Source organism: Pseudonocardia sp. Cha107L01, from assembly GCF_052566575.1.
The window spans coordinates 6,768,204-6,825,874 of the sequence record NZ_CP199579.1; the positions used below are offsets into that span (position 1 = coordinate 6,768,204).

A 57,671-nucleotide genomic window follows, 5' to 3' on the forward strand; every position below is an offset into this window, starting at 1 on the left:
CCTACGCCAAGCTGCGCAACATGGGGGCGGCCGCCAAACAGGTCCGAGTCGGCCTGTAGCCACCGGGGGTGGCTCGTGACGCCGACACCGGCCGGCCCGACCTTGTCCGGGCCGGCCACGGTGCTGGGTGGACCTCGTCCGGGGCGGCCGAACGCGGACCCGGACTTTGGCCGGGCGGGACGTGTCCCCGACCACACTCCGGACCGTAGCTTTCCGAGGTGACCAGGCTCGTGGTGCTCGGCGGCGGCGCGGCGGGCATGTCCGCCGCGTCCGCCGCCCGCCGGGTCGACCCCGCGCTGGAGATCGTCGTCCTGGAGGCGACCGGCTTTGCGGCCTACGGGATGTGCGGCCTGCCGTACTACCTCGCCGGCCTGATCGAGCGGCCGGAGGAGCTGGTGTCCTACCCGCCGGAGTACTTCCGCGACCGCCGCCGGCTCGACCTGCGGCTGCGCGCCGAGGCCGTCGAGCTGGACGCCGATCAGCGTGTCGTGCATTACCGGCACGAGGGGCGGGAGCAGCGGATCGGCTTCTCGGCGCTGGTGGTGGCCGCCGGCGGCGTCCCCGGCTTCCCGCCGCTGCACGGGCTGGACGGTCGGCCGACCTTCACCATCCGGGCCATGGAGGACGCCATCGCGCTGCGCGCCCTGCTGGACACCGGGTCGGTGCGCGATGCGCTGGTGGTCGGCGCGGGCTACATCGGGTTGGAGCTGGCCGAGGCGCTGCACGGCCACGGCTGCCGGGTCACCGTCGCCGAGCGGCTCGACCGGGTGCTGCCCAACCTGGACGAGCCGCTCGCCGCCATCGTCGAGGAGCACGTCCGGGAGCGGGCCGAGCTGCGGCTGGGCGTGGACGTATCGGAGCTGCTGGCGAATCGAGCGCCATGGCCGGACGTCGTGGTGGTCTGCGCCGGGGTGCGGCCGGCATCCACCATTGCCGCCAAGGCCGGCGCCCGTACCGGCCCGGGCGGGGCGCTGCTGGTGGACGACCGGATGCGGACCAGCCTGCCCGGCGTCTGGGCGGCCGGCGACTGTGTCGCCCCGTACCACCGGGTGCTCGGCCGACCGGCGTTCGTGCCGCTCGGCCCGGCGGCGAACAAGACCGGCCGGGTCGCCGGCACCGTCGCGGCGGGTGGCGACGCGGTGTTCGCCGGCGTGGTGGGAACAGCCGTGGTCAAGGTGTTCGAGCTCGAGGTGGCACGCACCGGGCTGACCCTGGCCGAGGCGCGGGCCGCCGGGATGACCGCCACCGCGACCGACGTGGTGAGCCGCAGCCGCGCGAAGTACTACCCCGGGGTTGAACCGCTGCACGTCCGGCTGGTGCACGAGGCGGGCGGGCGGCTGCTCGGCGCCCAACTGGTCGGCCGGGAGGGCGCCGCCAAGCGGGTCGACGTGGTGGCCGCGGCCCTGCACGGTGGGCTGTCGGTGGACGATCTCGCCGCCTTCGACCTCTCCTACGCGCCGCCGTACTCACCGGTGTACGACCCGTTGACGGTGGCTGCCCAGGCGGCGCAGCGCGTCGTGCACGAGGCAGCCGCATGACACCCGGCGAGCGGATCGCGGTGGTCACCGGCGGTGCCTCCGGCATCGGCAGGGCGACCTGCGCGCGGCTGTGCGCCGACGGCTTCGCCCTCGCCGTGCTCGACCTGAACTGCGACGGCGCCCGCGAGGTGGCCGGCCCCGGTGGCCTCGGCGTCGGGGCGGACGTCACCGACGCCGCCCAGGTCGAGCAGGCGTTCGGGCAGATCACGCAGCGGTTCGGGCGGATCGACGTGCTGGTGAACAACGCCGGGATCAGCGGTTCGCCGGAGGCCACCAGCTGCCACCAGACGCCGGTGGCGGAGTGGGATCGGGTGTTCGCGGTGAACGCCAGGGGCCCGTTCCTGTGTGCCAGGGCCGCGCTGCCGGTGATGCTCGCCCAGGGCGCCGGGCACGTGATCACGGTGGCCTCGGTCGCTGGGCTGGTCGCGTTCCCCGGCCGTAGCGCCTACACCGCGTCCAAGGGTGCCGCGCTGATGCTGGCCCGCTCGATCGCCGCCGACTACGCGCACGCCGGCATCCGTTCCAACGCGGTCTGTCCCGGGATGGTGGAGACGCCGATGACGCAGTGGCGGCTGGACCAGCCCGCGCTGCGGCACGCCGTCGAGTCGCGGATCCCACTGGGCCAGGTCGCCCAGCCCGACGAGATCGCCGATGCGATCGCGGTGCTGGCCTCCGGGCGGCTCGCGTACATGACGGGTCACGCGCTGATCATCGATGGAGGGTGGACAACTCTATGAACAGGCTCGAGGGGAAGGTCGCCCTGGTCACCGGCGCGGGCTCGGGCATCGGCCAGGCCGCCGCGCTGCGTTTCGCCGCCGAGGGCGCGGCGGTGGCCACGCTGGATCTGAAGGCCGAGGCGGCAACGGCCACCGCGATGATGATCGCCAAGGAGGACGACGGCCAGTCGCTCGCACTGGCCGCGGACGTCTCCGACGCTGAGGACATCGAGGTCGCGGTGGACCTGGCGGCCCGGGAGTTCGGGCGCATCGACATCCTCTACAACAACGCCGGGGTGAACAGCTCCGGATCGGTCGCGGTGGCCGAGGAGGACGACTGGGACCGCTGCTTCGCGGTCAACGTCAAGGGCACCTTCCTGTGCTCACGGGCGGCGCTGCGGCACATGGGCGAGGGCGGCTCGATCATCAACCAGGGCTCGGTGTCGGCCATGGTCGGGGTGCCGAACTTCGCCGCCTACTGCTCCGCGAAAGGTGCCGTGGTCGCGCTGACCCGCTCGATGGCGCTCGACCTGGCGCCGCGCGGGATCCGGGTCAACGTGATCTGCCCCGGCACCGTCTACACGCCGCTGATGGAGCCGATGCTGCGCGCCAGGGGCGACGGCGACCTGCAGGTCGGGCTGGCGAAGACGCTGGTCAAGTACCCGATCGGCCGGCTGGGTACGCCCGAGGAGATCGCGAACGTGGCGTTGTTCCTCGCCAGCGACGAGGCCTCGTTCCTGACCGGCTCGGTGATCACTCCGGACGGCGGGATGACGGCGCAATGAGCTCCTTCCACCTCAAGCCGCACAAGCGGGCCTCGCTGTCCGAGGCAGCCGCGCTGGTCACCGACGGCGCGGTGGTCGCGCTCGGCGGCGGGCTGTGCGCCCGGCTGCCGATGGCGCTGGTGCGCGAGCTGATCCGGCAGGGCCGCCGCGACCTGCACCTGGTCGGTTCGGCGCACAGCATCGACGTCGACCTGCTGATCGCGGCCGGCGCGGTGAAGGTCTGCGAGGAGAGCTACGTGGGGTTCGAGCAGGACCTCGGGCTCGCGCCGGCGTTCCGGCGGGCCGCCGAGACCGGGACGATCGAGGTGCGGGAGAGCTGCTGCGTCACGGTGCTGGCCCAGCTGCGGGCCGCCGAGATGGGGCTGCCGTTCCTACCGGTGCGCGGGGTGAAGGGCACCGACATCGGCCGGCTGCACGGCGAGTACGGCATGGTCGAGTGCCCGTTCACCGGCGAGCAGCTGGTCGCCGTGCCGCCGCTGGCGCCGGACGTTGCGTTGCTGCACGCCCCCATGGGCGACCGGCACGGCAACCTGCACCTGGATCAGCCGTTCGTGCTCGACGAGCGCTTCGCGGCGGCTTCGGGCATGGTGCTGGCCACCGTGGACCGGCTGGTCTCCACCGAGGAGGTCGCCGCCGCCGGCGTGGTCATCCCGGCGCACGCGGTGGCCGCCGTCGCCGAGATCCCGTTCGGGGCGCACCCGTCATCCTGCTACCCCAGCTACGGCTACGACCGGCCGCATCTGGCCAGCTACATTGCCGCCGCGAGTGCTGGCGGCGCGGCCATCGCCACCTACCTCGACCGGTACGTCCACGCCGGGGAGAAGGCCTACCGGCTCGATGTGGACGCGGACCGGCTGGTCGGCTGGTCCTTGTCGGTGCAGAACTGGCAGGAGCTGTTCTCATGAGCGAGCTTGCGAGCGCACCATCCGTGGAGCGCGCCAGCGGCGGCTGGACCATCGACGAGTGGTTCGTGGTGGCGTTGGCCCGGACCATCCGGGACCGCGAGGTCGTCTTCCACGGTTTCGCCAGCCCCTGTGCGCAGGTGGCGATGCACGTGGCCCGGCGGACGCACGCCCGCGATGTGCTTTTGGTGGAGGGCGCGACCTACGCCGTCAACCCCGATCCGGTCTTCATCCCGCCGACCAGCAACGACCTGGCGCTGCACCGCGACGCGGTCTACCGGATGCGGTTCGAGGAGTTCTTCGATGCCGCCACCCGGGGCGCGGTGGATCGGATGTTCCTGTCCGGTGGCCAGATCGACGGCTACGGCAACACCAACGTCACCGCCATCGGCGACCCGGCCCGGCCGAAGATCAAGCTCGGCGGCGGTGGCGGCGGCTGCAACATCTCGGCCACCATCGGAACGCTCACCCTGTGCACCACCCGTCACCGGTCCGGGCGCACCCTGGTCCCGAAGCTGGACTTCCTCACCGACATCGGCCATGTCACGCCGTCCGGGTCGCGGGCCGAGCTGGGCTACGCCGGTGGTGGCCCGCAGTGGCTGATCACCGAGCTCGGCGTGTTCGACTATGGCCCGGACGGCCACGCCCGGCTGCGGGCCATCTGGCCGGACGTCACCGTGGGGGACGTCCGCGACGCCACCGGATTCGAGCTCAGGGTTGAGCTGGAGCACGGCATCCTGCACCCGCCCAGCACCGGCGAGCTGGCGGCGCTGCGTGCGGTCGACCCGCTCGGGGTCCGCCGTCTCGAGTTCGGGCCGGACGAGCTGAAGCGCCGGTTCGACCACCAGGGGTCGACGTCGTGCGCCTGCTGACCGCGCTGTTCTCGCCCCGGCGGGTGGCGCTGGTCGGCGCCTCCGACCGACCCGGAACCCTCGGAGCGCTGCTGGCCGCCAACCTGGAGTCCTTCCCCGGCGAGGTGGTCGCGGTCGGCGCTGGGGGCACGCTGCGTGACGTCGAGGGTGAGATCGACCTGGCCGTCGTCGCGGTGCCCGCCGCCTCGGTGCCCAGGGTGGCCGCCGACGCCGCCGCCAAGGGCGTGCACGCGATGGTGGTGCTCTCCGGCGGGTTCGCCGAGACCGGCGCGGAAGGCGCCGCGCTGCAGGCCGAGCTGGTGGCCGCCGCCCGCGGCCCTGGCGGACCGGTGCGGGTGATCGGGCCGAACTGCTTCGGCATCCAGAACTGCGACCTGCCGCTCAACGCGTCGATGGCGGCCGGGCTGCCCCGAGGCGGCGGCGGGATCTGCCTGGTCAGCCAGTCCGGCGCGTACGGGATGGCGATCTACACGGTGGCCACCGACGAGTGCGCGCGCTTCGCCAAGATCCTGGCGCCCGGCAACACCTGCGACGTGACGATCGCCGAGCTGCTCACGGAGCTGGTGGCCGACCCGTCGGCGGCGACGCTGTGCTTCCTGCTGGAGTCCGTCGCGGACGGGCGGGCGTTCGTCGAGCAAGCTCGGCTGGCCACTCCGGAAAAGCCGGTCATCGTGGCCAAGACCGGCCGGTCGGAGGCAGGTGCCCGGGCGGCGAGCTCGCACACCGCCGCGTTGGCCGGCTCGGAGGCGGTCTGGCGCGGGGTGTTCCGCCAGGCCGGCATCGTCGAGGTTCGTTCCGGGCAGGAGCTGCTGGACGCTGCCAGGGCACTGGACGGCCAGCCGCTGCCCGCCGGTCCTCGGGTGGGCATCGTGACCAACTCCGGCGGGGTGGGCGTCGAGCTGGCCGACCTGCTCGCCGACGAGGGCCTCTCGGTGCCGGCGCTGTCGCCGCCGCTGCAGGACAAGATCCGCGACATGCTGCCGGCGTTCGCCAGCCCGGTGAACCCGGTCGACGTCACGCCGGTGTGGTCGCGGTACGCCGAGCTGTACTCCGGGCTGACCGACCTGCTGGCCCGCTCGGGCGAGGTGGACGTGGTAATCCCAGTGCTGTTGCAGCGTGCCGCGATGGACACCCCGACGGCGCGGCAGCTGCGCGACGCGGTGGTGGCGCTGCGGGCCGACGGCGTCGGGGTGCCGGTGCACGTGTGCTGGGTGGCGCCGAGGCAGGCCCGGCACAACGCCGAGCTGCTCCAGGAAGCTGGCGTGCCGTGCTTCGAGTGGCCGGCCCGCACCGCGCGCGCGGTCGGGCACGCCCGGCGCTACGCGCTGGCCCGGGAACGGACCGCTCCGCCGCCGCCCGGCCCCGATCGCCGGGTCGGCCCGGTACCGACGGACCCGGCGGGAGCGGCCGAGGTGTTGGCCGAGTTCGGGATCCGCACCGTCGCCTCGGTGTTGTGCAGCACCACCGAGGAGGCCGTCCGGGCGGCCACCGAGTTCCCGGTCGTGGTGAAGCTGGCGGCTGCCGCGCACCGGACCGAGCTGGACGGCGTCCGGCTCGGCCTGCGCACCCCCGCCGAGGTCCGCGCCGCCGCCACCGGGCTGCTCGCGCTCGGCCACGGCGAGGTGCTCGTGCAGCGCCAGCTCGACGGGGTGGAGGTCGCGGTCGGGGCGCTGCGCGATCCGGTGTTCGGCCCGGTCGTGATGGTCGGTCTCGGCGGGATCTGGGTGGAGGTGCTCGCCGACGTGGCGTTCGCGCTGGCCCCGCTGCGCCGGGCGGAGGCCCGCGAGCTACTGGCAGGGCTGCGCGGCTTCCCGCTACTGACCGGCTCACGGGGTGGCCCGCCGGTGGATCTGGACGCACTGGCCGACGTGGTGGTGGCCGCCGGGAACCTGCTGCTGGCCGCCGACGACGTCGCCGGGCTGGACCTCAACCCTGTGTTGGCGACGCGGGACGGCGCGATCGCCGTTGACTGGAAAGTATTGTCCTAACGGGACGAGATCCCGGTCACATTCTTTGGTCTTCTAGGCCAACGACCTGCGGTTTTGCCCGGCGTAGCGTCTCAGAGCACCCAATCCACCCGGCGAGGAGCAAGAGATGCGAGTCGGATCCGAGGACATGCTGCTCCCGACCACGATGGTCGGCAACTATCCGAATCCCCGGTGGTACGACGGTCACGGGTTCGCCCATTTTCCCAAGGGCGAGTTCATCTACGACGCGATCAGTAGGGAGGCGTTCGAGGACGCCGTGCTGGCGATCGTGCACGACCAGGAGGCGGCCGGGCTCGACGTCATCTCCGACGGCAAGGTGTACGGCGGTGACTCGCCGTACGCGCAGATCATCTACCACTACTACGAGCGGATGACCGGCTTCAAGCCGTCCGGGACGAACATCGGGCTGCCGATCTACTCGACGCTGTACTCGCCGACGGTCGTCGGGGAGGTGACCAGGGCGCACCCGTTCCACCTCGCCACTCTGCGGGCGACCCGCAAGGCCACCAAGAAGCCGGTGAAGATCTCGTACGTGGGGATCCAGGTCCTCGCCGCCGCGGCTACCAACAACTACTACAGCGACACCCGTGAGCTCGGGATGGCAATCGCGAAGGCATTCAACGAGGACTTCAAGGAGCTCGAGGCCAACGGCTGCGACATCATCCAGCTCGACGAGTTCGTGTGGCCGTACGGGATGGGCGACTGGGAGGTCGACGCCATCAACGCCGCCATGGACGGCATCAGCTGCGACTTCTGGGTGCATACCTGCTGGGGCAACTACTCCGGTACGCCCGGCTACTTCCCGGAGGAGAACGAGAAGGACTTCGGCGCTTGGGTGCTGGACAAGCGCACGGCGGAGTCGTCGACACCCGAGCGGGCCGCCGCGATCTTCCCGAAGGTCAAGGACACCAACATCACCGCGCTGAACTACGAGGTCGGTCGGATGGGGCCGGATGACCTCAAACCGCTGGTGGAGCACAACTGGGATCGGCCGTTCGTGGCCGGCGTCATCGACGTCAAGTCGACCATCACCGAGACCGCCGACGAGGTCGCGGACCGGATCCGACAGGTCCTGGAGTTCGTCCCGGCCGAGAAACTCGGGCTGTCCACCGACTGCGGCCTGATCAACCTGAACCGGATGATCTCGGCCAGCAAGCTGCGCGCGCTGGGCGACGGAGCCGCCATCGTGCGGGCCGAGCTGGCAGCCAAGTAACCAACCCCGGTGAGTGGCGAGCGGCGCTCGAGGCCGCTCCGCCACCCACCGGGGCGAGCGGAACGGACATGCGATGACCGAGCCAGCCAGGAGTGAGGTCGCAGCGGACGACAAGGTCACCAAGATCCCTCGGCTGCGGGACCTGGGGCGGCACCATCACAACGGAGAACATCAACGCCCGACATTTTGTGAACCTGACCTGGGTGTCCAGGACGATCGCGCCCCGGGTCATCGACGCGGACGCCCTGTTCGCCGGGCACGTCCAGCGGTACGGTCAGTGAGTTCGATGCTCGGCCGAGAGTTGTTCCCGGTCGGATGCCGGAGGCGGGGCCAATGACGACCTCGATGGCGATGGGTCTCCCGGGGGTGAGCCTCGTCCCCGGCGACCACATCTGCGCGTTCTACCGGGGCGCCACGCAGCGCGACGAGCTGTTGGTGCCCTACCTGCGGGAGGGGTTGCTGGCCGGCGACAAGTGCATCTGCGTCACCGACGATCCGGATGCTGGCCAGACGGTTCGCACCCTGGCCGCCCAGCTCGACGTGGACCTCTCGCTCGCCACCGGCCAGCTCGAGTCGATGCACTCCGAGTCGAGCTACCTGGTCGGCGGCTGCTTCGTCATCGACCGGATGATCGAGTTCTGGGACGGTGCCGTGGGCGGCGCGGTGCGCGACGACGGCTACCGGTTCGTGCGCGCGGTCGGGGAGATGACCTGGGCGCTGCGCGACCTGCCCGGCGTCGAGCACCTGCTCGCCTACGAGGCCAGGCTGAACGAGTTCCTTCCGCGCTACCCGCAGGTGATCCTGTGCCTGTACGACCTGGAGCAGTTCTCGAACGGGGAGATCCTGCTCGACATCCTGCGAACCCACCCGAAGGTTCTGCTCAGCGGCCAGTTGCTGGACAACCCGTGGTACACCGACCCCGAGGTGTACCTGGCGAGCCACTCATGACAGGTCGGCCATGACCGCCGACGCGATCCTCAGGGCGGAGGCGGCCCGGTGACGCTGCTGGGGCAGGATGCCCCCAGCCAGCTGGAGCGCGGGCTGCTGTCCAGCCTTCGCAGCCTGCTCGTGCTCGGCAAACTGATGACCGAGGGTGCCGACGAGCAGCAGATACTGGAGCTGGCGGTGACGGCGGCGCCATCGCTGGCTCGCTGCAGCGTGGTGTCTGTCGAGCTGGCCTGGGGCCGGCGTCGGGTGGCCGGCCTGGAAGCCCAGCTCGCGCTGGTCGGCGCCACCGGCGGGCTCGTCGAGCTACCCACGATGGGTTGGGCGTGGGCCTACCCGCTGAGCAGCATCGCCGGCCACCTGGGGCACCTGGTCATCGGCGCGTCCACCGAACCGTCCCCCGAGGAGCAGTTCCTGCTCAGGTCGCTTGCCCAGCAGGCCGGTGGCGCACTGGCCAACCAGCGACTGCACGCCCAGGAGCAGGCCACCGCCGCCGAGCTCTCGACGCTCAACGAGCGACTGCGCGGCACCGTCGGAGCCCTGCAACACAGCATGAACATCCACACCCGGCTGACCGCGGTCGCGGTGTCCGGCGAAGGCAGCGAAGGGATCGCCCGGGCCGTGCACGAGCTGACCGGGCTGCAGGTCGCGATCGAGGATCGGTACGGCAACCTGCAGGCCTGGGCCGGCCCAAACAGGCCGGACCCGTACCCGAAAGACTCCCCGGCCCGTCGCGAGCGGCTGATCTGCCGGGCGAAACGGGCCGTGCGACCGATCCGCGACGGCGCAAGGATCCTGGCACTGGCGCACCCCCAGGGCGACACCCTCGGTGCGATCGTGCTGGTCGATCCGACGGCCAGCGCGAGCGAGCAGGCACTGATGGCGCTCGAACACGGCGCCACGATCCTGGCTATGGAGCTGGCCAGGGTCCGCAGCCTGGCCGAGAGCGAGCTGCGGCTGCGCCGCGATCTGGTGGACGAGCTGCTCAACGGCACCGACGAGGAGAGCGGTCTGGCGCGCGCCATGGCGCTGGGCTACGACCTGCAACGTCCGCACCGGGTGGTGGTCATCGAGGGCCGGGGCCGAACCCGCGACAACGACACGTTCTTCCAGGCCGTGCGCAGGGCGGCCAGGGACGAACCGGCTGGGACGCTGCTTGCCGCGCGCGGCGCCGAAGTGGTGCTGCTGGCCGACCGTGAGCCGGACTGGGAGAGCCTGCGCAGGTCGGTGATGCGCGAGCTGGGTGGTGGCCGCGCCCGGATGGGGGTCGGCGAGTGCTGCGAGCGGGTCAATGAGTTCCCGCGTTCGTACCGGCAGGCCAAGCTCGCGCTGCGGCTGCCGGCGACCGCCGAGTGGGACGATCGCTCCATCCGCTTCGACGATCTCGGCGTGTACCGGCTGCTGGTGGGCATCGAGGACCTCAGCGAGGTGGAGCGGTTCGTTCAGCGCTGGCTCGGTGACCTGCTGGCCTACGACGAGCAGCGGGGCTCCGAGCTGGTCCGCACGCTGTCGCAGTACCTGGCGCGCGGTGGCAACTACGAGCTGACCGCCGAGTCGCTGATCGTGCACCGCAACACCCTGAAGTACCGGCTACAGCGGATCCGCCAGATCGGCGGCCTCGACCTCAGTGACCCGGACACGTGCTTCAACCTGCAGCTGGCGACGCGGGCCTGGAGCACCCTCCGCGTACTGCGCTCCAGATAGTGCATCTGTCGCATCGGGGGACAATCGCCGCCGATCGTCCTGGACGTCTACGCTCGGCCATGAAGCGCTCTAGGTCTGGCGGGATGATTTGGTCGTTCTCCGCGACGACGTAATGGGTGCGGTGCTCGCGCCAGGCCGGCGGGCCGGACACGAACCCGAAGCGGGCGGCGTCGCTGGGCCCTTGCACGGCCGCCATCACGCGGGCCTCGACGGGGTCGACGTCCGGGCAGGTCTCTCCCTCGTCTGGTGCGAACGCCGCGACGTACACCAGCGCACTGACGTTGGCGGCGTTATGGGCGGCTTGTGTGATGACGACGCCACCGAAGGAATGGCCGACGACGACCACTGGGGTCCCCAGTTCGTCGAGCACGCCGCGAACCTTGGCGACATCGTCGGCGATCGAGGACAAGGGTTGCTGGACGGCGACGGCGCGATGTCCGGCATCCTGCAGGATCGGCAGAACCTGCCTGCGCGTTTCGAGGCGGCGCTGACTGCTCACCGAGCAGGGACGTGCTGCGGGTCGGCCACGGTCTCGTGGAGCTTGGCCAGCGCGGCGCGGATGCGGGATTTCGCAGTACCCAGCGGAATCGCTTCGAACGCGGCAAGCTCGCGGGCGGTGAACCCGTACACAGCACTGAATACCACGGCGCGCGCCTGCTCAGGGGGAAGCGCCGCCAGCGCCTGACGTAGCCCGGCAGACGTTTCCTCGGCCACCGCCTGATGCTCCGGGCCGTCAACGACGGCCGCGACGAGCAAGTACAGGGCCTCTGTCTCGATCGGGAACGGGCGCCGGACCCGCGCGGCGTCGACCGCGAGGTTGTGCGTGATGCGGATCAACCACGAGCGCACCGACCCGCGGCCGCCATCAAAGGTCGAGCCGCGCGTCCAAGCTCGCTCGAAGACCTGTTGCGCGATGTCCTCGGCCAGGCCGCGGTCACCGACGACACCCAACGCAACGCCGAACACGATCCGCTGAAACCGCTCTACGAACGCCACCGTCAGAAGAGGATCCCCCGCGCAGAACCCGGCCAGCAGCAGATCATCCGGAGTGCCAGCCAGGTCAGGCAGCGATGCTAGAGACACATCCAGGTTCACGGACTCCGTCATGGTCCGGCTCAACCGCTCGGCGGGAATCATGCGGATGCCCATCACAATCCGGACACGGCCACAGCGCACTCCACCGGTCCTAGCCCCTCCACGATCGCGGCAGTCGTATGGCCGCCGCGTCCGAGCGGGTGCTGTGGGGCCGTCACCGGGGCTCATGGCAGGGAGGCGCTCGTCCCCGACCACCATCACGCAGGTCTGGGTCCGGCTCGCCGAGCTCCCGACCACGCTTACGGGGCCGGTGGGCACCGCACCGCGGTGCACACACTCTCTCCATCCCAGCTAGCAAGTCGGGCCGCCGACTGCCTCTGCACACATCCAGTCTGAACATTCCTCCGAAACGAACTCGCAGGCGACGCTGACGCCATAAACGACCACCGGAATTGGCTACCGGTTCGAGACAGCCCACCGCTCACCGCTCGAGTCCACCATTGATAGCAGCTTAAGAGGTGCAGTGCGGATCATTTCGCGAAGATCTGCGACTCGTCTCGGAACGCCTTGAACTCCAACGCATTACCCGCGGGGTCCAGGAGGAACATCGTCCACTGTTCGCCTGGCTCGTCCTCGAACCGCAGGTACGGCTCGATCACGAACTTCGTGCCCGCCGCGCGCAACCGGTCCGCTAAGGCGTGAAAGTCCGAGATGGGCAGAATCAACCCGAAGTGCGGCACCGGGACCTCGTGGCCGTCCACCGGATTGTGCCCGGCGACGGCGGGGCGCGCCGCGTCCGCCACGACATGGGTCACCACCTGGTGCTCGTAGAAGTTCCAGTCCACCCAGACGCTCGCTGACCTGCCCTCGCTCAGACCGAGCACGCCGCCGTAGAAGTCTCTCGCCTTGCCGAGGTCATCGACCGGTATCGCCAGATGGAAACCGGGACGGGTAGTCATTTGAAACTCCTTCCGAGGCCGCCCCCAACACTGCCGCCAACCATGTCAGAATGTCAACATTCCACAAACTGACGATACCCAAGGTCGTCGTGAGGCGATCTCGCGATGACCGACCTCAGCGTTTGGTCGGCTCCGCGGCTTCCTCGTCCGCGGAGCGGAACCGGCTCACCAGCCGCTCGTAAGTGGCCGCCAGGTGCTCACGGATCGCGCGTTCGCAGGCCTCGGGGTCGCGTGCGGCGACCACCCGCAGCAGGTCCTGGTGTTCCGCGATGACCTTGTCGCGGTAGTACTCGTTGAACGTGTCTCGCTTGACCAGCAGGGAGAGCATCACCTGCGAGCGAATGGAACTCCACGCGTTCCAGAGCCGGTCGTGGCGTGCCGCCCGGTACAGACAGTCGTGGAACTGCAGGTCGAGCTGGATCATCGCGTGGTCGCTCTCGTCGTTCAGCGCCCGGGACATCGCAGTGAGGACCTGGTTCATCTGGTCGAGGTCGGCCTGAGTGGCCGAGACGGCGGCCTCGCGGATCGCGAACACCTCCAACACGGTGCGCAAGCTTGCCAACTCGCGCACGTCCTTGGCGGTGAACTGGACGATGTGCGCACCCCGGTGCCATTTCATCGTCACGATGCCCTCCTGGCGCAGTTGCACCAGGGCCTCCCGGACCGGGCCTCGGCTCACCTCCAACCGTTCGGCGATGTCCACCTCGTTGAGGTGCTCACCCATCTCGAACGAGCCGTCAAAGATCGCGTGGCGGATGCCCTCGGCGACTTCGTCGGTAAGCCCTCGTCGACGGGGTTGCTGGATGCCCAGCACGCCGTCGCGCATTACCCACCCCCGCACAGGTTGTTGATATTGAGAATGTTAGCAAGGCTAGCCCAACATGGGGCGAGGTCAGTCCGCCCACGCCGCCGCGGGCTCGCAGGAATTGTTTCGTGGACGTTTCTCATATGACAGCGATATTCCGTTTGAGAGGCGAAAATGCTCTCGGACCGGCTTGCCCTCACCCGCCCACTCCCGACCTTGACGCCACGGAAGTCAACTAGCTAAGGTTCCGAATGTCAACATCTTGCAATCGCATTGTCCGACACCGCCGGGACGGCGAGCCGCTCCCCGGAAGCCGATTCTCCCGCGATGGCGCGGAGATTTCGGATCAGCTCATTCGAGATGCCCTGGTTGCGCCACTGCTCTTGTCCGGCGGTCGTGGGCAGCGTGGAGGTCACTATCGTGCGCACAGCCCGCCGCCTGACCCTGATCACCGGGGCCGTCATCCTCTGTGTCATGGCGGCCTCGTGCAGCGGTAGCACTACCGCATCGGGCACGTCCACGCCGCACCCCGGCGGCACGCTCACCCTGGCCGGCGTCGGCGACGTCGACTTCCTCGATCCCACCGCCGGTTACAACACCGACACCCACACCGAGGAACGTGCCTGGACGCGGCAGTTGTTCAGCTACCCGGCCAGTACTGAAACCGCCACGGTGGACACGCCGGTGGCCGATGTCGCGAGCGTGGTGCCGACCGAACAGAACGGTGGCATCACCGACGGCGGCAACACGTACACAATCCACCTGCGCGACGGGGTGATGTGGAACTCGACACCGCCCCGGTCGGTGACCGCCCAGGACTTCGTTCGCAGTTTCAAGCGCATGTGCAACCCGGTCGCGCCCGTGGGCGCGCCGAGCTACTTCACCAGCACGATCCACGGGATGGCGTCGTACTGCGCCGCCGAGTCGAAAGTCCCGGGCACGGCGGCCGCCATCGCGGCCTACATCAAGGGGCAGGACATCTCGGGCGTCACGGCCCCGGACTCGAAGACCATCGTCTTCAAGCTCACCCACCCCACCGCCGACTTCCTCGACATCATCGCCGAGCCCTTCGCCTCGGCGGTGCCCGTCGAGTACCTGGACTACGTGCCGAACAGCCCGGAGTTCGACGCGCACGTCCTGTCCGACGGCCCGTACCAGATCACCAAGTACACGCCGGGCAGCCAGATCGTGCTGGACCGCAACTCGGCCTGGACAGCCAGCAGCGACCCGATCCGCAAGGCCTACGTCGACAAGATCGTCATCAACGAGGGTGAGACCCAGCAGGCCGTCCAACAGCAGATCCAGGCCGGGACCACCGACATGGGCTGGGACGTCGTCGTGCCCACACCGGACCTGCCCGGACTGACCGGCGATCCAAACCTGTCGGTCAACTCCAGCGCCGCGGTGAGCTACGCGGTGTTCAACCAGCAGAGTCCCGACCAGAACTCGGCGATGAAGAACCTCCAGGTCCGACAGGCCGTGGAGTACGCCATCGACAAGACCGCGATCGCCCAGACACTCGGTGGCGGCAAGATCGCGCAGCCGGCGAGCCAGATTCTCGCCAAGGGCGACGTCGGCTTCCAGCCGTTCAATCTCTACCCCACCGAAGGTGACCACGGCGATCCGCGGAAGGCGAAGCAACTGCTGGCCGCCGCCGGCTACCCGAACGGGCTCACCCTCAAGCTGCTCTTCCCGAACACCCAGAACAATCCGCAGACCGCGCAGCTGATCCAGGCGGACCTGCTGGCAGCCGGCATCACCGTCCAGATGATCTCGGCCACCCAGACCGACTTCACCGTGCACTACATATCCGACCCGTCCAGCAGCCAGCGGGGCACCTGGGACGTCGCACTGCTGTTCTGGGTGCCGGACTGGTTCGGCGTCAACGGCCGGGCCGTGCTGCAACCAATGACCGACGGCACGAACTACGGGCCGAACTCCGTGGACTACGGCGACTACAACAGCCCGATCACCAACAACCTGATCAAGCAGGCGCTCTCCCTGCCGAGTTCACAGGAGTCACAGGTGGCGAACCTGTGGCAGCAGGCGTCGCTGCAGACCATGCGGGACGCGGCCCTGGTCCCACTGGCCAATGTGGATGTTCCGCTCTACAAGTCCTCCCGGCTGCAGAACACCGTCTACCTCCCGATCAACGAGAACTTCGACATCACCAACGTGTGGCTGAACGGATAACCCCTCATGTCGCTACTTGAGGTAGAGGACCTGCACGTGTCGTTCGCTACTCCGGACGGTGTGCTGCCCGCCGTGCGCGGTGTCAGCTTCGATGTCGAGCCGGGCGAGACGCTCGGCATCGTCGGGGAGTCGGGCTCGGGAAAGAGCGTCTCCACGCAGACGATCGTCGGACTGACCCGCGGCGCGCGGGTGAGCGGGCAGGCCCGGTTCGAGGGCAGAGACCTGCTCACCACGCCGGCCTCGGAGCTTCGCCGGATCCGAGGCGCTCAGATCGGCATGATCTTCCAGGACCCACTGTCCAGCCTGCACCCGAACTACCGGGTCGGCTGGCAGATCGTCGAGATGATCCGGGCCCACGAGTCGGTGAGCCGGAAGGACGCCCGACAGCGGGCCGTCGAACTGTTGGAACTGGTAGGGATTCCGACCCCGGCGCAGCGGGTGCGCGACTACCCGCACCAGTTCTCCGGTGGCATGCGCCAGCGGGTCATGATCGCGATGGCGCTGGCGCTCAATCCGAAGCTGCTCATCGCCGACGAGCCGACGACGGCTCTCGACGTGACTGTGCAGGCGCAGATCATGACGCTGATCAAGAGTTTGCAGCGGGAGTTCGGAACGGCGGTCATCCTGATCACGCACGATCTCGGAGTGATCGCCGACGTCGCCGACCGCGTCGTCGTGATGTACGCGGGCAAACCGTTGGAATACGCCGACAAGCGAACGTTGTACCACCAACCGCACCACCCCTACACCGAAGGTCTCATCAACTCGCTCCCCCAGCGCGGCGACCGCGGGAGTGCCCTGCGGTCGATCCCTGGCCTGCCGCCGAGCCTGCTGCGGATGCCGCCGGGATGCCCCTTCCAGCCCCGGTGCGACTACGCGACCGACCGGTGCAGGTCCGACGAGCCGCCGATGCGGGACGTGGAGGGTGGACAGGACCATGCGTCCGCCTGCTGGCTACCGCCGGACGCGATCGGGACCGACGCGCAGGCCGTGTTGCGCCGCCGCCTCGCCTCGCACGACGACGGCACGGTCGAACGGGAAACCGCCGTCGATTCGGCGGCGTCGGCATGACCGAGGGGGCCGTGTCACGGGTCGACACGACCGACCCGGAGACACTGCTGGAACTGGTGGACATCGTGAAGCGGTTCCCGGTCAGGTCCGGCCGCCGGTTCGGGCGTCCGAGCGAGCACGTGCACGCGTTGGCCGGGATCAACCTGACCGTGCGCCGGGGCGAGACCCTCGGCCTGGTCGGCGAGTCCGGATGCGGCAAGTCGACGCTGGCCCGGTGCATCACCAGGCTTCACGACATCACATCGGGCACCATCTCGTTCGACGGCCAGGACATCTCCGCACTGTCCCGACGGCGGCTGCGTCCCCTCCGCCGCAAGATGCAGATGGTCTTCCAGGACCCGTACGGCTCCCTCAATCCGCGCCGCCGGGTCGGATCCATCATCGGGGATCCGTTCGCCAACAACGGAGTCGCCTCCGGCGAGGAGCGCAAGCGGCGGGTGCAGGAGCTCATGCGACTGGTCGGCCTGAGCCCCGAGCACTACAACCGCTTCCCCACGGAGTTCTCCGGCGGCCAACGGCAGCGGATCGGGTTGGCGCGGGCGCTCGCCCTCAATCCCGAGCTGGTCGTGTGCGACGAGCCGGTCTCCGCGCTCGACGTGTCCATCCAGGCCCAGATCATCAACCTGCTGGCCGAACTGCAGCGCCAACTCGGGCTGACCTACCTCTTCATCGCCCACGACCTGTCTGTCGTCCGCCACGTCAGCGACCGGATCGCGGTGATGTACCTCGGCCGGATCGTGGAGATCGCCGAGACCGAGGACCTGTTCACGCATCCTCGCCACCCGTACACCCAGGCACTGCTGTCCGCGGTCCCCAACCCGGACCCCGATCAGGTCGACGACGGCGCGCGCATCGTGCTCACCGGCGACGTGCCCTCGCCGGTCCACCCACCGACCGGATGCCGGTTCCATCCGCGGTGCCCTCGAGCGCGGGAGCGATGCCGGATCGACGATCCCGAGCTGACGGTCGGCTCCGAACCGGACGCGGTGCCGACCCACGCCTTCGCTTGTCACTATCCGATCCCCGACAGCGAACCCGGGAGGACCGCATGACGTCGACGCCCGCGGTCGCGACCATCACCTCCGGCGCGACGCCAGCCGCGCCCGCGGCCATCCACGGCCGCGGCCCGTGGCAACTGGCGTGGGCCCGGCTGCGCCGGGACAAGGTCGCGATCGGGTCGGCGGTGGTGATCACGGCCATCGTGCTGCTGGCCCTCCTCGCCCCGTTGATCGCCCATGTCCTCGGCCACAGTCCCGACACCCAGTTCCGGACGACGGGACTTACCCCGGACGGCATCCCGGTCGGTCCGGGGTCGACGTTCTACTTCGGCACCGACGACCTTGGACGGGACGTCTTCCTCCGGGTCATCTACGGTGCACGGATCTCGCTGCTGGTGGGTGTGGTCGCCGCGGGCCTTGCCGTGCTGGTGGGCGTGATCGTGGGCTTGCTGGCCGGGTACTTCGCCGGCACGGTCGACGGCGTTCTGTCCCGGCTCATGGACGTCGTACTGTCGCTGCCGTTCCTCGTCTTCGCCATCGCACTCGTCTCCCTGATCGGCCCGAGCCTGCTCATCTCCGTGGCCGTGATCGCGTTCTTCTCGTGGGCATCGGTCGGGCGGATCATCCGCGGGCAGGTTCTGTCCATCCGGGAGAAGGAGTACATCGAGGCGTCCCGGCTGTCCGGTGCCAGCGACCTGCGGATCATGTTCGTCGACATCCTGCCCAATGTGCTGGCTCCGACGATCGTCTACGCGACGATGCTGATCCCGCTGTCGATCGTCTTCGAGTCGACGATGTCCTTCCTCGGCATCGGGGTCCTGCCACCGACGGCGACGTGGGGCAACATGCTGGCCGAGTCGCTCCCGTACTACCGGGTCGCCTGGTGGTTCGTGGCCTTCCCCGGACTGGCGCTGCTCATCACCACCATGGCGTTCAACCTGCTGGGCGACTCCGTGCGTGACGCGTTCGACCCGCGTGGTGACCAATTCCGCACCACGGGCCGATGATCAGCCACAGCGGACCGCGAGACAGGGATTTGTGAATGGTGCGATTCCTGATCCGCCGAATCGCCTTCGGCGTCGTGGTGGTGTGGCTCGTCGCGACCATCGTGTTCTTGATGTACTTCATCGCACCGCACGACGTGGCCCGTACGCTGGCCGGCAAGCAGGCCAGCGCGGAGACCGTCGAGGCCATCCGGCACAACCTGGGGCTGGACCGACCGATCCTCGCCCAGTACGGCAGCTTCCTCTGGAAAGCCCTGCACGGAAACTTCGGCTACTCCTACGCCAACTCGCAGCCGGTCACCTCGTTGATCGAGCAGGCACTGCCGGTGACGGCGTCCCTGGTGGCCGGTGGAGCCGTCCTCTGGTTGGTCATCGGCGTCAGCACCGGCGTCCTGGCCGCCACCCGGCCGCAGTCGCTGGTGGACCGGGCGACGACCGGGCTGGCGCTGTTCTTCTACTCGATGCCGACGTTCCTGCTCGGCGAGGTCCTGCTGCTGGTGCTGTTCTTTCGACTGCACCTGATGGGCATCGATTGGTTCCCGGCGGCGGGATACATCCCACTGACCCAGGACCCGTTGCAGTGGTCCCGCTATCTCGTCCTGCCCTGGCTGACCATCGCGCTGGTGACCGCGGCCACCTACGTGCGGCTGACCCGTGGATCGATGCTCGACGTGATGGGCGAGGACTACATCCGCACGGCGCGGGCCAAGGGCCTGCGGGAGAGCCGTGTGGTGTACCGGCACGGGCTACCGGCCGCACTGACGCCGATCCTCACCCAGTTCGGCATCGACGTCGGCACCCTACTGGGCGGCGCCATCGTGACTGAGAACGTCTTCGGCCTGCCCGGGCTGGGCGAGCTGGCCATCAACTCGCTCACCAAGCAGGATCTTCCGACGATCATCGGCCTGGTCCTGCTCGCCTCGGCTTTCGTCGTCGTGGCCAACATCCTTGTGGACATCTGCTACGGGCTGCTGGACGCCAAGGTCAGGTTGTCCTGACCCGTCCCGGCTCCACCGATCGAGAGGAACACCAACGGCATGGACCTGCAACTCACCGGACGCAAAGCGCTGGTCACCGGCGGCACCCGTGGCATCGGCCGCGCCATCGTGCGCGCTCTGCTCGAGGAGGGCGCTGAGGTGGCGTTCTGCGCTCGGAACGCCGACGCGGTAGCGGCGACCGAAGCTGAGCTCCTCGCCACCGGCGGCAAGGCGATCGGCTCGGCGGTGGACGTGGCGGACGGCGTGGCGCTGGCCGAGTGGGTGACAGCCTCCGCCGCGGCACTAGCTGGCATCGACGTCGTGGTGGCGAACGTCAGCGCGATGTCCACCGCGGACACCGAGGAAACCTGGCAGAAGTGCTTCACCATCGACCTCATGGGCGCGGTCCGGATGGTGAACGCGGCGCTCCCCTACCTGGAGCAGAGCACGGCTGGATCGATCATCACGGTGTCCAGTGTGTCCGGTCGGGAGATCGACTTCTTCGAGGGTCCGTACGGTGCGATCAAGGCGGCCCTGGTCCACTACACGCAGGGACTGGCCTACCGGCTCGCACCCGGGGGCATCCGCGCCAACACCGTCTCACCGGGCAACACCCTGTTCGAGGGTGGCAGCTGGGACAACACGCGGCGCAACAACCCGGAACGGTTCGCGGCGACGCTGGCGCTGAACCCGACCGGCCGCCTCGGCACAGCGGAGGAGATGGCCGCCGCCGTCACGTTCCTTGCCAGCCCCGTGTCCAGCTTCACGAGCGGGACCAACTTAGTTGTGGACGGAGCATTGACGCGAGGCGTGCAGTTGTAACCGGACGGGAAGGAGGTTCGCAATGAGCCGAGAAGCCACCTTGAGGGTGCTGATCGGATCTCCGCTCGAACAGGAACACGTGGACCGTATTGCCGCGGTCGATCCCTGCATCGAGGTGCTCTACGCACCCCATCTGTTGCCTGTTCCGCGTTATCGAGCTGACCATGTCGGCACGAGCCGTCAGCTCACCGACGGGCAACTCGATCAGTGGCGCTCCTTACTGTCCGCCGCGCATGTCAGCTTCGACTTCGACTGGTACGCGCCCGCCGGAATGCCAGGCAACTGCCCCGACCTGCGGTGGGTACAGGCGACCAGTTCCGGGATCGGCCAGTTCCTCCAACGCACAGAGCTCGACCGCACAGAGATCATTTTCACCAAAGCGGCGGGCGTTCATGCTGTCCCCTTGGCCGAATTCGCGTTGACGGGCGTGCTGCACTTCGTCAAGGGGCTGCCTGTCATCGCCACCCGACAGGCGGCACGCCATTGGGAGCGCTACACCACCCGGCAGTTGGCGGGCCGCCGGGTGATGATCGTCGGCCTTGGGCAGATCGGCCGCAAGGTCGCTGAGGTCTTCACTGCGATGGGTGTCGAGGTCTGGGGTGCGGCCCGGGACCCGCACAATGTCGATGCCCCATCCGTCAGCAAGATCGTCGAGTTAGCATCGATGGACGAACTCCTTCCAGAGGTGGACGCCATTGTGCTGTGTTGTCCACTCACGCCGCAGACCCAGGGCCTGCTGGACAAGCGTCGGCTCGGCCTCCTACCGGCTGGCGCAATCGTGGTCAACATCGCCCGCGGCCCAGTCATCGAGGAAGCGGCTTTGATCGAGGCACTCGCCGATGGCCACCTCGGTGGCGCCTGTCTGGACGTCGTCACCGTGGAGCCGTTGCCCGAGGACTCACCCCTGTGGGGCATGCCCAACGTGATCATCTCCCCCCATTCCGCCTCTACCGTCGACGTGGAGAACGCCATACTGACGGACCTCTTCTGCGACAACCTTCACCGGTGGCTCAACGGCCAGCCCCTTCGAAACCTCTACTCAAACGAGAAGGGGTACTGACTTTCGCACGATCCCGCCGGACGGTAGAGCCACAATCCCTTGTCGACCGTTGTGGACCTCGGTATCCCGATCATCTCCTCAGCCTGATCGACGGCCGGCCGGGACGAAACGATTGCGCGCCTCGGCGGACTCGACGTCCTGTTGGCCGTAGACTTCTCTGACCGACCGTTCCAACCGGTACCAACTCGTCGACCGACGCTCAGGCCGCTCCGGACTACGGGTGCGCCGTCGTAACTCCTTATGCCTGTCGCGATGGCGCAATGTCGGGTTGCCCGGCCGGGCGGGTGGCGATGACCGTGGCGACGGCGAGGGCACCGAGGGTGGAGACGGTGACGACGACCAGGTAGGCCCAGGGCACCGCGATGGTGGCCGGTGGCGGGTCAAACACGCCGGTGAGTACCGCCACCAGCATCTCGGCGAGCGCCCAGCCGGTCGCGGCCCCGGCCCCCAGGCCGGCAGCGCCGAGGACGAGCGCCTCGCTCGCGGCGAGCCGGCGCAGGTGACGGCGGCGGGCACCGAGCGCGACGGCGATGGCGATGCCTCGCCGGCGCTCCGCCAGCCCAAGGGCCAGCACCAACCCACCACCGGCGGCCGCCAGAACCAGGGCGAACCCGAGCTCGATACGGGTCAGGCCGGCGAGGTCCACCGCGGTGAGGCTGGAGCCGACCTGGCCGCGCACCGTGCCAACGTCGGTGACCGTGGCCGACGGGCCGAGCAGCGCCTGGATGCGGCCGGCGATGGCGGCGGTGTCCCGACCCCCGGTGTCGACGAGGAATGCCCCGACCGCATCGCTCCCGGTGGCCGTTGCCAGGTAGGCGGCATTCGCTACCAGGAAGCTGTCCTTGGGCGCGGTGGGGAACTCGGTGACGATGCCCGCGTAGTGAAAGGGGACCGGGATGAGCTGACCGGTCCGTGCGTCGGGCAGGCGCAGGTTGAGCAGGTCGCCGGGGCGCAGCTGGAAGTCGTTGACGGTTTCGGCGCTGACCAGGATCGCGTCCGGGGCGGCGGCGAGGCGACCGAGCAGCTCCGCCGCGGTGCCGCCCTGGAAATACTGGTCCGGCAGCGAGGTGCCCCGGGTAATGGTGGCGGGGTTGATCCCGTAAAGGTCCTGAAGGTCGGTTCCGACGTAGCCGAACCGGTGTTGGATCGGCTCGGCCGCCCGGACCCCTGCCACCGCGGCGAGCTGCGCGGCCGCGGCGGGGCCGGAGACGCCACCCGGCGGTTGGCTGACGGTCACGTCGGCTCCGTTGGTGAGCTGCGCGTCGACCTCGGCCTGCTGCCGATAGGTGGCGTTGAACGTGGCCGTGGAGGCGGCGAAGGCGACCGCGAGCCCGAGCAGCACGATCGAGCGGGCCAGCGGGCGGCGGCGCCGCGACAGCATCGCCGCCGACGTGGTGGCCAGGTTGCCGGCAAGCGGCGCGAGCATCGCGGCCACGATGGGGCGGCCGCGCCCAAGCAACAACTCGACCAGCCGCCATACAAGCAGTCCGGACCCGGCCCAGAGCAACGCCGGCCCGGCGAACGCCCAGTAGGACACCGAGATCCCGGGCACCCCCTCGGGCGCCAGCACCAACTGATAGCCCGACCGGCTGGTCGCCCAGAACACCGCGCCGCCGCTGGCGAGCAACCACAGGTCAAGGCCGTAGCGCGACCACCTGGGTGCCTCCGCCCGCCCGACGTCCACCCGCCCGGCCACCACCGTCGCGGTGCGCAGATCGCGGTACGCCGGCAGCAGGATCGTGGCGGCCGCGATCACCAGTCCGGTCGATGTGGCGGCCGCTCCCCACACAACGGCGTTTGCGGTGGTCGAGCCGAACCGCGCCGAGCCGAACATCAGCCACCCGATCAGCGTCGCCGCCCCGAGACCGGCCAAGCAGCCCGCCACCCCGACGGCGGCGGCCTCGACGGCGGCGAGCTGGACCAACTGGCCGGCATCGGCGCCGCGGGCGCGCAGCAGGGCCTGTTCGCGGCGCCGCCGACCGGTGCCGGCGGCAGCGACCGCGGCGGTGAACAACCCCGCCAGTACCGCCCCTGGAAGGCCGAGGAACAGGAACAACACCTGCGCGTACGCGGCGTCGCCCCGGGCCTTGTCCAAGGTGGCGGCGAGGTTGTCCCCGACCATCGCGGCCCCCGCGGCGCGCAGCTCGAGGTTGTGCGCCGCCCCCACCACCGTGTTGTACGCCTGCGCCGGATCGGCCGGCAGCCGGTGGCTGCGCGCCGCGTGGATCTGGGTGCTGAGCTGGTCGGGATGAGCTGGCGCGAGCGGGTCGAACACCTGGTGCCACTGTGCCTCGGGCAGCAGCAACACGTTGTCCGGCGGCGCCGGGGGCTGGGACTTCGGCGCCGCGCCGACCCGTTGGAACAGTGAGTCGGCCTGGGGAAGGGCGACGATCCCGCCCACCCGTACCGACGCCGGTGCCAGCCCCGAGCGGTTGATCTGGATCGTGTCCCCGGGCGCGGCGTGTAGGTTCGCGGCGGTCTGTTGGGCCAGTAGCACCCCGCCGCTGCCGGCCAGGACACGGACGGCGTCGGGGAACAGCGAGCGGTAGTCCTCAGGCAGGCCGAGGACGACGCCCGGGCCGGTGGTCTGGGTCGTCGTGGCGGCCGGGTTCCCGGTGGCCCGGGTCACCGCGACGAGTCCGCTGGTCTGGCCGAAGTCGACCGGTACTGCGGCGGTGGTGCCCGGCGCGGCGCGGACCGCGTCGAGCACCTGAGCCGGTGCCCCGCCAGGTGCAACCTGTACCTGCCAGTCCACGGCGACAGCGCGGGTGGCGCGGTCGGTCATGGTGGCCGTGGACGCGGCGAGGAACGCGGCGAGGGTGCCGAGCAGGGCCACCGCGATCGCGACGCCGGCCGCCGTGGCAACCAGCCGGGGGCCGCGGTGGCGCAGCAGTCCGAGCAGCCAGGTCAGCTTCATCGCCCGACCCCCGCCGACGGGGTCGCCCGGTCACCGACGTCCTCGGCCGCGGCGAGTCGGCCGTTGCACATTCGCCATCGAACGTCGAACCGGTCGGCGACGGCGTGGTCATGGGTGGCCACCACCAGCCCGGCGCCGAACTCCAGGGCCGCCTGCCGCAGCACGGAGATGACACGGCTGCCGGTGGCCCGGTCGAGCTGGCCGGTCGGCTCGTCGGCCAGGATCAACCGGGGACGGGTGACCAGTGCCCGGGCCAGGGCGACCCGTTGCGCCTGGCCACCGGAAAGCTCTTCCGGCAGCTTCGCGCCGAGTTCCGCGATACCCACCGTGCGCAGCATCTCGGCGGCCCGCGCGGTCGCGGCCCCGGCCGGTTCGCCGGTGAGCAGTAGGGGCAGCCCGACGTTTTCGATGACGTCGAGGTCGGGCAACAGGCTCGGCCCCTGGAACATCATCGCGACCGCTCCGGGCAGGTCACGGGGCACCCCGCCGAGCGCGGGCCAGCTGATTCGCCCGGAGGTGGGCCGCTCGAGACCGGCCAGCAGGTACAGCAGGCTGGACTTGCCCGACCCGGACGGCCCGGTCAACGCCACCAGCATGCCCGGGCTGACCCAGCAGTCCGCGTCACTGACCGCGAGAACGTCGGCCGGTCCCGCCCGGTAGTGGCGGCTCACCCGGCGGCATTCGACCAGGTCCGCCTGGGGCAGGTCGTCCTCGGGTGAAGGGCGTTCGAGGTCGGCGCCGCTGCTCATCACGGTGCCACCAGCTGTCCGTCGGCCAGTGCGATCCGCCGGTCCGCGGCTGCCGCGACGGCGTCGCTGTGGCTGGCGATCAGCACCGCCGCCCCGCGCTGCGCGGTTCGGCGCAGTAGCGCCAGCACCTCCGCCTCGGTGTCGGTATCGAGCTCTCCGGTGGGCTCGTCGGCCAGCAGCACCTCGGGCTCGTTGGCCAGTGCCACCGCCAAACCGGCCCGGCTGGACTCCCCTCCGGACAGCCGGCTCGGATACCTCCGCGCAAGATGCGACAGCCCGAGCGAGTCGAGCAGCGCGGCCCGGTCGGCCCGGTCGGCGACACCAGCCAGGTGCTGGACCAACGCCACGTTCTGCTCGACCGTCAGGTGCTCGACCAGGTTCGCCGACTGGAACATCATCCCGACGTGGCGGGCCCGGATCCGGGCGCGGGCCCGTTCGGACCGGTGGCTGATCGGCGTACCAGCGATCACGACAGAGCCACCGTCCGGTTGGTCCAGTCCGGCCAGGCAGGCCAGCAGCGTCGACTTGCCCGACCCGGAGGGACCGACCACGGCAACCAGTTCACCCGGCTCCACCTGCACGTCCACGCCTCGCAGCGCGAGGGTCTCCTCGTCGCCGACGCGGTAGAAGCGGTGCAGCGAGCGCCCTTCGAGCGCCGGACCCCGGACCCGCCGCGCGGATGACGAACCGGAGCTGACCGGCGGCTCGGTCACGGGGTCCACCGCAGCGAGTCGGTGACCTTGCGCCACGGGTCGACGTTGTCCGCGCCCTTCGGCCCGGACAGGGTGAGAGTGACGCCTTGGCCGGTGTGCCAGAACTCGTAGCGCTGGACGTCATTCGGCCGGGACCTGCCCGTCACCGGGTCCGGGTCGGAGATGGCCCCGTACGTGATCAGTATGGCCGGACCCGCCGACCGGCTCACGGTGCCGAGTGTGCCCTCCTGGTAGCCGGGCACGCTGGCCCGCAGCGCGGGCAGCTCCTGGGCTCGCACGGACTCGACCGTCGGTGCCTGCGGCTGTGGGCCGGCCGCGATCCGCACACTGTTGAGCTTGTCGGTGAAGGCGACGCCGCCGTCCTGGATCAACCGCGACCAGCCTTCCGGCACCGAGACCGTGAACCTCGCGCCCGGCGGGGAGTACGGCACGAAGGCTTGGTTGTCGGGAATGTCACCGGACGGGTTGACCTCCGCGCCGCCGGTGGTGGTCTCGGGCGGAGCGGCGGCCGGCGGGGCACTCGCGGCCTCGGCGGAGGGGCCGGCCGTATCGGTCGGCGCGCCCGCGCTGGTCGGGGCGGCCGTGGTGCAGGCGGTGAGCACCAGCGCCGTCGCTACCCCACCAGCGACGGAGGCCCACCCTCGTACCGAATACGTACCGGGATTTCTGCTCATAGCCCACACCCTGCTCACCGACCATGTACATGCGATGAGACGAAGCCGACGGCCCGCTGGCCGGTCCGACAGGGGGCTCAGCGCGCGGTGAGGGCGACGAAGTCACGTTGGTCGGGTTGCAGGTATCGATCCGTGGGGCCGAGCATATTGGCCAGCAGCGCGGTGGGTACCGGCCCGGCCACGTCGGGCCCGTACCGGTAGGCGAACAGATGGACCTCCGCCGGGTGGATGTCCAGCTCCATGCCCCGGGTGGCCCCGGTGTCCGCGAGCGCCTTGGCCAACGTGGCCAGTGTCAGCTTGTCCCCGGCCACGTAGAAGAGGTTGCCCCCCGGGTCGACTCCGGCCGCCGAGCGCCAGGTGTACTGGAGCTGGTTCTTGGCGCTGCCCCACCGATTGTCCCGGTTGAACTCGAGACCCGGAACCGGCGCACCGTTGTCCACGATCAACACCAGGTTCTGGCGTACGGCGGCGATATCCGGGCCGAACCGTCGATCACGACCCCACCGGTCGACCGAGATCCGCCCGGTGGCGTCGACGACCAGCGATGCCGCGCCGTCGCGCAGCGGCCTGGCCATCCGCGCATCGGCGTAGAACCCGCCCTGCGCGTCGGCCATCTTGAAACCGGAGTTGAAAGTGGCTACCAGGGCGCCGCGCTGCTCGGGCGGCACCTGCCCGCCCTCGGGCCAGCTCTGCTGGTCGGGCTCCCGCGTGCCCGCGATGATCCGCGCCCTGACCTGATTCTGGTCGAACCGTGCGACGGCGGCCAGCACTCCGGGATGAACCGGGTCGGGTCGCACGTAGGTGACCAGCATCGGGGTACGCCCGGTGGCGGTCTTCGGCCCCGCTGTCCAGGCGCCCTCACCGGCGGCCAGGTGCGGACCGATCGCGGCGAGCGGGGCAGGAGCGCCGGGCGGCGGGACGGGCACCCTGGACGCCAGCTCCGGCTCCGGCGCCGAGGTTGGTGGGGCATCGCGGGTGTACCACCAGTTCTCCGCGGCATCGACGAGCCCGCCGCCGCCGTTGTCCCTGATCCACTCCACGGTGCGCACACTGAACGAGGCCTGCCCTGGGTACCCGAGCGCCCGCCCGTAGGAGACCAGCACCGGCAGCAACACCAACGCGAGGCCGGCACCCAGCACACGCCGCCAGGTCGCCCCGCGTGGTCGCGAGCCGCGCCTCGGTGGGCCTGGCCGCGCGGCGGAACGCCCCCGGTTCGTGATCATCAACATGTGATCGAAGCTAGGCAGCCCGAGACCACGCCCCGACCAGGCCACATCCAGCGCTCGGTAAACAGCGGGCCGGCGGTCACCGTCGAGCGCTCAGAGGCCACCCTTGTCCGCTTGTCGCACCGAACTCAGGGCGGATCACCCCGGCAACCGTCCGGATCTTGCCGAGCGTTTGCCTCCGGATGGCGCAGCGCTTACGCCGTCCTGCCTAACGTGGTTTCCATACTGATCAAGTCTCCGGACCAGGTGCCCGCCCACCGGCCGGGGGGCAACTGCCCTCGGCACTAATCCCGAGGGCTCGACCCGCCGCGACCCGTACCGAGATGGCTAGGAGCGCACGGCGGGCCGCGGCCGCTCGAGTTGGTGTGCCGGAAGGTGCAGGACGACGATCGCCCCGCCCGTGGGATGGTTGCCGGCCGTGGCCTTGCCGTTGTGCGCCGTGGCGATGGCCGCCACGATGGCCAGACCGAGGCCGGCGCCCCCGTCGGCGCGGGCGCGCGCGTTGTCCGCTCGGCGGAAGCGCTCGAAGGCGTGTGGAATGAACTCGTCCGGGAAGCCGGGCCCGTGGTCCCGTACCGAGATCTCCAGGACCGATGGCGCGGCACGCTCGCGGGCGCGCAGCAGCACCTGGCCGCCGCTCGGGCTGTGACGCAGGGCATTGTCGAGCAGGTTGTCGATCGCCTGTCGAAGCCTGTCCGGGTCGGCGACCGCGGTCAGCTCGGCGGGGCAGTCGACCTCGACGCTGATCGACCGGTCGGCGGCGCCCGCGTTCGCGGCACGGGCCGCCGCGGTCAGTAGCTCGTGCAGCGGAGTCGGGTTGGCCCGGACAAAGGTCTGCTCCCCTTCGGCGCGCGCGAGCAGCAGCAGGTTCTCCGACAACCGGATCAGCCGCTCGGTCTCCAGCCCGGCCGCGGCGACCGCCTCGGCCAGCTCGGCACGGCTGCGCCCCGGCCGGGCGGCGAGTTCCAGCTCGGCGCGCAGCATGGCCAGCGGGGTGCGCAACTCGTGTCCCGCGTCGGCGACAAAACCACGTTCCCGGGTGACCGCGGCCCGCAACCTGCCCAGCAGCGCATTCATCGTCGTGGCCAGGGCCGCGATCTCGTCCCGGGTGGGCGGCACCGCCAGCTGCATCGAGTTGTCGTGTTCGCTGATGTCCGCCGTTTCCCGGCGCATCCGCTCCACCGGGCGCAGCGCGGCGCCGGCCAGCAACCAGGCTCCGAGACCGGCCACCAGGACGGCCGGCGGGCCGCCGAGCAGGATCGCCGACTCGACGTGGTCGGCCGCCGCATCCGAGATGTCGGTCCCCATCCCGACCACCACCAGCGTGCCCGGTACGCCGGTGGTCCGCGCCAGGACTCGGGTGCGCTCCTGGGCCAGCTCAGTGGTGAACGTCAGCACCTGCCCGCCCCCGACCGCGAGGCGCTGCGCGGCAGAGAGCGCCGGCCGGTCGGCGAGCTCCGGAGACGAGGCCAGCACCCGACCGTCCACGGTGAGGAACTGGGCGGGTTCCTCATCCTGACCGAGACGCAGGCTACCCAGGCCGGCCGCGTTCACCTCGTCGACCAGCGCCGACGCCCTGGTCACCAGCGAGCTGTCCAGCGAGGCATCCAGGCTGACGCGCAGCTGGAGCAGGAAGCCGATGCTGGCGACCCCGATCACCAGCACGGTCACCAGCGCGAACAACAACGCCAGGCGCAGCCGCAGGGGCATTCTGGGCTCCTTGCCTAACCGGAGGCCACCGACTGGGGCGCCTCCTCCGGTACGCGCATCCGGTAGCCGACGCCCCGAACCGTCTCCAGCCTCTCATCCCCGAACGGGCGGTCCACCTTGCGCCTCAGGTACGCCACGTACTGGTCGACGATGTTGGACACACCGTCATAGGAGAAGTCCCAGACATGCTCGATGATCCGGGTCCGGCTCAGTACCTGCCCGGGATGGCGCATGAACAGCTCGAGCAGGGCGAACTCCTTGGCCGAGAGCGTGAGCTCCGAGGTACCGCGCCAGGCCCGGTGGGTCGCCGGATCCAGCCGCAGCTCGCCGACCGTGAGCGTGGTCGGGCGATCCCCGGTCCCACGCCGGATCAGGGCGCGGAGCCGGGCGGCGAGCTCGCCGAAGCTGAACGGCTTGGTCAGGTAATCGTCGGCGCCGGCATCGAGTCCCCGGATGCGGTCGTCCACGGCGTCGCGGGCAGTCAGCATCAGCACCGGCATCCAACGGCCTCGGTCGCGGAGCTGCCGACAGACCTCCATGCCGTCCAGCCCGGGCAGCATCACGTCGAGGACCACGGCGTCATAGGCGAACTCGGTGGCCTGCCAGAGCGCGTCCGTCCCGGTACTGGCGATGTCGACCGCGTAGCCGTCCTCCGCGAGGCCGCGGCGCAGCAACGCCGCCATCCTCGGCTCGTCCTCAACGATCAGCACCCGCACCCGACCGAGATTAGGGCGCCGATCATGTGAGCAACATGTGAGATTCGCGCACCGCGCGAACGGCCGGTGTGCGCAGCCACTCACACCGTGCTTTCATCAGCCTCACACGATGTCCTGGACAAGATCGCACAGTGGACATCAACTCAGGACGGCCCGCGCCCACCGAAGCGGGCCTCCCGCGATGAGGGAGCTGATCTCCCTGCTGAGCGGGGCCGGTCCGGCATGGACCTACCCCATGATGGGGCTCTTTGCGTTCCTCGAGTCCGCGGCGTTCGTGGGCCTGGTCATTCCCGGTGAGACCGCGATGCTGCTCGGTGGCGTGCTGGCGGGCAGCGGACAGGTGAGCCTCGCCGGCATGATTGCCGGGGGCGTCATCGGCGCCGTACTGGGCGACCTCGCGGGATACGGGACGGGCCGGCTCGCGGGGCCCACACTCCGGTCCGGCCGCCTCGGCCGGTGGGTCGGTGAAGACCGCTGGGACCGCGCCGAGAGCTTGCTGGAGCACCGAGGCGGCCCGGCCGTCTTCCTCGGGCGGTGGGTCGGGGTGCTCCGCGCGGTCGTCCCCGCAGCCGCCGGCGCGGTCAACATGCCCGCCAGGCGGTTCATGACCTGGAACGCCGCCGGCGGGGTGCTGTGGGCGAGCACCGTCATCGTGCTCGGCTACCTGGTGGGCTCATCGTGGCAACGGGCGCAGCACTGGCTCGGAGCCGGCGCGGTACTGGTGGGGGTGGTCACGGGGACGGCGACGATCGGGGTACTGGTGTTCCGACACATCCGCCGCAACCGGACCACACCGACGCCACCGAGCGGCCGCGGCCGGCCCGCCGGAGCACCCGCACCGGCCCTGCACCGCGATGTACTGATCGGCTCGCTGGTCGTTGCCGCGCTGGTCCTGGTCGTCGGTGAGCTGTCGGACAACGTCGTGGACGGCGAAGGCATCACCGCGATCGACGGCCCTGTGCTGAGCTGGGTACTGGGCCACCGCACGCCCGACCTGACCACGCTCATGGTCGTCGTCACCACCGTCGGCGGCACCGCGGTCGTCACCTCGGTCGCGCTCGTCACGACCACCGCCCTGGCCTGGCGCCGCCGCTGGTCCGAGGCCCTGCTGGTAGCGGGCACCACCCTCGGCGCCGGGCTCCTCATCGTCGTACTCAAACCGCTGGTCGGCCGGTCCCGGCCACCCCGGATCGACCAACTCATGCTGGAGACCAACCAGTCATTCCCGTCCGGCCACGCGTTGGCTTCCGCCGCGGTGCTGGGTGTACTCGCCCTCGTGCTGATCCCCCGGCGGCCGCGCCGAGTACCTCGGATACTCCTCGTCGCCATCGCGGCGGCGGCCGCCGCGATGATCGGCCTGAGCCGCCTCTACCTGGGCGTGCACTGGGCCAGTGACGTCGTCGGCGGCTGGCTCATCGGAGCAATGTGGTTGGCCGTCTGCCTCACCGCGGCCAGGGTTGCCGCGAAGCGTCGGCCGGCCGTCGCGCCGTCCCTTGATCCCCGCCCCACAGGTCGCCGGCGGGCAGCCGGTCGAGAGCGGCGTGCGAAGGCTTGAACCAGGGTTGGCAGCCGCGGGTAGGCAAAGGGCGCCGCGGTACAGCCAAGCTTGGGACTGCCGGTCAGTTGCGCGTCTTGTTATCGCGGCGGTCGCGCGGGAGCCTGCGCTGTGGACATACCGCGCAGTGACCGTGTTGTCGGGTTCCGGCTGCTCGGTCCGGTCTGCGCGGTCGACGCGACCGGAGCGGCTGTGGCGTTGGGGTCCCCGCGGCAGCGGGCTTTGCTCGCCGGCCTCCTTGTGGCAGAGCGGGCGCCGATCTCGGTCGCTCGGTTGATCGAGTTGCTGTGGGACCGCTATCCACCGCCGACCGCGGCCACGATGGTCCACACGGCCATCTCCGGCTTGCGAAATGCGCTCGAGCCGGGCCGCCGGAGCGGCGACGCCGGCCTGCTCGTGACCCGCGACGGTGGGTATGTGTTGCAGGTGTCGCCTGATGCGATCGACGCGGTGCGGTTCGAGCGGTTGCTGGGCGAGGGCCGTCGGGCGGCGGCGGCCCCGGAGCGTGCGCACCGCCTGCTGGTCGAGGCGTTGGATCTGTGGACCGGGCCCGCAATGACCGGGGTCGAGCAGGCGTTCGCTCGCGACGAGGCCGATCGGCTAGACAGTCTCCGCGAGCAGTGCGCCGAGCTCAAGGCCGAGGCTGACCTGCAATTAGGGCTTCACCACGAGGTGGCGCCGGAGCTCGAGGCCCTGGTCTCCCAGCACCCGCTCCGGGAATCGTTGTCAAGACTGCTGATGGTGGCGTTGTATCGGTGTGGCCGGCAATCCGAGGCACTCGCCGCGTACGCACATCTGCGACAGTCACTGGTGACAGAACTGGGAGTGGATCCAGAGCCGGAGACGCATCGCCTCGAGTTGGCGATGCTCCGGCAGAGCTCGGAACTCGACCGGGAGACCAGCCCGAGGACCCGCTCGGGGCGATCACACGCCACGCTCCCCGCTCCGATCAGCGAGTTCGTCGGTCGAGACCAGGAACAGGCCGAGGTGGCGACACTGCTCGCCCGGCAGCGTCTTATTACGCTCATCGGCCCGGGTGGCGCGGGCAAGACCAGGCTTGCGGTCGAGGTGGCCCAGCGGTTCACCGACCGCCATGTGGCAGGGGCGTTCTTCATCGACCTGACGCCCCTTGCGGCCGGGGCCCGGATCGAGGAGACGGTCGCGGCGGCCCTCGACGTCCGTGCGGAACCGGGGCAGGAACTGGGCAGGACGATCGCGGCGGCTCTCGATGGATGCGAGAGCGTGCTCGTGCTGGACAACTGCGAGCATGTCCTCGACGGCTGCGCTGCGCTGGTCGCGGCCGTTCTGGAACGGACCAGGCGGGTCCGTGTGTTGGCGACCAGTCGCGAGCTGCTCGGGGTGCTGGGCGAGCATCTCCACCCGGTAGGACCATTGTTCCTGGCCGCTCCGGATGCCCCGTGGGACCAGATCGCGGACTGCGAGGCTGTGCGGCTGTTTGCGAACCGGGCTGCTGCCGTCCGGCCAGGTTTCGCCGTCACACCGGACAACGCCGGACTCCTGCTGGACGTGTGCGCGCGTCTCGACGGGCTACCGCTCGCCCTCGAGCTCGCGGCGGCCCGTGCGGCCTCCATCCCGTTGCGCGAGCTCGCCGCCCGCCTCGACGACCGCTTCCGGTTGCTTGCCGCTGCCGCGCGACCGGCCGACTCCCGCCACCGCAGCCTGTCCGCCACGGTGCGGTGGAGCTACGACCTGCTGACCGGACCTGAGCGCACGCTGCTGGAGCAGATCGCGGTTTTCTCCTCGACCTTCGACCTGAGCGCAGCGCAAGCGCTGCTCGGTGGCGAGGGACCCTCGGCACGTGATGTCCTGCTAACGCTGTCCCGGCTCGTCGCGTGCTCCATGGTTCAACTCGAGGAAGAGCCGGACAGCGAGCCGCGCTATCGCCTGTTGGAGACCACCCGGCAGTTCGCCCGCGAGAAGGTAAGCGGCGCCGAGTTCGACCGGTGGCGGGCGCGGCACGCCCGCTACTACCTCTCGTTGGCTGAACTGGCCGGGCCGCGGTTGTTCCGTGCCGGTGCCGGGCCGTGGCTCGCCCGGCTGCACCGCGAGCGGGCGAATCTGCTCGCCGCGCTCGAGTGGGCGTTCGGACCGAACGGGGACCCCGATGTCGGGGCGCGGCTGGCCGGCTGTCTGTGGCACTACTGGGATCTGAGGGGGGCGCGGGGCGAAGGCCTGCACTGGATACATACCGCTCTCGACGCGGTCGGCACCGAACCCGCGGTCCGGCGGATGCCGCTGCTATCGGCCGGCGCACTGCTGCACATGGGCGGCGCCGAATTCGACGCCACTACCGAGCTCGCCGCCGAGTTGCTCGCCCTGGCGCGCGGGACCGGTCATCGCGCGTGGGAGGGCGATGCCCTGTCGCTGACCGCGACCACCGCGTGGGCGCAGGGACGGTTCGACCAGGCCCAGCAGCTCTACCAGGACGCCATCGCCGCCGCGCTGGCCGGTGGCGGCGTGTGGCGCGCCGCGATGGCTGAGGCTCAGCTCGCGCGATTGCACCGCGACCGCAACGAGCCCGACGCCGCCCGGGCCGCGGCACTGAGGTCGCTGGCCCACGCACAGCAGGTTGGTGAGGAGCTCGCCCACGGTCTCGCCTTCGATGTCCTCGCTTCGATCGAACATCGCTGGGGTTCCGCGGCCGAAGCCCGCCGACTGGTCGAAGAGGCGCTGGCGCACTACCGTCTCGTCGACTACCGCGAGGGCGAGGCGTCCGGCCTGCACCTCGTGGGACGCATTGCGTTGGGCGCCGGCGAACCCGAACGCGCTCACGTCGCATTCCAGCGCTCGCTGCGGCTGTGCCAGCAGATCGGCCACCGTGCCGGTACCGCCGCCGCCTTGGAGGGACTAGCGGATGCCACCGCCGCGGCCGGGGACACCACCACAACCGACGGCATCACCGCCGACCGACTCGAGGCCGACCGGTTGCGCGCCGCCGCGTCGGCACTGCGCGCCGAGATCGGAGTCCCGCGGTCCGTGGACAGTTAGCCGGCGATTAGTCCGGAATTAGTCGGCGTGACGACACTGCTCGTCATGACGACCCAGCCGACGATCGACATCCCCGGTGACGTGCTCAGGCCCGGCGACGCCGACTACGACTCCACCCGCGCCGTGTTCAACCGGATGATCGACCGGCGGCCCGCGGCCATCCTCCGATGCCACGGACCCGAGGACATCGCGCGCGGTATCGAATCCGCCCGCAAGCACGATCTCGTGATCGCGGTCCGCGGCGGCGGCCACAACGTCGCCGGCACCTCCGTGTGCGACGGCGGGATCATGCTTGATCTGTCGGCCCTGAAGAGCCTGCAGGTCGATCCGGACCGGCGCCTCGCCACGGCGGGCGCCGGGCTCCTGCTCGGCGAGCTCGACGGCGGCACCCAGCGCCACGGGCTGGCCACCCCACTCGGGGTGATGTCGGGCACCGGGATCGCCGGCCTCACACTCGGTGGTGGCCTCGGCTGGCTCAACGGCCGCCACGGACTCGCCTGCGACAACCTGATCAGCGCCGAGGTCGTCACCGCGGACAGCCGGATTCTCGCTGTCGGCCCGCACGAGCACCCGGACCTGCTGTGGGGCCTGCGCGGCGGCGGCGGCAACCTCGGTGTCGTCACCTCGTTCACCTACCGACTGCACCCCATCGGTTCCGTACTGGCCGGCGGGCTCGCCTACCCCTGGGCGGCCGCCCCAGACGTCTTGCGATTCCACCACGAGTTCATGGCCTCCGCCCCCGATGACCTCACCTCGGCCGTCTCACTCGGAGTGGGACCGTCCGGGAAGCCCGCGCTCTCGATCGCGGTGTGCTGGTGCGGCCCGCCCGACCAAGGCGAGGCCCTACTGCGACCGCTACGCGCCTTCGGGAACCCGATCGTCGACGACATCGCGTCGAGGCCCTACCTCGCCTGGCAGTCAGCACCGGACCCGGGCTTCCCGCTGGGTCGCCTGCACTACTGGAAGTCCGGCTATCTGCGCTACCTCACCGACGCCGCGATCGACACCCTGCTGGACGTGGTTACGCGGATGCCACCAGGTGCGAGCGGGATCGGGTTACAGGGGCTGCGCGGAGCCGCGAGCCGGATCGCGCCGGACGCAACAGCGTTCCCGCACCGCGCCCCGCAGGACGACCTACTCATCCTCGCCCAATGGGAGCACGACCGAGACTCCGCGAGCATCATCGCCTGGGCCCGTGACGCGTTCGCCGCGATGCGCCCGCACCTCGAGGACGCCGTCTACGTCAACAACCTGGGCGCCGAGGGCCCCGAACGGGTACTCGCCGCCTACCGCGGCAACCACAGCCGGTTGGCCGCGCTCAAGCACACCTACGACCCCACCAACGTGTTCCGGATGAACCAAAATGTCGCTCCGGCCGCGCTCGGGACGTGAACCACGTGATAGCCGCCAGCAGGTCATGAGGTAGATCGAGAACCGCACGGCGGGCCCCAGCCGAGCCAGGCGACACACGCGGCCCAGTCACGACTGGGCACCAGCCGTCCATCTCCAGCGCACGGCAAACACTCGACCAGCACCACCCCATCGGGGCGCCGCCGGTGCGCACCGGCGGGCACAATCGCCGGGTGCGTAGACGAATCGTCGGGGTTGCCACGCTCGTGGCCATGCTCGCTATCGGGCTGTTCGGCGTGCCCCTGGCCGCCACTGTGGCGAAGTACCTGTTCGACGACGAGCGCGGCGAGCTGGAACAGGTCGCCGACGTCGCCGCGGTGTCCTCCTCGATCGCACTGGCCCGGGGCGAACCCCCCACGCCCATGCCCCACACCGAGCAGGGCTCCGACCTTGGGCTCTACGACACCTCCGGCCATCGGATCTCCGGCAACGGCCCGCCCAGCGCCGACGACCCGACCCAGCGGGCACTCGCCGGCCACCACGTCTCCGAAGAGCACACCGACGAGAGCCTGGTCGCGCTGCCCATCTCGGCCAACGGCACAGTGCTCGGGGTGATCCGGGCGACCACCCCGTTCAGCGAGGTCTACCAGCGCGTCGGCGAAGCCTGGCTGGCGATGGCCGGCCTCGGGGTGATCGCCGTACTGCTGGTGTGGCTGGTTGCGCGCGCGCTCGCGGCGCGACTGATCCGGCCGCTGCAACAGCTCGCCACCGCGGCCGAGGCCCTCGGCGACGGCGACTTCAGCGCGCGGGCCGCACCGGCCGGCATCCCGGAGATCGACTCCGTGAGCACCGCACTGAACAGCACCGCGACGCGACTGGACGATCTGCTGGCCCGGGAGCGGGCCTTCTCCACCAACGCCTCACACCAGTTGCGCACCCCACTGACCGGCCTGCGCCTCGGACTGGAGGTGGCCATCGACACCCCCGGCCAGGATCTGCGCGCCGCCATCGGCACCGCGATCGAGGACACCGAGCGACTGCAGTCCACCATCGAGGACCTGCTCGAGCTCGCCCGCACGGTCACCCGCTCCAGAGAACTCGTCGATGTGCTCCCGCTGCTCACCGAGCTCCGGTTGGCGTGGCTGCGCCGGCCTGACACCGCACAGCGGCCGTTCCGGATCAACGCCACCACGAGTCCGGCGACCGCGCGCACGTCCACCGCCGCGCTGCGCCAGGTCCTCACCGTGCTGCTGGACAACGCCGCCCTGCACGGTGCTGGCACGGTCACCGTGACCGTCCGTGAGGCCGGCGAGGCACTCGCCATCGACGTCACCGACGAAGGCCCCGGGATCACTACCGCGCCGGCCCAGCTGTTTACCCGCCGCCCCTCGGGCACGGATGCCCCAGGGGCGAACGGCCACGGGACGAACCGACACGGCATCGGGCTAGCCCTGGCCAGAAGCCTTACCGAGGCAGAGGGCGGCCGCCTGCGCCTGAGCACCCTCACTCCCCCGACGTTCACCGTCCTGCTCCCGACCGCCCCGGGCGACCCCTCTCAGGCCGCCGGTTCCGAGAACGGGCTGGGCGTTGTTCTGGCCGGATGAGCTAGCTCAAGAGCGCCACACCCACTGCCGCGCTCGCCGTGGTGTCGGTCGCCCGTTCCTGGACGGGTGCCGCCGGCTCGCGTCCGCTGATGGCCACCCAAGCGCGTGCCACCTGCGCGTCCCAAACCAGGCCCCTACAACAAACGTAGAAGTTCTAGACTGGCGGTAGATACCAAGGCGTATGGGGGCCGGACGTGGCTGAGGACACCCACGAAGGGGCGCACCGCTGGGGCCGGCACGGCGCTGGGCAGGCGTCCGCCGGTTCTGACCGGGCACCACGGCGGCGGGCGGGTGAGTTGTCCGGGCTGGTGTTGGACGTGCTCCGCACCGCGGGTGAGGCACTGACGCCGGGTGAGGTGCAGCGGCGTTTGGCCGATGCCGGGTCGGGCCCGTTGGCTTACACCACGGTGGTGACGATCCTGTCCCGGCTGCACGCCCAAGGGCTGGCCGAGCGGTTTCGGACCGGCCGCGCTTACGCCTACCAAGCAATCAATGACCCGGCACGGCTCGCGGCGGGGCGGATGCGGCGAGTGTTGGACGGGGAGTCCGATCGTGACGCCGCGCTGGCTAGCTTCGTGGACACCCTCTCATCCCGCGACGAACATCTCCTGCGCGAACTCCTCGGCCCAGCTCTCGATACCGAACCGAACGGCTGACATGAACGCCGGCCGGGATGCGGTGACAGAACCCCGGCACTCCAAACCCGACCGGTAGCAGCGGAAGGCTTGTCATGCGTGTGGCCGTGTACCTGCCCCTGCTGGTACCCGTGTTGGCCGCCGTCTCGGCGCGCTGGTTGGCCGGACGGCTGCACCCGCGGGTGGGGACCTGGCTGCTGACCGCCACCGCGGTGGGACTGGCGTTGACGAGCGGGCTGGCGTTGACCGCACTGGCCGCCACGGCCGTCGGCCAGATACCGCTGGTGGGCGCCCTCGGCGATTGGTCGGTGGGGGTTCTACACCGTGATGATCCCGCGTCGCTGACACTGGCCATGACCGCTTGTGTGCTGTTGGTCCTCGCCTTGGCCGCGGCGGGGCGCGCGCTGATCCGACGCACCCGAGCCCTGATCAACGCGGCACGGACCGCCCGCCGGTTGCCGACGGAGATCCCGTTCGGCCGGGTGGTGGTGTTCGACGACCCGTGCCCGGACGCCTACGCCCTGCCGGGCGTACCTGGTCGGATCGTGGTGTCCACCGGCATGCTCGACGCCCTGAACACTCGGGAGCGCCAGGTACTACTCGCCCACGAACGCGCTCACCTGACCTGCGGGCATCACGTGTTTGTTGCCCTGGCTTATTTGGCCGCCGCGACCAATCCACTGCTGCGGCCGGTGGCCGCCGCAGTGGGTTACACCACCGAACGCTGGGCCGACGAATATGCCGCGAGCGCGGTCGGTGATCGCCGCCTTGTTGCCCGGACCATCGCTAAAGCGGCCCTGCTGACCAGCCGTCACCACAGCCCACCCGCGGGGGCGCTCGCCATCACCACAGGCTCGGCGGCGACCAAGCTGCGGGGCGCCGGACCGGTTCCCCGGCGCGTGGCGGCCCTGCTCGCCGCACCACCGCGGCGCCGGCGATTACTGTTGGCGCTGGCGCTGACCGTGCTCGCCCTGGCCGCCGCGTGCAGCATCGAGACCGTCCGCGACCTGGACGCCTTGTTCGATCTCGCCCGCATCGCCGCCTCGTAGCCCACTGCGATGCCGCAGGTCCTCGGTGCTGTTGCCGCCTTCGGCAGCGACTCACACCTTCCTCTCACACTATGCATCTACAAAAGGTGTAGAAATTTTATAAGAGGGTAGAAGCAGAGGCGTCAGATCACCGCCGCGCGCGTACTGCTCGCGTGGTGAACACGTCGGCCACACGGGCAGCGGGCGGGTGTTTGGCCCGATCGGAGTGGGGACATCGTGTATCTCTGGCAAGCCCTGACACCGCTGCACCTCGCCGCGTCCGCGGCGGGGGGTAGCCCGTTGGGCGCGGAGTTCTGGCTGTCCAGTTTGGGCACGCTCGGGGTGTTTCTGGTCCTGTTCGCCGAGACCGGTCTGCTGATCGGGGTGTTCCTGCCCGGTGACTCGCTGTTGTTCACCGCCGGAATGTTCTGCTCCACCACCGCGACCGGCACGGTGTCGAGCGGGGCGATGGGCGGGCTGCATCTGTCGTTGCCGTGGGTGCTGTTCGCGGCCATGGCCGGTGCTCTAACCGGAGCCCAGGCCGGCTTCGCGCTAGGTCGCCGTGGCGGGCGGGCCCTGCTGGCCCGCACAGGCAACCGCCACGTGCGCCGTGGGATAGCCCGCGCGGAAGAGCTCTTCTCCCGGTACGGATATGGCAAGGCGATCGTGCTGGGCCGGTTCATTCCGGTGGTGCGCACCGTGATCCACCCACTGGCCGGAGTGCTGACCGTGCCCGCCCGTACCTTCACCGCATGGCAAGTCGTCGGCGGGCTGGCGTGGTCTCTCAGCGTCACGCTGGCCGGATACGCGCTCGGCGCCAGCGTCCCGGGTGTCGAGGCCTATCTACTGCCGGCGATCGCGGTCGTGGTTTGCGTCCCGATGATCCCCGTCGGGCTGGAACTCTGGCGCGCCCACCGTCTCAGCGAGGCCAACAGTGAAGGTCGCCACCGCACCGCGGTCGGACGCGAAGGCCACCGCGTCACGGACCATCGCGGATCACAACCCGGGTAGCGGGCACCCTGGAGTGACCACCCACGCGGAGCGCGGTGTTTCGGATGAGGAAGCCACCGACCAGGGCGAACCGGGTCGCGATCCTCACAGCTGGCACGGCCGGGGGCATGCCGGCGCGGTCCGCGGACTCGCGCGGGCCTCGACGCGCTGGGCTTGGTCGCGTGTGGTCAGGAGGGTTGCCACATGTCGGTGATCGGGGTGGCGGTCTGGCTGTGCCCGGCATGGGGCAGCCGGTAGGCGTCCTCGATGGTTCGCAGCACGCTGTAATGGTCGATGTGTTGGTCGTAGTGGCCCGGCTTGACCATCGGCCCGGTGAAGATCGTGGCGATGTGGTTGTCGGTCGAGCCGGCGTCGTCCTCGTCCCAGGTGATGATCAGGAGGCTGTTGTGGGCCTGTATCCACCGCAGATAGGTATCGAGGTGGTCACGCAGCCAGGTGTCGCCGGTCGCGACGTCGCAGTCGTGCATGTCGTGGCAGAGATTGGGGATCACAAAGGAGACGGTGGGGAGCCGGGTGTAGTCGGGGCCGAACGCGGTGAACGGCTGAGCGACGTCGGCGAGCAGGTCGGGAAAGTTGGCCCACGGGTCGTGCTTGCGGGCATATCCGGTGCTGGTGCAGCCGGTGAATCCGGGCGCCGGTAGGTCTTCGGAGAATCCGGCGAAACTGTGTCCTCCTGCCGCGAGTAGTCCGGCGAGGTTGGGTCCAGCTAGGGTCAGCGGGCAATAGTCGCTGGTCAGGCCGAAAGTGTCCCCAGCGAACAGCGCCAGATAGTTCGGCTCGCTGGGGTGGGCGACGGCGTGGGAGTTGGTGAACAACGCGGCGCGTCCGACAAGGGCGTTGAAATACGGGGCCGAGGGGCTTCCCAGGATTTGGCTGTTGTCCTTGTTTTCCAGCACCAGCACCACCGTGTGCGCTGGGGTGGGAACCCCGGACGTCGGAGTGGGCGGGCCACCCGCCAGCGGCAGGCTCAGTGTCGGGGCACCACCCCCACAGCTGGCCACTGCACCCGCCGTGGCGGCGGCTAGCAGCGCGGCCACCACCGCGCGAACACAGCGCGCGGCGACGCGGACTGAGCCCGGCGCGGGTGGCTGCGCCTCGCCGTTGGTGTTCTCCTCCACCACGACCCACCCCCTACACACTTAACATCTACAACTGGTGTAGAAATACTACGGTGTCTGCAGAAGCCTGCCTCACCGATGCGGCTGGGATGGGCGTGTTGGAACCGGGGTGGCCACCTCGAGGGGGTTCGCCGCGCTCGCGGTCCCCCCGGCCCGAGCAGACCACTAACCGACCACCCGTCAGGCAGTAGTGGGTCACCGACAACATCAACCCGCCTGAGGACTCACCTATGACCGAACCATTTCGGCGAACACGCCGCGACCTGCTCCGGACCCTGACCGTCGGCGGCGGAGCCATCGCCGTGGCGACATTGCTCGAAGGGTGCGGCCTGGGACCGACGACACGGACCGTGACCCCCACGCCGCCTGGGCGCGGCGCGCTGATCATGATCATTCGCCATGGTGAGAAACCGCCAGCCTCCGGCCTGCCACAAGGAGTTGACGCGGCCGGCAACCCCGACGTCCACTCGCTGACCGCGCGGGGCTGGACACGAGCCGGCGCCTTGTTCGAAGTCTTCGCACCCCCAAACGGACTACCCCGCCCCGGCCTGGCCCGCCCCACCGCGATCTACGCCGCTGGAGGCACAGCCGGGGAAGGCCTACGGACGCGACAGACCGTCACTCCGCTCGCCGCCCGCCTCGACATACCCATCAACACCCGATTCAGCAAAGGCGACGAAACCGCGCTCGCCCAGGAAGTAGCTGGCCGTACCGAACCCACGCTGATCTGCTGGCAACACGGCGAACTGCCCGCCATCGCAACCGCACCACAAAACATCACTCCCACACCACCAACAGCCTGGCCGAACGATCGCTACGACCTGGTCTGGGTCCTGACCCCAGCCGCCGACGGCTGGTCATTCCACCAAATCCCCGAACTACTCCTCGACGGCGACAGCAACCAGTCGATCGCCTAGCCGGCAACCCGATCCGATCCCCACCCGAGCCACACAGATGCCGCCATCGTCGCTGCGATCCCGACGCGCGCTGCTCGCCCTGGCTCGGGCACCCGGAGCCGCTGTGAGGACCCGAAGCGGTAGGGAGCACCCATCGCGAACACTGCGCAGGACCGCTAACGTAGCGGTCCTACACTACGAGCGGCTAGCGACAGGCATCCTGTGTGCGCGATCGTGAGGACGTCATGCCCCAATGCTCGGCCGGTCACCAGCAACCTTTCTCATGCGAGAGTTGGCGCCGGAGATGTGGACAACGCTTCTGATTCCGCTCGCCGTCCTGGTCCTCGCCCTGCTACTCGAGCAGCTTGAATCCCACCTCGCCGGATCCGGCAGGCGGCAGGGCCAGATGGGCCCACGACGGCTCCGGGGCACCGATCTACCCTCCCAACCGGGGGCTAGACACGGCAGGCACCGCGCGGCCGCTCACTCTCCCGATGTGGCAGTGACCAGCGATGACCGTCGTCCGGCGGAATTTTGCGCAGCGGAGACCCTGGTCATCGTCACGGAGTCCGAGGACCCGGCGGTCGGGTCACGGTCGGCTCAGGCGGGCAATTCCCCGACGGCCCGTCCCGCTGGCCTCGGCCGGTGGACCGCGACCGCGGTGCGCGCCGGTCAGGCGGTCGCCGCGCTGTCGCGCCGGGCCGGGCGGGGTAGCGGCTCCATCATCGGTGGCCGGGTCACCCTGGCCCTCGATCCGTCCGCGCTGCGCCGGCTGGCGGCCGGTCGCCGGGTGGTGCTGGTCTCGGGCACCAACGGGAAGACCACCACCAGCCACATGCTCGCCGCCGCCCTGGGCAACCTCGGCGCGGTCGCACACAACGCCTCCGGCTCGAACATGGCCGACGGCGCCGTCGCCGCGCTGGCCGAGCGACCGGACGCGCCCTGGGCCGTCCTCGAGGTCGACGAGCTGCACCTGGCCTCGGTGGCCCGCCGCTGCCACCCCACCGCGATCGTGCTGCTCAACCTCACCCGCGACCAGCTGGACCGGGCCGCCGAGGTACGCCGCACCGCGGCCAGCATCGGCGCGGCCCTGGCCGAGCTGCCCGACACCGCGGTGTTCGCCAACGCCGACGACCCGATGACGGTATGGGCCGCCGACCACGCCACCGGCCCGGTGCACTGGGTCGCCGCCGGCTCGGAATGGCGGGCGGACTCGCTGACCTGCCCCCGCTGCGGGCGGCTACTCGTCGAGGCCACCGCGCACTGGAGCTGCGGCTGCGGGCTGGCCCGCCCACGCCCGACCTGGTGGCTCGACGGCGAGGCGGCCTGCCACGCCGAGTCGAGCACCCCGCTGTCACTGGGTCTACCCGGCGGGGTCAACCGCGCCAACGCACTGATGGCGCTCGCCGCCGCGCACCACGAACTGGTGCCACCGGCCCGCGCCGCTGACGCGATCGCCGAGCTGAGCCAGGTCGCCGGCCGCTACGCCGCCGTCACCCACGGACGGCACACCCTACGGCTGCTGCTGGCCAAAAACCCGGCCGGCTGGGCCGCCACCCTGTCCATGCTCGCCACCACACGCCCACTGGTCATCGCGGTCAACGCCCGAGAGGCCGACGGGCGCGACACCTCCTGGCTCTGGGACGTCGACTTCACCGCCCTGGGACGCCGCCCGATCGCGGCCAGCGGCGACCACGCCGCCGACGTCGGAATCAGACTCAGCTACGCCGACCTCGAACACCACACCGAAACCGACCCGCTCACCGCCCTGGACCACCTACCCGCCGGCGACGTCGACGTGGTCGCCAACTACACCGCCTTCTACGCCCTGCAACAACGGCTGGGCTCTCAGCACTGACCAGGCCATCACTGCTACCTGCCCCGAAGTCCCGCGCGAGCTCCTGCTGCGGCTCCAAGCCGTCGCCGCATCGTTCGTCAGCGGCCGGTTGCCGGTCCATCCGCACCGGAGCGGAACCGGAGGCGGCGCACTCTGGCCTCCCGCCACAGGCTCAGCGGCAGCACGATCACCACGGTGGTGGGCAGGACCCACCAGGCCGGGATCGACGTGGTGGAAACGCCGTAGGTGATGGCCAGTGCGACAACGACAGCGACAGCGACCCGCCAATCGTCACCGACGATGAAGTCGTACCAGAATTCCCCGAACGCCCTGAGCACCCGAATCATGACGCCATACCTCCGACGGTGGTCCCCGCCGTCGCGGACATCGCGGCCGCCCGGCGCAACAGCACGACCAATACGAGCGCGAACACCGCCACGGCAGGGACCACAGCCAGCAGCGCGGCGTCCGAGCCGGGCCACACGGCTCCGGCTCCCTCGGCACCCCAGAAGATCCCGAAGGAGGTCAGCATGATCCCCACGACAAACTTCATCGTGTTCTCCGGCACCCGAGCCAGCGGCGCACGGACAGCGACACCAGCAACGGCGACGACGACCACGGCGGCCAGTGCGGCGACCGAGGCAAGTGGGATGTTGCGCTGGTTGGCCCCGAACGTCAGAGCAATGAACGCGACCTCGAGACCCTCGAGCAGGACACCCTTGAACGAGAGAGTGAAGGAGTACCAGTCCGCAACAAATCCTCGACGTCCAGCCGGGGCGGCCTGGGCGGCAGCGAGCTCGGAAGCGAAGATCGCCTCCTCGTCGTGCCGGGCCTTCAGCCCACCGGCACGCAGGATCGCCTTGCGCAGCCACTGTAGACCGAAGATCAACAATAGCCCGCCGACAACCAGACGCAACCCACCCAATGGAATCGCCGTCACCGCTGGACCGAGAGCAGCCACGATCAACGCCAACACCGTGACCCCGGCGATGACACCGGAAATAGCCGAGCGCCAGTCCCGGCTCGTCCCGGCGGCAAGCACGATCGTCAGCGCCTCGACCGCCTCGACCACGCAGGCCAGGAACACCGCGATGAACAGCGCACCACTACTCACCATCGCCTACCTCTGTTGACCTCGCCCTCCGGTACTACAGTAAGTCTCTCTACCTGATTGCCCATCAGCGAGCCCGGCCAGAACGCGGGACAACACAGGGTGTACATCCTCCCGCGCAAGATTTCTCGTCGCTAGTTCCAACACACTCGACCGCATCGTTCGTTGCAGGATCGCGCGGACCGTCTGGCCGCCGTGGCGCAGGAAAGCACGATTCCACGGGCCACCTGATCACGCTTGTTCCGCCACCGTTCATTTCGAAGGGCAGGCGCCGAACCGGTACGTTGCGCGGCGGTCATCCGGGTCGGCCCGCCGACGAACGCCGAGCTGAAGGAGCTGCAGCACCGGGTGGAGGACGCACTGTCCGCCTGCCGGGCGGCCATGGCGGAGGGCATCGTGGCCAGTGGCGGGGCCGCGCTGGTGCGCGTGAGAGGGCGCTGGACGCGTTCCTCCGCCGCCGCACTCACGACCTCAAGAGGCCGTGCGCGGGATGTATTGCCTCACTACTGTAGTCGGTATACAGTATGGTGACCGGCCGTCACCTGGCGACCCCTAACTATGACATCGGCTGTCGCACACTTCCCACTCGGGAATCCCTTCACCGGCTCGCGACGCACTTTCGTGCGCGTCATAGCCATTCCTGTTTTCGAAACACGAGCCATTGTCGTGCTCGAGGCGCGGAGTCATTGCTGCGCTCGAAACGCGGGCCATCAGTGCGCTCGGAAAACGAAAGGCCTCAATGTTGAAGCCGCAACTCGTCGTCGGTGTAACGATCATCAGCGCTGTTCTCGCCGCCGGTTGTGCCGCCCCGGCCGCCCCCACCGCGCCCAACACCGCGCCCCGAGTCACCCTCACCACTCAGAAGACAATCAGCCTACCCGGCGTCGGCGGCCACGGTGATGTAGTTGTAGCCGATCCGAACGTGCACGCCATTTACATCGCGCAGAGCCCCGACAACAACGTCATCGTCGTCGACACGGGCACCAACACTGTCAAGGCCGTGGTAGCTCACATACCGTCGGCGAACGGCATCGCTTTCACCGACTCCTACCTGTTTGTCGCCGAAGCGCCCGCCGGTGCCGTCGCGGTCATCGCCAAGAGCAACTGGCAGGTCGTCGCCACGGTGTCCTCGGGTGGGAAGACACCGGACGCGGTGTACTTCGACTCGGCCGACAACAGTGTTTTCGTGGCCAACGACGACTCGAACAACATGGAGGAGATCTCCGCCTCGGCCCCCTTTGCCGTCCAGGGAACCCTCGCGCTCCAGCCCTCGCCCGCCAAGACCGGCCCGGATCTGGGGACATATTCACCTGCCGAGGACCGGATCTACCAGGCCGACGACAACGACGTGCTGGCCATCGATGCGAAGACCCGGACAATCCAGAAGGTCATTCCGCTACCCTTGACGGGCGGCGCGGCGGCCAAGGACATGTACTTCGACCAAGCCCATCACCTGCTGTGGATCGCGACCAGCGGCCCGCAGGCGTTCGCGCTCGACCCGGCCAGCGGCACGGTCGTGGACACGGTGAAGACCGCGTCCGGCGCCGACCAGATCGCCGGGGACCGTGAACGTGGGCTGCTGTTCCTCGGTGAAGGCAAGGCCGGCGTCCTGGGCGTCATCGACCTCGCCACACACCGCAACATCGCGGACCTCAAGACCGAACCGGACTTCCACACGCAGGACTACCTACCCAGCACCGATCTCGTCTACGCCTACCTGAACCACTCGAACACCATCGCCGTGGACAAGGTCAGCATCCAGTAACCGGACCCAGGCAATGGCTCGGGGCCTCGGGCTAAATCGCGGTGGTCGTGGTGGTCCGGTCGAGCGCGCTCCTTCTCCGATCACATGCGCGCCGACGGCAGGTCCACGCTGGGAGACGGAAGCCGCGTCCAAGGTTTCGGCGTTCCGCAAGACCCCAAGTCATCGCCGCGACCGTGACCCTCGGCGCCCGCGGTTACCTAGGGTGGGACGCGGCCCGCCCCCACATGGTCGCCACCCTGGCCCACGCGTTGACCGCGGCCACCGGCCAGCACCGAGGACACCCATCCACGACTCCTCACGAGTATCCGAGCGAACACCAGGTGCTGTTAACCGCGCGCCGGATGGCGCCGTCGCTGACCGACATCGACGACGGCGCCATCGACTTCCAGTTCCGGCACTCAGCACTCGCCGCGATCGTGCACGGACGCTGAAGGTTAGTAATACCAGCGGCGCCCGCCGACGCCGCGGCCTACCGACCCGAGCAGCAACAGCACCAAGCCGACTACGAGCAGGATGCTGCCGACGGTGTAGAGGATGGAGATACCGGTCAGCCAACCAATGATCAACAAGATGACGCCGAGAACGATCATTGTTCTCTCCCCAGATCGAAGGTTCCGCGCGAGGCTCGCGCGATATGCGGCAGAGGTTACAAACGCGACCCGCACAAAACGCAACAAACGGCGACGACGCGCCGACGGCCTCAGTCGGGACAAACGCGCACCACCTTCACTCTGACGGGGGCGTTGAATCCGTGCGGTAGCGGGCATCCCGCGACAACGGGCAACGACGTCCTTCGTCCCTACTTCTGGGGGGACGCGTGGTGATCACCGCGGTCCTTCAGACGGCCCTGACACACACCAGCACCCAGGTGTGTGTCAGGGCCGAACCCATCGCACATCGCACAGATGGACGCACCACCCGCCGACACGGCCGGCCGCCGTGACTGGTCCGGAAACCGACAAACTGGATGGCGCGCGCCCAGGCCGTGCCGGGCAGCCCGGGTCGGGCCAGACCGGGGCGCGCAGACTAGTCAGTCGCGAGGTCGGGCGGGGTCCCGTGCGGCGGCGAGCTCAGCGGGGCACTCCACAAGCTCCCCCGACAAGGTCGCTCGGGCCATCGTCCGGGCGGTCACACGCAACTAGTGCCTCGTCCCGGTCAGCCCCGAGACCTACCTCGGGCTCGCGGTCACCGCGCGATAGCCGAGAGTCTCAGGAAGGGGTGTCGGGCTCACGGTTCCGGGTATGCGGAGCTAGTGGAGCGTCGGGCTACTGCTCGTGGAACGTGCGCCGGACGCTTTCGCGGACGACATCGCGGAGTCGGCCGGTTCGTCGGTAGACAGCGCGTTGGACCTGTGCGCCGTTTCCACGTTGCGCCAGCACACGCTGGAGTTGAACGATCTCGGTGTAGTCACCGTTGGCCTCCAGCGCGTCGCGCACATGGGCGCAGAGATTCTCGAGCACGGCGAGGGCGGGAGCTGGCCGCCGCGTGGTCGGGTCGATGAGCTCTCCGGCCAGGCCGGAGCGCCCGGCGCGCCAGGCGGCGAGCTTGAGCACCTCTGTTCGGACCGGATCAGGCTCGCGGCCAGCTGCCCAGTCCGTGGCGGCGGTGTCCACGAGCGCCCGGACGAGGGCGGCGATCAGGACGGCGTCCTCGGAGTGCAGACATACGTCAGCTACCCGGACCTCAATGGTGGGATAACGCTGGGACAGCCGCGCGTCGAAGTAGACCATCGCGGTGTCGAGCACGGTCTCCGAGGCCACCATCTCGCGCACCGTGTCGTGGTAGGCCCGGGCCGATCCGAACAGGTCGTTGATTCCGGCGGAGGGCCAACGCGACCACACCTGTGAGCGGTAACTGCTGTACCGGGAATCCTCACCCTGCCAGAACGGCGAGTTGGCCGAGAGTGCGAGCAGCGGGGCGAGCCACGGTCGGATCCGGTCCAGCACCGCGACGCCTTCTTCGTCGGACTCGACGCCGACGTGGACGTGACAGCCGCAGGTGAGCTGCTCCTGGGCGGTCAACCCGAAGCGCCCCGCCAATCTTTCGTAACGGGGAGAGGGCGTGAGCTCCGCCTCGACCGGCAGCGGTGAGGTGCCCATGGCGGCGATCTCGACGCCGATCGAGCGGGCGGCGCAGGCCGCCGCCCGCCGTGCTGATCGGACCTGTTTCTCCAGTTCGTCGAGGGTCCGGCAGGGTCGAGTGCCGGTCTCAATCTGCTGCAACTGCAGCTCCGCCTCGACAGCGGTGAGGGACTTCTCGCTAGCCCCGAGCACCGCCGTCGCGATCGCCCGAGGTCTGCCGTCGGACGGGTCGACGAGTAGGAACTCCTCCTCGACGCCCACGGTGCGAAGTTCCATGGTGCGCCCACCCCTCGGTCCAGCCACCCGGCCGTGCCCGGGCTCCTGGCGCAGGCTTACCCCGATCGTCCAGTACTCACGCGGAGTAATGGTGTTGGCGATCATGCTCGTCACAGCAACGAGACCCCCAACGCGATGCAGCACGCACCGCGGAACTAGGGCGGCAAACAAGCGTTTGCACCATGACGGAACGGCTACACCCCTGCGAGCGGTGGAGCACGAACTGGCGTCGCCGATGCCAACTCGACCCGGCTAATGCAGGAGGACGCATGTTGCTCGGACGGAGCCGTCGGCGGTGAGCGGCACCGCATTGATCGTCGTTGACATGCTCAACCCCTATCAGCACCGCGACGCCGAGCTGCTCACGGCAAGCGTCGAAAAGATGGTCGAGCCGCTGGCGGACCTGATCTCCCGCGCTCACCGCGCAGACGGTGTCGAACTCATCTACGTCAACGACAACTACGGGGACTTCACGGCCGACCGTGACGACATCGTGCAGCGCGCACTCGACGGTGAGCGCAGCGATCTGGTGGCGCCCATCGTGCCCTCCGATGAATGCGTCTTCCTCACCAAGGTCCGCCACAGCGCCTTCTACAGCACTGCGCTGGACTACCTGCTGAGCAGGCGAGCCATCCGCCAAGTCATTCTCGCCGGACAGGTCACCGAGCAGTGCATCCTCTACAGCGCACTCGATGCCTACGTACGCCATTATTCGATCCGGGTCGCGCCGGACGCGGTCGCGCACATCGATCCCGATCTCGGCGCCGCCGCTTTACGGATGATGGAACAGAACATGCGGACCGAACTCACCCCGGCCCGGTACTGCCTCGAGTGAACGGTGCGCCGATTCGAGTTCCTGGCCAAGTCCTCAGGGGGTCAGTGCATTGGTGATTCGGTCGATGGTCGGCGGATCCGCCTGGCTCTGCGCCAGGACCTGCCTGAGCTTGCCGAGGTTGGGGTCGTCAGCGGGATAGGGGCGGTTCTGAGCGATCACTCGCGCCCACCGCTCGGGGTCGTCAACGTTGTTGGCTCGGAGCGTGGCGGCCATGTCCTGCACTGAGGACTCAGCGATCGAGGTCCTGGCCGCCGCGCCCGCCGGGCCGGGTGCCGCGCTGGGCGGCAGTTGGACGCCAGGCTGGTCCGAGCCTCCTCTCGCGCCCCCACCGCAGCCGACCACAAGCACGGCGAGCATGACCGCGACAAACCAGACACGGCCCGTCCAGTGTTCATCAGTCCAGCCTCCTCTTCGGCCTCATCACGCTTCCCACTTCGAGGCTCTGGTGGCGTCGCCCTGAATAGGCGGTACCCGAAGTCGCGACGGAGATCAAGATGACGGCCGCCGCGAGGTCTTACAGGGTCGCGTCGCTGGGCGGTCGAGGGTCGGTGGAGGTGGCATCGCTGGGCATCGCCGCGACCGTCTGTCGCAGCCTTCCGCGCGCTCGTCTCGTCACGGGGCATACCCGCAAATCTGGGGGTTGACGGTGGCGGGTACAGGTGTTAGAAAATGCGCCGTCAGAGAGAGTGAAGCATCGGAAGAGTGTCGCACGAGGCGACGCGACAGCAGTGGTGAACAACGGATTGTGGGAGGTTGAGGAACGGTCCGAAGGAAGCGGTCGACGGCGGTTCCGCGCCGCACGCCAGACTTCGGGCAGTTTATCCCTCCGAGTGGGCCGGCCCGGCCATTTCGCTGGGCCGGCCCCCTTTCCATTTTCACGCCTAATCGACGTATGTACATGGCGCGTGCACTATGCGAAATCCGCAGATGATGCTCCCTCCCCGGCACCGCAGCGCTGAGGGGCGTCCCGTCGTTCGCAGGCCGCTGACCTGGCGATCTGCACGAATCAGTGTCATCCTCACTCGGAACTACACCATCACCAAAAGACCGGATGTGACGGGTATCACAGTTCCGTTGACACTCCCTCGCCGGGGCTGTTAAAAATTCTCCTCGTAAGTACGAGCGGACAACGCGGAAGCGCCAGCACAACCAGGGCGCAAAGCTTAGGTCCGCAAGGGATCACAAGAGGTTGAGGAACGATCTAGATGGAGGTGATCACCGCGACGTATCGGTGTACATCGGAGTCAGGATCGCAGTCAAGAATAGTTTGATGTCCCCCTCTCGTGGGCCGGCCCGGCGATTATGCTGGGCCGGCCCCTTTCTTTATGCCGGGGCGTGACCTTCGGCCGAGACGGGTGAGGGCGGACGGTACGGGTGTAGACGGTGCCGTAGCCATGACCACCTAGGAACCGTTGAGCACCTTGGTCGTCCGCTGGGCGCCCCAACCGGGTGCCCGATTGCAGCGGTACGCGCCAGCCACTAGAACAGGACGGGTCGTTCCCCAGCGCGAACGCCGGAGTCCACCGGCGCTGTCTGCTTCGCTCTGCTAGAAAAGGCGCGACGTGGACACAAGCCGGGCCCGGTTCGTCCCCCGAGACGACTACCGGGCCCGGCTACCGCGTCCGCTTGGTCCGAAATGGCCTGAGCACGGGTAGCGCCCAGCTGGCCTCGGTGTTGGCCCCATGCCCGGCGGGTAACTCGACGACCTCCAGGGCAGGCGCGATGCCGACCCGGCCGCTCAGTCGGCCAGCAGCGTTGCCGCCGGGCCGCGCTACCGTCCGAGGTCGGGATCGTGTTCGAGCCCGCGATGCGCGTTATCGCCGCGTTGATGGGGGACGAGCGGAACCGGTGAGGGCAGTTGTTGGCCGAGAAGGGCTAGCCATGCGAACCTCGCTCTGGCCTATTCATAGGTCATGAGTCTGACTCACGATGAACACAGTGTGTCCGCGGCTGTGGCGATCCAGTCCGGCTGAGTTGATCACGCCATCGTCCGTGGACGGTGACCTGTCGTGGCGGGCCGCGGCTGGGAGGGCGGCCTGGGGAAACCGGTGGGGTGCTGGTCACGGGCATTGTTTTCGGTTTCGGTGATCAACCAACGGGCGACGTCGGCGATCTTCATGTTGGCGTCCTGGGACGCACGGACCAGTAGTCGGAAGGCCTGCAGTGCGGTCAGCCGGTCGCGCTGCATCAGGACGCCGTTGGCCTGGCCGAGCACGTCCCGGTTGACGAGCGCGGCGTTGAGATGATGTTCGCGGGTGGCCCCGGCGAGGGCAACCGCGCTGTGCTGGGCAAGCAGCTCCGCCACGATCTGCGCGTCTGGGGCGAAGGCGTCCGGTTGTGCTGCGTAGAGGTTGAGTGCGCCCAGGGTTTCTTGGCATACCGACAGCCGCAGCGACATCATGCTGCGCACTCCGCGCTCGAGGGCCGCAGCCGCGAAGCGCGGCCACGGTTGATCCGGCTCGGCGAGGTCAGTGACGCGGGCGGCGCGCTGTTGGCGGATCGCGCTCACGCACGGGCCTTCGCCGAAGTCGCTTTGCAGTTGGTCGAGCTCGACGACCAGATCGTGACTGGACGCCTCGAGGGTGACTCGTTTGCCCTGGATCAGACAGATCCCGGCCCATCTCGCGCCGGGGACCAGCTCGAGGGCGCCGTGAACGATCGCGCGTAGCGTGCCATCTCGGTTGTCTTCGATCCGCAGGCCTATGGCGAGCTCGCTCATCCGCTGAGCCAGCTCCCGCCCCAGGTACTCGATCATGACCTTCCTCCGGCGGGTCCGATAGTGGGCTGCGCGTGCGCTGACGTGCCCCAGGGTGGATGGGCGGCAGCGGCCAGCAGCTCGTGGGCCTGGATGGCGGTGAGGACGCGGCGCAACCAGGGAGCGGGGGCGACGAGGCGGAACTCGACGTTGTCGGCTTCAGCCCGCCGCAGTGCCCAGTGCACGGTGTGAATCCCGCCGGCGCCGCAGAAGGTGAGGCCGCTGAGGTCGAGCAAGAGGGTGTCCGGTCTCCGCGCCAGGCAGTGGCCGACGGCCTCCCGCACGGTGTTGGTGTTGGTCGTATCCATCTCGCCGACCAGGGCCAGGACCGTGTCGGCGCCGAGGCACATCGCAATCACCCGCAGTAGTGGCTCGGGCGGCGCCGATCGGTGCATCTCAAGGTCGGTCTCGCCGTCGGTGTTCCGCCGGACACGGGGGTTTCCCGAAGGTGCAGAGAACAGGCTGGTCATCGGCGCGGGCCTCTCATCCACAGGTGCGTTGACCCTCATCCACAGGTGCGTTGACCCACCGGCTGGCAGCGTAGGCCGACCTACAGATGTACGTCAATAAAAACGTGTGTCTAATCTCGCATATTTTGACTCGCGGGGTTAACATCGTGGCGATGGCTCACGCGGAAGAGCAAGGCGGCTGGACGCTCCTGACCGCGCACGGGCGTGCCTGGTGGCGATCGCCCAAGATCCGGACGCCAGGATGCGAGATCTGGCCGAGGTGGTCGGGGTTACCGAGCGCACCGTTCAGGCGATCGTGGCCGACCTCGAGACCGCGGGATACGTAACCCATACCCGGGTCGGGCGACGCAACCGCTACACAGTGCACCTGGACCGCCCATTCCGACACCCCGCCCAGAACGGACACCAGATCGGCCCGTTCTCGACCTACTCGGCCCACCTGCCACCGGGAACTGAGCATCCCCGCTCGCGGAAACCCAGGACTGGGTGAGCATTCGCCCTCGCCAACTCCCCCGCCGTCGATGACGCCGGCCGCACCTACGAGAAGACCATGCTCCCCGTTCCACCGAGGCGGCCGAGATGCTCGAACGCCGCGCGGAGTTCCAGCAGGAAGCCGATGCGCGACGAACCGCAGCGCGGTCTCAACGTCGAGGTTGCCGCGTTCGAGGTCATCAAGCGCAAGCGCAGCACTGTGCGGCCACCAGGTTGCAACAGCAGCGAGCAGTGAGAGCTTGAGATACTCCTTCCTAGTGAATATCTGCTGTAGCAACTGCAGCTATCTTGCCGCTGTGTGTCTAAGTGTGGATACTTTGTGGTGTCCGCGAGGCGCGGACGCGAAGGCGTCGCAGAGCCAGTGATGAGGAGGAGAAGTAGCGATGCTGATGCGTACTGACCCGTTCCGTGAGCTGGATCGGTTGTCTCAGCAGTTCTTCGGCACGAACGGCACCTCGACGCGTCCGGCGGTGATGCCGATGGACGCCTACCGCGACGGCGAGCGGTATGTGGTGCACTTCGACATCCCCGGGGTGGACCCCTCGAGCATTGATCTGGATGTGGAGCGCAACGTGCTCACGGTGCACGCCGAGCGCAAACCCCCGATCGGCGAGGGTGTGGACTACCAGGTCGCCGAGCGCCCGCGCGGGGTGTTCAGCCGCCAGTTGTTCCTCGGCGACACCCTCGACACCGATCGCATCGAGGCCTCTTACGACGCCGGGGTGTTGACGTTGCGCGTCCCGGTGATGGAGAAGGCCAAGCCCCGCAAGATCGAAATCGGGGGTGGCTCCGGAGCCACCGCCATCGACGCCTAACTCCCCGCCTCAGTTCCGCGTTCGTCGTCTGTGCCGGTGAGGTGATCACGGTGTACTCGACAACAGCACACAACCCGCGACCGGAATCCCAGGACGAGTTTCTCGACCCGGACTGGGTCGAGCAGCAGTTCGCCGCGATCGTGGCGGCCAACTGGCCCGAGCGGGAGCAACCCCGGCCATACCGCCGCCGGCCCCGGACCGCGACGCTGACCCAGCGGCGGCACCGGCGGGCACAGCCCCTCCTGCCTCGCCCCCGCCCACCGCGAGGGCGGGACCTGGTCTGGGCTGATCCGGCGGACCCGCCGCGTCGGGAGCGATCCCCTCCGGGCACGAGGCACAAGCCTGGCTTGCGCGCGCTCGCGCGCGGGCGGTGATGGTGCACAGGACGAAAGGATGGTGATGGGATAGGTATGACGAAACCGGCCGGCAGCCCTGGCAGCTCGTCCCGCACCTGTGAATGTTCCCCGCGCGAACCCCACACGCCGATGCCGCTCGGTGTGAGGCACCGCGCACCGCGCCGCTGTGGCGTAGCTACGGCGGGACCGGCCCAGGTCCTCACGCTCCCTGACTGAGCGATCTGAACCCAGGGCACGGCCACCAGGAGTTAACCAGCCCGAACAACACAATCAGCGTGTGTCTGCACGATCCCGGCCGGGCCGGCCGCCGACAGCTGGCCTGCCCGGCCGGGTCATTCCCGCCGCCCCTCGTCGCTATCGAGGGTGTTCAGCACGGTCGCGTCACGACGCGTGAGATCGAAAGGTCATGGTGATGGGTGAGTTGACCCGGTCGCCTCAGGGCCGCCACTACCCGCCGCGGCCCGGTCACCGCCGCCGAGAGCGTTGCGAAACCGTCGCGCGGTTGCTGAGCGACTATGCCGACGCGGTGTCGGTCGCGGTACGCGCCCTGGGCTTCGCCGTGCGCGCCATCCAACGCGCCCCCGGCCCTGACCTCGAGATGCGCCTGGGCGTGGGTCGCGGGCCCGACCCCGCTCTCGAGGGCGGCGCGTCCCAGGTGCCCGATCAGGTCGAGCTGGCCTGGGCGGAAGACACCGGGTGGTCAGTCACATATCCCGGATGGGACACCGTGCCCGGCCTGACACGCTATTTGCATCTCGACCTTGCCCCGTCCCCCGATGCGGTGGCCCAGTTCCTGGCCGCCGTGCTGTTGGACGAAGACAACGCCGGCATGCCCTACCCAGCCTCGTTCCGGTTGCGCAGCCAACCGCTGCGCCCGGTCCTGGACGCCCTGGCCCACCACACCACCCACCCTGACCGCCCCCGACCCTCGGCGCCCGCGCTCTCAACCACCCACGCGGTTGCCTGAGACAAGCCGCACCGAGGGAGAAAGGCCACCGGCGGTCATGGGCTTGAACAGCGTCTGGCTACAGACCCTGGGTGACGGATTGATCCGCGCCGATCAGATCGTCGGCGTGCACGCCCGCCGCACCCCCGCCATCACCGGCAAACCCTCCCACTGGCTGCTCAACGTCGTCCTACCGTTGAGCAGCGGCAGTGGACAGCCCGACACCTGGGTCACCAGCCCGCTACACCGCACCCTGATCCAAACCAGCCACGAACCCCTCGACGCCCCCGAACACCTCACCCGGCTCCTGGCCCAACTCGACGCCGTCAACGCCGCCGGCACGATCACCACCACCCTCAGCGACCTCGAACCCCCGCCCAGCGCCGCGGCCAAGACCGAACCTGCACGAGCTGCGCCGAACACCGTTGCCAGTACCACAGTGCGGTTCCAATTCACCCCGTTCCGCGGCACCGACCCCGGACACCACTACGACCCCGACTACCTCTAACCGGCCCGACCACCCCCGGGCAGGCGCCCTGCCGGACAGCCAACGACCAGCCCAGGTATGCACTGCACAGATCAAAGAAACTGGAGTACCTGCTATAGAATAAAGGCGACGGGGAGCGGAGGTGGGCGCCGATGGGTCTGAACCGGCTCGACGACGAGGACTACCCGGCGGTCACCATGGGCCAGGCCGCCGAACTACTCGACGTCCAACCCGCATTCCTACGCAGCCTCGACGTCGGCAACGTCATCACCCCCGCACGCTCGAGCGGCGGTCACCGACGCTACTCCCGCCGCCAACTCGAACTCGCCGCCCGCATGCGGGCCCTATTCGACGAAGGCCTCACCCTCGACGCCGCCCACCGCATCGCCCAACTCGAAGACGAACTCGCCGACGCACGCAGACGCATCACCGAACTGGAAACCGCAGCTGGTGACGCACGCAGACGCTAATCACACTGATTCCCGAGACGGTGCTGCCCCACCTGCCCGGGCACCTCTCCCCCGAGCGTTCGGCTCTGTGCACACGTGCCTACCAGCACACGGGCACAGCGGCACCGAGCGGGCCCGAAATGTCATTCCTGCTCGGCGATGGTATCCGCCGCGGCCGCGCCCCGCTGTCCCATGGGTTCTGGCCGGCCTACCGTGGTGTCGCGGATAGTTTGTCGTTCCGACTCCGAGTTTATTTCCGCTCCGAGCAACACGGTGTAGCAGGTCAGATACAGCCAGAGCATCAGCACGATCACACCGGCAAGCGCTCCGTAGGTCTTGTTGTAATGACCGAAGAAGTTGACGTACAGGCTGAAAGCGACACTTCCGAGCACCCACAATGCCGCCGCTACCAATGCACCCGTGCTGACCCAGAGAAACCGAGGGCTGTCGCGATCTGGTGCCACTCGGTAGACCACCGCCAAACTCACGATCACCACG

The 57,671-nt window shown here is 69.3% G+C and carries 54 protein-coding genes (2 of these 54 cut by a window edge); 34 read left to right on the forward strand and 20 right to left on the reverse strand.

Annotated features, from left to right (window positions below; translation table 11 throughout):
• From ACTXG6_RS31850 to ACTXG6_RS31900, 11 genes are all read left to right on the forward strand, one after another.
• On the forward strand, positions 1 to 59 hold the final stretch of the coding sequence (locus ACTXG6_RS31850; RefSeq protein WP_445183108.1) for a hypothetical protein. 982 nt of this gene lie to the left of the window's left edge; the window shows 59 of its 1,041 coding nt (coding positions 983-1,041); its start codon lies off the left edge, out of view; the stop codon is at positions 57 to 59.
• Positions 60 to 218: 159 nt separating this feature from the next.
• On the forward strand, positions 219 to 1,538 hold the full coding sequence (locus tag ACTXG6_RS31855; RefSeq protein WP_445183109.1) for an FAD-dependent oxidoreductase: 1,320 nt from the start codon (positions 219 to 221) through the stop codon (positions 1,536 to 1,538).
• A complete protein-coding gene (locus ACTXG6_RS31860) occupies positions 1,535 to 2,275 on the forward strand; it encodes an SDR family NAD(P)-dependent oxidoreductase (RefSeq protein ID WP_445183110.1) in 741 nt (246 codons plus the stop codon). Before ACTXG6_RS31855 ends, ACTXG6_RS31860 begins: the two co-directional genes overlap by 4 nt.
• Entirely contained in the window at positions 2,272 to 3,039 is a 768-nt protein-coding gene (locus ACTXG6_RS31865) for an SDR family NAD(P)-dependent oxidoreductase (protein ID WP_445183111.1), read from the forward strand. The genes ACTXG6_RS31860 and ACTXG6_RS31865 overlap by 4 nt, the downstream gene beginning before the upstream one ends.
• On the forward strand, positions 3,036 to 3,944 hold the full coding sequence (locus tag ACTXG6_RS31870) for a CoA transferase subunit A (protein ID WP_445183112.1): 909 nt from the start codon (positions 3,036 to 3,038) through the stop codon (positions 3,942 to 3,944). The genes ACTXG6_RS31865 and ACTXG6_RS31870 overlap by 4 nt, the downstream gene beginning before the upstream one ends.
• A complete protein-coding gene (locus tag ACTXG6_RS31875; protein WP_445183113.1) occupies positions 3,941 to 4,813 on the forward strand; it encodes a CoA-transferase subunit beta in 873 nt (290 codons plus the stop codon). Before ACTXG6_RS31870 ends, ACTXG6_RS31875 begins: the two co-directional genes overlap by 4 nt.
• On the forward strand, positions 4,801 to 6,801 hold the full coding sequence (locus ACTXG6_RS31880) for an acetate--CoA ligase family protein (protein WP_445183114.1): 2,001 nt from the start codon (positions 4,801 to 4,803) through the stop codon (positions 6,799 to 6,801). The genes ACTXG6_RS31875 and ACTXG6_RS31880 overlap by 13 nt, the downstream gene beginning before the upstream one ends.
• A gap of 106 nt (positions 6,802 to 6,907) precedes the next feature.
• Positions 6,908 to 8,014: a cobalamin-independent methionine synthase II family protein gene (locus ACTXG6_RS31885; RefSeq protein ID WP_445183115.1), complete on the forward strand. Its 1,107-nt coding sequence runs from the start codon at positions 6,908 to 6,910 to the stop codon at positions 8,012 to 8,014.
• A gap of 92 nt (positions 8,015 to 8,106) precedes the next feature.
• Entirely contained in the window at positions 8,107 to 8,295 is a 189-nt protein-coding gene (locus ACTXG6_RS31890) for a hypothetical protein (protein WP_445183116.1), read from the forward strand.
• Between the two features lie 52 nt (positions 8,296 to 8,347).
• Positions 8,348 to 8,962, forward strand: coding sequence for an MEDS domain-containing protein (locus ACTXG6_RS31895; RefSeq protein WP_445183117.1), 615 nt, complete (start codon positions 8,348 to 8,350; stop codon positions 8,960 to 8,962).
• A gap of 48 nt (positions 8,963 to 9,010) precedes the next feature.
• Entirely contained in the window at positions 9,011 to 10,663 is a 1,653-nt protein-coding gene (locus tag ACTXG6_RS31900; protein ID WP_445183118.1) for a PucR family transcriptional regulator, read from the forward strand.
• Here ACTXG6_RS31900 and ACTXG6_RS31905 read toward each other — a convergent pair.
• The 4 genes from ACTXG6_RS31905 to ACTXG6_RS31920 all read right to left on the reverse strand — a co-directional run bounded on the left by ACTXG6_RS31905 (position 10,605) and on the right by ACTXG6_RS31920 (position 13,483).
• Positions 10,605 to 11,162, reverse strand: a complete 558-nt coding sequence (locus ACTXG6_RS31905; RefSeq protein ID WP_445183119.1) for an alpha/beta fold hydrolase — start codon at positions 11,160 to 11,162, stop codon at positions 10,605 to 10,607. The two genes, ACTXG6_RS31900 and ACTXG6_RS31905, sit on opposite strands and share 59 nt — an antisense overlap.
• Positions 11,159 to 11,812 carry an RNA polymerase sigma factor gene (locus ACTXG6_RS31910; RefSeq protein WP_445183120.1) on the reverse strand — a complete coding sequence of 218 codons (654 nt, stop codon included), beginning with the start codon at positions 11,810 to 11,812 and terminating at the stop codon, positions 11,159 to 11,161. Before ACTXG6_RS31910 ends, ACTXG6_RS31905 begins: the two co-directional genes overlap by 4 nt.
• A gap of 416 nt (positions 11,813 to 12,228) precedes the next feature.
• Entirely contained in the window at positions 12,229 to 12,657 is a 429-nt protein-coding gene (locus ACTXG6_RS31915; protein WP_445183121.1) for a VOC family protein, read from the reverse strand.
• 115 nt (positions 12,658 to 12,772) lie between these two features.
• Entirely contained in the window at positions 12,773 to 13,483 is a 711-nt protein-coding gene (locus ACTXG6_RS31920) for a GntR family transcriptional regulator (protein ID WP_445183122.1), read from the reverse strand.
• Positions 13,484 to 13,882: 399 nt separating this feature from the next.
• Here ACTXG6_RS31920 and ACTXG6_RS31925 point away from each other — a divergent pair, with 399 nt between their 5' ends.
• The 7 genes from ACTXG6_RS31925 to ACTXG6_RS31955 are packed head-to-tail and all read left to right on the forward strand — an operon-like array spanning position 13,883 to position 21,587.
• Positions 13,883 to 15,655 (forward strand): ABC transporter substrate-binding protein, encoded by a 1,773-nt coding sequence (locus ACTXG6_RS31925; RefSeq protein WP_445183123.1) that lies wholly within the window; start codon positions 13,883 to 13,885, stop codon positions 15,653 to 15,655.
• 6 nt (positions 15,656 to 15,661) lie between these two features.
• Entirely contained in the window at positions 15,662 to 16,726 is a 1,065-nt protein-coding gene (locus ACTXG6_RS31930; protein ID WP_445183124.1) for an ABC transporter ATP-binding protein, read from the forward strand.
• Positions 16,727 to 16,737: 11 nt separating this feature from the next.
• Complete coding sequence (locus ACTXG6_RS31935) at positions 16,738 to 17,778, forward strand: ABC transporter ATP-binding protein (RefSeq protein WP_445183125.1); 1,041 nt, start codon at positions 16,738 to 16,740, stop codon at positions 17,776 to 17,778.
• Positions 17,775 to 18,731, forward strand: a complete 957-nt coding sequence (locus tag ACTXG6_RS31940) for an ABC transporter permease (protein WP_445183126.1) — start codon at positions 17,775 to 17,777, stop codon at positions 18,729 to 18,731. The genes ACTXG6_RS31935 and ACTXG6_RS31940 overlap by 4 nt, the downstream gene beginning before the upstream one ends.
• Positions 18,732 to 18,766: 35 nt before the next feature.
• Complete coding sequence (locus tag ACTXG6_RS31945; RefSeq protein ID WP_445183127.1) at positions 18,767 to 19,726, forward strand: ABC transporter permease; 960 nt, start codon at positions 18,767 to 18,769, stop codon at positions 19,724 to 19,726.
• A 39-nt stretch (positions 19,727 to 19,765) separates the two neighbouring features.
• The gene (locus ACTXG6_RS31950) at positions 19,766 to 20,527 is read left to right on the forward strand and encodes an SDR family NAD(P)-dependent oxidoreductase (RefSeq protein ID WP_445183128.1); all 762 of its coding nucleotides are present in this window, start codon (positions 19,766 to 19,768) and stop codon (positions 20,525 to 20,527) included.
• 22 nt (positions 20,528 to 20,549) lie between these two features.
• Complete coding sequence (locus tag ACTXG6_RS31955) at positions 20,550 to 21,587, forward strand: D-2-hydroxyacid dehydrogenase (RefSeq protein WP_445183129.1); 1,038 nt, start codon at positions 20,550 to 20,552, stop codon at positions 21,585 to 21,587.
• A gap of 238 nt (positions 21,588 to 21,825) precedes the next feature.
• Here ACTXG6_RS31955 and ACTXG6_RS31960 read toward each other — a convergent pair whose 3' ends face one another.
• The 7 genes from ACTXG6_RS31960 to ACTXG6_RS31990 form a co-directional block, all read right to left on the reverse strand.
• Entirely contained in the window at positions 21,826 to 24,504 is a 2,679-nt protein-coding gene (locus ACTXG6_RS31960; protein WP_445183130.1) for an FtsX-like permease family protein, read from the reverse strand.
• A complete protein-coding gene (locus ACTXG6_RS31965; RefSeq protein ID WP_445183131.1) occupies positions 24,501 to 25,253 on the reverse strand; it encodes an ABC transporter ATP-binding protein in 753 nt (250 codons plus the stop codon). Before ACTXG6_RS31965 ends, ACTXG6_RS31960 begins: the two co-directional genes overlap by 4 nt.
• Complete coding sequence (locus ACTXG6_RS31970; RefSeq protein WP_445183132.1) at positions 25,253 to 25,966, reverse strand: ABC transporter ATP-binding protein; 714 nt, start codon at positions 25,964 to 25,966, stop codon at positions 25,253 to 25,255. Before ACTXG6_RS31970 ends, ACTXG6_RS31965 begins: the two co-directional genes overlap by 1 nt.
• Positions 25,963 to 26,640, reverse strand: coding sequence for a hypothetical protein (locus tag ACTXG6_RS31975; protein ID WP_445183133.1), 678 nt, complete (start codon positions 26,638 to 26,640; stop codon positions 25,963 to 25,965). The genes ACTXG6_RS31970 and ACTXG6_RS31975 overlap by 4 nt, the downstream gene beginning before the upstream one ends.
• A gap of 77 nt (positions 26,641 to 26,717) precedes the next feature.
• Positions 26,718 to 27,779: a hypothetical protein gene (locus ACTXG6_RS31980; protein ID WP_445183134.1), complete on the reverse strand. Its 1,062-nt coding sequence runs from the start codon at positions 27,777 to 27,779 to the stop codon at positions 26,718 to 26,720.
• Positions 27,780 to 28,193: 414 nt separating this feature from the next.
• Positions 28,194 to 29,576, reverse strand: a complete 1,383-nt coding sequence (locus ACTXG6_RS31985) for a sensor histidine kinase (RefSeq protein WP_445183135.1) — start codon at positions 29,574 to 29,576, stop codon at positions 28,194 to 28,196.
• A gap of 14 nt (positions 29,577 to 29,590) precedes the next feature.
• Complete coding sequence (locus tag ACTXG6_RS31990; protein WP_445183136.1) at positions 29,591 to 30,292, reverse strand: response regulator transcription factor; 702 nt, start codon at positions 30,290 to 30,292, stop codon at positions 29,591 to 29,593.
• Between the two features lie 181 nt (positions 30,293 to 30,473).
• Between ACTXG6_RS31990 and ACTXG6_RS31995 the strand changes: the two genes are divergently transcribed.
• The 7 genes from ACTXG6_RS31995 (at position 30,474) to ACTXG6_RS32025 (ending at position 40,484) form a co-directional block, all read left to right on the forward strand.
• Positions 30,474 to 31,847 (forward strand): bifunctional DedA family/phosphatase PAP2 family protein, encoded by a 1,374-nt coding sequence (locus tag ACTXG6_RS31995; protein WP_445183137.1) that lies wholly within the window; start codon positions 30,474 to 30,476, stop codon positions 31,845 to 31,847.
• Positions 31,848 to 32,120: 273 nt separating this feature from the next.
• Complete coding sequence (locus ACTXG6_RS32000) at positions 32,121 to 34,856, forward strand: ATP-binding protein (protein WP_445183138.1); 2,736 nt, start codon at positions 32,121 to 32,123, stop codon at positions 34,854 to 34,856.
• Positions 34,857 to 34,883: 27 nt separating this feature from the next.
• Positions 34,884 to 36,248 (forward strand): FAD-binding oxidoreductase, encoded by a 1,365-nt coding sequence (locus tag ACTXG6_RS32005; protein ID WP_445183139.1) that lies wholly within the window; start codon positions 34,884 to 34,886, stop codon positions 36,246 to 36,248.
• Positions 36,249 to 36,439: 191 nt separating this feature from the next.
• Positions 36,440 to 37,810: a sensor histidine kinase gene (locus tag ACTXG6_RS32010; protein ID WP_445183140.1), complete on the forward strand. Its 1,371-nt coding sequence runs from the start codon at positions 36,440 to 36,442 to the stop codon at positions 37,808 to 37,810.
• A 194-nt stretch (positions 37,811 to 38,004) separates the two neighbouring features.
• Positions 38,005 to 38,466 (forward strand): BlaI/MecI/CopY family transcriptional regulator, encoded by a 462-nt coding sequence (locus tag ACTXG6_RS32015; protein WP_445183141.1) that lies wholly within the window; start codon positions 38,005 to 38,007, stop codon positions 38,464 to 38,466.
• A gap of 74 nt (positions 38,467 to 38,540) precedes the next feature.
• On the forward strand, positions 38,541 to 39,494 hold the full coding sequence (locus ACTXG6_RS32020) for a M56 family metallopeptidase (protein WP_445183142.1): 954 nt from the start codon (positions 38,541 to 38,543) through the stop codon (positions 39,492 to 39,494).
• A gap of 216 nt (positions 39,495 to 39,710) precedes the next feature.
• Positions 39,711 to 40,484 carry a DedA family protein gene (locus ACTXG6_RS32025; protein WP_445183143.1) on the forward strand — a complete coding sequence of 258 codons (774 nt, stop codon included), beginning with the start codon at positions 39,711 to 39,713 and terminating at the stop codon, positions 40,482 to 40,484.
• A 167-nt stretch (positions 40,485 to 40,651) separates the two neighbouring features.
• On the opposite strand, the gene ACTXG6_RS32030 is transcribed toward ACTXG6_RS32025, so the two are convergent.
• The gene (locus ACTXG6_RS32030) at positions 40,652 to 41,389 is read right to left on the reverse strand and encodes an alkaline phosphatase family protein (protein ID WP_445183144.1); all 738 of its coding nucleotides are present in this window, start codon (positions 41,387 to 41,389) and stop codon (positions 40,652 to 40,654) included.
• Positions 41,390 to 41,952: 563 nt separating this feature from the next.
• Here ACTXG6_RS32030 and ACTXG6_RS32035 point away from each other — a divergent pair.
• Both ACTXG6_RS32035 and ACTXG6_RS32040 read left to right on the forward strand, forming a co-directional pair.
• Positions 41,953 to 42,519: a hypothetical protein gene (locus ACTXG6_RS32035; protein WP_445183145.1), complete on the forward strand. Its 567-nt coding sequence runs from the start codon at positions 41,953 to 41,955 to the stop codon at positions 42,517 to 42,519.
• Between the two features lie 481 nt (positions 42,520 to 43,000).
• The gene (locus ACTXG6_RS32040; protein WP_445183146.1) at positions 43,001 to 44,356 is read left to right on the forward strand and encodes a MurT ligase domain-containing protein; all 1,356 of its coding nucleotides are present in this window, start codon (positions 43,001 to 43,003) and stop codon (positions 44,354 to 44,356) included.
• A 77-nt stretch (positions 44,357 to 44,433) separates the two neighbouring features.
• Here the strand turns inward: ACTXG6_RS32040 and ACTXG6_RS32045 are convergent, their stop codons facing one another.
• The gene (locus tag ACTXG6_RS32045; protein ID WP_445183147.1) at positions 44,434 to 44,682 is read right to left on the reverse strand and encodes a hypothetical protein; all 249 of its coding nucleotides are present in this window, start codon (positions 44,680 to 44,682) and stop codon (positions 44,434 to 44,436) included.
• Positions 44,679 to 45,452 carry a COG4280 domain-containing protein gene (locus ACTXG6_RS32050; protein ID WP_445183148.1) on the reverse strand — a complete coding sequence of 258 codons (774 nt, stop codon included), beginning with the start codon at positions 45,450 to 45,452 and terminating at the stop codon, positions 44,679 to 44,681. Before ACTXG6_RS32050 ends, ACTXG6_RS32045 begins: the two co-directional genes overlap by 4 nt.
• Positions 45,453 to 46,185: 733 nt before the next feature.
• Between ACTXG6_RS32050 and ACTXG6_RS32055 the strand changes: the two genes are divergently transcribed.
• Entirely contained in the window at positions 46,186 to 47,211 is a 1,026-nt protein-coding gene (locus ACTXG6_RS32055; RefSeq protein ID WP_445183149.1) for a hypothetical protein, read from the forward strand.
• 434 nt (positions 47,212 to 47,645) lie between these two features.
• On the opposite strand, the gene ACTXG6_RS32060 is transcribed toward ACTXG6_RS32055, so the two are convergent.
• Positions 47,646 to 47,801, reverse strand: a complete 156-nt coding sequence (locus ACTXG6_RS32060; RefSeq protein ID WP_445183150.1) for a DUF6131 family protein — start codon at positions 47,799 to 47,801, stop codon at positions 47,646 to 47,648.
• Between the two features lie 675 nt (positions 47,802 to 48,476).
• Complete coding sequence (locus ACTXG6_RS32065) at positions 48,477 to 49,673, reverse strand: carboxylate-amine ligase (RefSeq protein WP_445190147.1); 1,197 nt, start codon at positions 49,671 to 49,673, stop codon at positions 48,477 to 48,479.
• 190 nt (positions 49,674 to 49,863) lie between these two features.
• On the opposite strand from ACTXG6_RS32065, the gene ACTXG6_RS32070 reads away from it, so the two are divergent.
• Complete coding sequence (locus tag ACTXG6_RS32070; RefSeq protein WP_445183151.1) at positions 49,864 to 50,403, forward strand: cysteine hydrolase family protein; 540 nt, start codon at positions 49,864 to 49,866, stop codon at positions 50,401 to 50,403.
• 33 nt (positions 50,404 to 50,436) lie between these two features.
• Here ACTXG6_RS32070 and ACTXG6_RS32075 read toward each other — a convergent pair whose 3' ends face one another.
• The 3 genes from ACTXG6_RS32075 to ACTXG6_RS32085 form a co-directional block, all read right to left on the reverse strand.
• Positions 50,437 to 50,625, reverse strand: coding sequence for a hypothetical protein (locus ACTXG6_RS32075; protein ID WP_445183152.1), 189 nt, complete (start codon positions 50,623 to 50,625; stop codon positions 50,437 to 50,439).
• Between the two features lie 1,756 nt (positions 50,626 to 52,381).
• The gene (locus ACTXG6_RS32080) at positions 52,382 to 53,158 is read right to left on the reverse strand and encodes a GAF and ANTAR domain-containing protein (protein ID WP_445183153.1); all 777 of its coding nucleotides are present in this window, start codon (positions 53,156 to 53,158) and stop codon (positions 52,382 to 52,384) included.
• Positions 53,155 to 53,553 carry an STAS domain-containing protein gene (locus tag ACTXG6_RS32085; RefSeq protein ID WP_445183154.1) on the reverse strand — a complete coding sequence of 133 codons (399 nt, stop codon included), beginning with the start codon at positions 53,551 to 53,553 and terminating at the stop codon, positions 53,155 to 53,157. The genes ACTXG6_RS32080 and ACTXG6_RS32085 overlap by 4 nt, the downstream gene beginning before the upstream one ends.
• A 316-nt stretch (positions 53,554 to 53,869) precedes the next feature.
• Between ACTXG6_RS32085 and ACTXG6_RS32090 the strand changes: the two genes are divergently transcribed.
• The 5 genes from ACTXG6_RS32090 (at position 53,870) to ACTXG6_RS32110 (ending at position 57,194) form a co-directional block, all read left to right on the forward strand.
• Entirely contained in the window at positions 53,870 to 54,118 is a 249-nt protein-coding gene (locus ACTXG6_RS32090; RefSeq protein ID WP_445183155.1) for a helix-turn-helix transcriptional regulator, read from the forward strand.
• Between the two features lie 385 nt (positions 54,119 to 54,503).
• Positions 54,504 to 54,935 carry an Hsp20/alpha crystallin family protein gene (locus tag ACTXG6_RS32095; protein ID WP_445183156.1) on the forward strand — a complete coding sequence of 144 codons (432 nt, stop codon included), beginning with the start codon at positions 54,504 to 54,506 and terminating at the stop codon, positions 54,933 to 54,935.
• A gap of 858 nt (positions 54,936 to 55,793) precedes the next feature.
• Positions 55,794 to 56,258, forward strand: coding sequence for a DUF6292 family protein (locus ACTXG6_RS32100; RefSeq protein ID WP_445183157.1), 465 nt, complete (start codon positions 55,794 to 55,796; stop codon positions 56,256 to 56,258).
• 37 nt (positions 56,259 to 56,295) lie between these two features.
• Positions 56,296 to 56,745, forward strand: a complete 450-nt coding sequence (locus ACTXG6_RS32105; RefSeq protein WP_445183158.1) for a hypothetical protein — start codon at positions 56,296 to 56,298, stop codon at positions 56,743 to 56,745.
• Positions 56,746 to 56,876: 131 nt separating this feature from the next.
• A complete protein-coding gene (locus ACTXG6_RS32110; RefSeq protein WP_445183159.1) occupies positions 56,877 to 57,194 on the forward strand; it encodes a MerR family transcriptional regulator in 318 nt (105 codons plus the stop codon).
• A 122-nt stretch (positions 57,195 to 57,316) separates the two neighbouring features.
• Here ACTXG6_RS32110 and ACTXG6_RS32115 read toward each other — a convergent pair whose 3' ends face one another.
• Positions 57,317 to 57,671: the end of a YihY/virulence factor BrkB family protein gene (locus ACTXG6_RS32115; RefSeq protein WP_445183160.1), read on the reverse strand. It continues 608 nt past the right edge of the window; the window shows 355 of its 963 coding nt (coding positions 609-963); its start codon lies off the right edge, out of view — the gene reads right to left on this strand; it ends in the stop codon at positions 57,317 to 57,319.

Coding starts and splice junctions, on each gene's coding strand:
- ACTXG6_RS32080 (WP_445183153.1), bottom strand. CDS start 53,158: ATGATCGAGTACCTGGGGCGGGAGCTGGCTCAGCGGATGAGCGAGCTC.
- ACTXG6_RS31985 (WP_445183135.1), bottom strand. CDS start 29,576: ATGCCCCTGCGGCTGCGCCTGGCGTTGTTGTTCGCGCTGGTGACCGTG.
- ACTXG6_RS32105 (WP_445183158.1), top strand. CDS start 56,296: ATGGGCTTGAACAGCGTCTGGCTACAGACCCTGGGTGACGGATTGATC.
- ACTXG6_RS32090 (WP_445183155.1), top strand. CDS start 53,870: ATGCGAGATCTGGCCGAGGTGGTCGGGGTTACCGAGCGCACCGTTCAG.
- ACTXG6_RS31870 (WP_445183112.1), top strand. CDS start 3,036: ATGAGCTCCTTCCACCTCAAGCCGCACAAGCGGGCCTCGCTGTCCGAG.
- ACTXG6_RS31950 (WP_445183128.1), top strand. CDS start 19,766: ATGGACCTGCAACTCACCGGACGCAAAGCGCTGGTCACCGGCGGCACC.
- ACTXG6_RS31960 (WP_445183130.1), bottom strand. CDS start 24,504: ATGAAGCTGACCTGGCTGCTCGGACTGCTGCGCCACCGCGGCCCCCGG.
- ACTXG6_RS32045 (WP_445183147.1), bottom strand. CDS start 44,682: ATGATTCGGGTGCTCAGGGCGTTCGGGGAATTCTGGTACGACTTCATC.
- ACTXG6_RS31865 (WP_445183111.1), top strand. CDS start 2,272: ATGAACAGGCTCGAGGGGAAGGTCGCCCTGGTCACCGGCGCGGGCTCG.
- ACTXG6_RS31895 (WP_445183117.1), top strand. CDS start 8,348: ATGACGACCTCGATGGCGATGGGTCTCCCGGGGGTGAGCCTCGTCCCC.
- ACTXG6_RS32110 (WP_445183159.1), top strand. CDS start 56,877: ATGGGTCTGAACCGGCTCGACGACGAGGACTACCCGGCGGTCACCATG.
- ACTXG6_RS31975 (WP_445183133.1), bottom strand. CDS start 26,640: ATGAGCAGAAATCCCGGTACGTATTCGGTACGAGGGTGGGCCTCCGTC.
- ACTXG6_RS31955 (WP_445183129.1), top strand. CDS start 20,550: ATGAGCCGAGAAGCCACCTTGAGGGTGCTGATCGGATCTCCGCTCGAA.
- ACTXG6_RS31945 (WP_445183127.1), top strand. CDS start 18,767: ATGGTGCGATTCCTGATCCGCCGAATCGCCTTCGGCGTCGTGGTGGTG.
- ACTXG6_RS31875 (WP_445183113.1), top strand. CDS start 3,941: ATGAGCGAGCTTGCGAGCGCACCATCCGTGGAGCGCGCCAGCGGCGGC.
- ACTXG6_RS31965 (WP_445183131.1), bottom strand. CDS start 25,253: ATGAGCAGCGGCGCCGACCTCGAACGCCCTTCACCCGAGGACGACCTG.
- ACTXG6_RS32055 (WP_445183149.1), top strand. CDS start 46,186: ATGTTGAAGCCGCAACTCGTCGTCGGTGTAACGATCATCAGCGCTGTT.
- ACTXG6_RS31940 (WP_445183126.1), top strand. CDS start 17,775: ATGACGTCGACGCCCGCGGTCGCGACCATCACCTCCGGCGCGACGCCA.
- ACTXG6_RS31930 (WP_445183124.1), top strand. CDS start 15,662: ATGTCGCTACTTGAGGTAGAGGACCTGCACGTGTCGTTCGCTACTCCG.
- ACTXG6_RS32050 (WP_445183148.1), bottom strand. CDS start 45,452: ATGGTGAGTAGTGGTGCGCTGTTCATCGCGGTGTTCCTGGCCTGCGTG.
- ACTXG6_RS32060 (WP_445183150.1), bottom strand. CDS start 47,801: ATGATCGTTCTCGGCGTCATCTTGTTGATCATTGGTTGGCTGACCGGT.
- ACTXG6_RS31910 (WP_445183120.1), bottom strand. CDS start 11,812: ATGGGCATCCGCATGATTCCCGCCGAGCGGTTGAGCCGGACCATGACG.
- ACTXG6_RS31920 (WP_445183122.1), bottom strand. CDS start 13,483: ATGCGCGACGGCGTGCTGGGCATCCAGCAACCCCGTCGACGAGGGCTT.
- ACTXG6_RS32095 (WP_445183156.1), top strand. CDS start 54,504: ATGCTGATGCGTACTGACCCGTTCCGTGAGCTGGATCGGTTGTCTCAG.
- ACTXG6_RS31915 (WP_445183121.1), bottom strand. CDS start 12,657: ATGACTACCCGTCCCGGTTTCCATCTGGCGATACCGGTCGATGACCTC.
- ACTXG6_RS31995 (WP_445183137.1), top strand. CDS start 30,474: ATGAGGGAGCTGATCTCCCTGCTGAGCGGGGCCGGTCCGGCATGGACC.
- ACTXG6_RS32085 (WP_445183154.1), bottom strand. CDS start 53,553: ATGCACCGATCGGCGCCGCCCGAGCCACTACTGCGGGTGATTGCGATG.
- ACTXG6_RS32020 (WP_445183142.1), top strand. CDS start 38,541: ATGCGTGTGGCCGTGTACCTGCCCCTGCTGGTACCCGTGTTGGCCGCC.
- ACTXG6_RS32065 (WP_445190147.1), bottom strand. CDS start 49,673: ATGATCGCCAACACCATTACTCCGCGTGAGTACTGGACGATCGGGGTA.
- ACTXG6_RS31885 (WP_445183115.1), top strand. CDS start 6,908: ATGCGAGTCGGATCCGAGGACATGCTGCTCCCGACCACGATGGTCGGC.
- ACTXG6_RS31860 (WP_445183110.1), top strand. CDS start 1,535: ATGACACCCGGCGAGCGGATCGCGGTGGTCACCGGCGGTGCCTCCGGC.